This is a genomic window from Arcobacter sp. CECT 8983 (assembly GCF_004118855.1).
Classification (GTDB): domain Bacteria; phylum Campylobacterota; class Campylobacteria; order Campylobacterales; family Arcobacteraceae; genus Halarcobacter.
On the sequence record NZ_PDKF01000008.1, the window covers coordinates 461370 to 519040 of the forward strand.

Genomic DNA, 57671 nt, shown 5'->3' on the forward strand with positions numbered 1-57671 from the left:
AAAATTTATACTTGACATAAGAAAAATAGTGGAGTATGATTACAAAATAAAGGAGTTTATTATGAAACTGCTTGTTTTATTTTTTACTTTAACAATTACTCTTTTTGCTTCAAATATTACACACTTTGCTTATGAGGGAGCTATAAATCCTGCAAGTAATGCTTTTGTTAAGAAGTCTATTTTAGAAGCAAATAAACAAAATTCACAATTTATTATTTTTGAACTTAATACGCCAGGTGGCTTATTATCTTCAACAAGAGATATTGTTTCTCAAATCTTAAATTCAAAAATACCCATTATTGTTTATATCTCTCCTAAAGGTTCTCAAGCTGCAAGTGCAGGAACCTTTATTTTATATGCTTCACATATTGCAGCAATGTCTCAAGGTACAAATGTAGGTGCTGCTACTCCTATACAATTAGGAGGTTTAGAAGAAAAAAACAGTAAACCATCTACTATGCAAACAAAAGTTATAAATGATGCAAGTGCATATATTGAGAGTTTAGCAAAACTTAGAAATAGAAATCTAAAATGGGCAAAAGATAGTATAATAAAAGGTGCGAGTATAGATTCCCAAAAAGCACTAGAACTTGGTGTTATTAATTTGCTTGCAAATGATTTAGAATCTCTTCTAAAAAACCTAGATGGCTTTGAACTTCAAATTGATAAAAAAACAGTTAAACTTAATACCCAAAATATAAATTTACAAACAGTTGAACAGGGTTTCAAAATAAAATTTTTATCTTATCTTTCTAATCCTACTATTGCATATGGTCTAATGCTTTTAGCTATTTATGGAATCTTTTTTGAATTAATTAGTCCTGGGGCTATCTTTCCAGGTGTTGTAGGTTTAGTAAGTGGAGCTTTAGCTTTATACTCTTTAAATATTTTACCTTTTGATACTGCTGGGCTACTTTTAATTTTAATAGGAATAGTTCTTATGATAGCAGAAGTATTTATAGTAGGTTTTGGAATACTTGGTATTGGTGGAATTATTGCTTTTGTATTTGGCTCTTTAATACTATTTGATGAAAAAACATTGGGTGTTGATATCTCTTTATCTTTAATTGTTGCTTTTACTTTAGTAAGTATAGCTATTTTTATATATTTACTTAAAATAATTATTCAAGAAAGAAAACAAAAAGCGAAAACAGGAATTGAAGAGTTAATAGGAGCAACAGCAAAGGTTATTAAAAAGAAAAATGGTATTTATAAAGTTTCAATTCATTCTGAAATTTGGAATGCTAAAAGTGAAATAGAGATTGAGGATGGAAGTGAAGTTATTGTAGAAAATATTAATGGCTTAGTACTTCAAATAAAACCTAAAAAGGAGTAAAAAATATTTATGACTACTATATATATTGTTTTTATTGTTATTGCAATAATTGCAGCATCAATTAGAATTCTAAAAGAGTATGAAAGAGGTGTAATTTTCACCTTAGGAAGATTTTCTGGAGTTAAAGGACCTGGATTAATTTTAGTAATTCCTTTTATTCAAAAGATGGTAAAAACAGATTTAAGAACTTTTGTTCATGATGTTCCATCTCAAGATGTAATTTCTCAAGATAATGTTTCTGTAAAAGTAAATGCAGTTGTTTATTATAGAATAGTGGATTCTGAAAAAGCTATTATTCAAGTTGAAAGTTTTAATGATGCAACCTCTCAACTTGCACAAACTACTTTAAGATCAGTTCTTGGAGGTCATGATCTTGATGAAATGCTAACAGAAAGAGAAAAGTTAAATGAAGATATTCAAGAAATACTTGATAAACAAACAGATGCTTGGGGAATAAAAATCTCAAATGTAGAGATAAAACATATTGATTTAGATGAAAGTATGATAAGAGCTATAGCAAAACAAGCAGAAGCAGAACGTCAAAGAAGAGCTAAAGTTATTAATTCAAAAGGTGAGCTTGAAGCTAGTCAAAACCTTTTAGAAGCAGCTAATGTATTAGCAAATAATCCACAAGCACTTCAATTAAGATTTTTACAAACATTAAGTGATATATCAAGCGATAAAACAAATACTATAGTTTTTCCATTTGGAAGTGAATTAGGTAAGCTTTTTAATCCAAAAAGTTAGAACTAGAGTTTAAAAACTCTAGTTTTAAGATTATTTAGCGATTTGATTAGCAATTGCTTCAATATCTGCATCAGAAAGACCAGCAACTTGACCTTTCATTAAACCTTTCATTGGTCCACCATAAGATCCATCTTTATAACCTTTCATTGCAGAAATGAATTCAGCTTTAGTCATATCTTTGATAATCTTAGATTTTCCCATTGCAGACTTTTCCCCATTTGCTCCATGACATGCAACACATTTTGCATATGGATTAGCAAAAGCTGCACATGCAAGAATTGATGTAAGAAGTATTACTTTTTTCATAAGAGTTCCTTTTTTTTAATTATTTCTTAGAATTTTAACTTAATAAACTTAATTTTGCTTTGATTTATATCAAATATAAAATAATTTTAAGTTAAATACCTATATTCGTTACTTTTATTAATAATTGTAATATTAGATTGTGTAAAAATTGTGGGAAAAGTGTAGAAAAATAAGTGACTATTAACTAATATAGCTAGGCTATATTAGTTGTCTTTTAGTAATTCTTGTTTTAATTCTTCTTTATTTATTTTACTTTTGTCACTAGGAACTAAAGGTAGTGATTTTTTATAAATAATTTTATTTGGAATCATATATGAAGCTAAATGTTTTTTTAATTCAAAGATTATCTCTTTTGAAACAATCTCACTTCTTGAACTATAAACCATAACTATCTCTTCTTCTATTTCTTCATTAGCAATTGAGAAGATTGCACATTGGTCTATTTGTGGTAAGTTATTTGCTACAACTGATTCTATTTCAAAAGGACTTACTCTAAATCCTCTTGTTTTAATCATATCATCATGTCTAGAAACAAAATAGAAGTAACCTTCTTCATCTTTATAAACATAATCTCCTGTTGCTACAACTATTTCATCTGTAAGTTGTCCTTCTAGATTAATTACATTTTTTAAAATATCAATTGATTTAAATCTCTCTTTTGTTTCAATAGGAGCATTCCAATAGCCTTTATAGATATAGCCACCTCTATGAATTAGTTCTCCTACTTCTCTTGGTTTACATTCATAACCATCTTCATTGATAACGTAAAGTTCAACATCAGGAATAGCTTTACCAATAGAATTAGGTCTAATCCAAATTTGTGAAGGTTCTAAATATGTTGATCTAAAGGCTTCTGTTAATCCGTGCATTGAGTAAAATTTAGCGTCAGGGAAGTATTTATCTAAATCATTTAACATCTTGTGTGTAACATTACCACCAGAAGAAGTTAATACTCTAACTTTAGCTAGTAAATCTGCACTTGGAAGTCTATGTTCATCTTCATCAAACATTGAAGAAATATTAATAGGCATTAAAGGTACAACTGTAACTTCATCATTGATTAAGTGATTAAAGAAATCCCCTGCAAGAATAAATCTATGTAAAGCTAAAGTAGCTCTTTTATATAGTGAGCAGAAAATTTGATTTAATCCATAATCAAGATTGAAAATAAGTGTTCCAGAGATAATGTCATCTTCTTTTAAGTCTAAGTATTGACTTACAACTCTTGCACTATCTATTAAGTTTCTATGTGAGATAACAATACCTTTTGGAGTACCTGTTAATCCAAAAGAATAAGTAATAACAGCATTATCATGTCCATTTATTTCACAAGTATATGGTTTATTGTAGTATTTGAATATTTCTTCAAATGAAGCAATATCTTTATGTGTAGTCTCATAAGAGACAATATGTCCGTCAAAATTTATCTCTTCAATTGACTCTAATTTTAATCTATCAGTAATAATACATTTAATATCGCAATCTTTAATTATATATTCAACTTGTTCTGGCTTTAAAAGTCTAGTAAGGGGAACTAATACATAATCAGTAGATAAGATACTAAGAATAGCAATTACTTGTTCTATACTTTTTGTAGAATAGATACCAATTCTACTTCCCTTTGGTAAATCTAGTTCTCTTAGATAAAATGCTATTTGATTTACTTTAGTAAATAACTCATCATAAGTTATTTCTTTTTCATTGAATTTTATTGCAACTTTTTCTGGGTGAGATGCTTGTGCATCTTCAATAAGTGTTCTAATACAATTTATAGACATATTTCTTCCTTAAAATTTGTCCCAAATTTGAAGGGACCTTATTTAATAACTTCTTTTTAGTAAAGGAAATAAATTCCTTTTAAAAGAAGCAAAACTCTAAAGGGCTTTACGAGTAAAGCCTTGAGGTTTAATTACTTTTCTAACATTCCAAGAGTCCATACATCATAATTAGTATCCATTACGATTGTAGGATTATGTTGTGAATTCAATATTTTCTTATAGAAGAATGTTACTATATCTTCTATTTCTTCTTGTTTTAATACTTTTGTTATTCCACCTGTGAATACAACAGAATTTAAAGCATTTAGCTTTAAGTTTACATAGGCTTGCCTATATGCTGATACTTTGCATAATACTAAAAAAATAGCAAGTTGCATTAAAACTCTTGTTGCTTTTTCACTTGATTCATCAAAAATATGTTCTGTAACTTTTAAGTGAGATAATAGCTCATAAACAAATTCATTGTTTTTTGCTGCAAAGATTAAAGACTCTTTTGATTTATAAACACCAAGTTTTTTAAATACAAGTCTGTCATACTCATTTTCAGTAACCATATTCTCTTCAACTAAATCTTTAGAGTAGTGAATATCTGTAGTTGCTCCACCAATATCAATTAAAATATATGGATCTGCAACTTTGAATTTTGAATCAATCATTGGTAGAGTTTTATTTACAATATATGGAGTAGAAAAAATCTGATTTGAAGTAATATCATATAGATGTTTGATATCTTCTTTACCCATAATATCTGCTTGATAAAGATTTGTTAAATACTCTTTTAGATTTTCTTCTTCAACATGAAGTTTTTCATTAATAATATTTGGTAAAACAACAAGGTTATTTATATTTTCTTTTAAAAATGCAGAATCATTTTCACTTCCAACATATACGATATTTGAGTAGTTTAAACCATCTAAAAATTTAAATAATCTTTCATCAAAGATATTTGAAACGCTATCAATTCCACCAACAACTATTACAACATCAATTAAATCACTTGGAATAGAAGTTTTCTCAATATCTCTAAATAAAACAGTATCAATAATATTAATACCAGAATTAAAAGCAATATTTGTTGCATATTTTAAAGAAAAAGAGTTCGTAACACCAATAATAAGAGTACTTAATCCACCATTTGCAGAAGAACAAATATGTATATTTTCTTTATCATAATTTTTAATGATTTCACCACATTTATAAGTTAAATCATCAAAAATATCTTTATTAAAATCTCTAAAATGTTGTTGTACATTATCTTTTGTACATAGTTTAAAGTATGTACTTCCCACGTCAATTAGTAGTTTATTTTCATTCATTTTATTTGCTAAACTCATTGCATAATTCCTATATCATGGATAATATCATTTACAATAGATGTTGTATCTTTATTTAAATCACATTGATTTTTTTCATACTCAAAGCATCTATTGGGAATTGGAACTTTTCCTCTTTTTATGATTCTAATATTTTTATTTTTATCTCTTACTGTAATCATTTCATTATTATTAATAATATGAGGAGAGAATGGTACATCTATAGTTCCATTTTTAATAGAGTTAAATACTTTTCTCCAAAGAGTATCTGCTGGGTCATTAAATACAGCTTCCATAATAGCCATAACTTCAGCAGTTAAAATCTCTTCTTCTTGCTCATCAACAATATTTGGTAGACCATTTAAAATTCTTAATGTATATTGTGTATTTGCAACAGTTTCTGCATTTGCTTCTTTTGTAGGAATTCCAGATGCTTCTTGTTTTGTTTTTGTAATAATCTTATTAGCTCCAACCATAGAAGCAATTACTGTACTCATATTTATAAGTTGAGATGCATAATTTTGATCCATAGGAAATGCTCCCATCCATTGGTGATAAACTAAGTGAATATCTGCATCTGTTACACCAATTTGCTCAGAATAATACTTAGCCAGTTTTCTAATAACTGCACCCATTACAATATCTTGATTCATAGAACCAGTTTGAGAAAAAGATACAGAGAATGATTTCACACCTTCTTCTAAAGATAATAACATCTCTAAAAGTTGGATTACAATAGTAATACAAGGAGGAACAAGTGTTGCTGTTAAAGGACCAAATGATTCTCTATTAATTGGTTCATTTAGTTTTGAATATTCAGCACAAACTCTTTCTACATATTTCCAGTAAAGGAAAGCTTTATCTAAAGGAAAGTTCTTAGAATAAGGTAGCAAATATGTAATTGGACCACCTTCAATTTCAAAGATACCAGATGCAATAGCAGTTTCAATAAGTAATCTTGCATCAGGAGTACCATGTCTTAAAGAGATTGGTTTATTAAAGTGAGTCATCATTTTTCTAGATGTTCTATATCCATGGTTAATTAGTGGATAACCATTTAACATATCTACTTCGTTTTCTTCACTAAGTCTTAACATTTTTTTTGCAGTTGCATAGTCGTTTAATCTTGTATTTGAATCAATAGTACAAGGTAAAACATCTACATTTGCTTTATCAAAAAATTCATAAAGAGCAAACATCTTATCGTAAGTTGGAAAACCACCTCTTGGTTGAACTAGCATTTTGTTTTTTGTTTTAAAGTTATAAGAGATAAATAAATCTTTTGAAGCATTTTTTACAAACTCTTCAACTTCTGCAAAATCAAAATTATCAACATATTCGTTGTTTAATATGATATTTCTTTCTTCTTGTAGTAAACTCATTTATTTCTTTCCTTCATGAATTTTTCTAACTCATCTAATCCAGTATTTAAGTCAACCTGGTGAAATACCAAATCAAATCCATAGTTTTTGAATCTAGGAACAATATCAGAAGCATCTCCTGTTCCTACAACTAGGTTTCCACCAATCATAAATACTACATTATCAAGAAGATTTCCATATTTTGCTTTTAAGATTTTAACTTCTCTACACCAACCTTCAGCTTCTCCATTTAATGAAGAAATTAGAAGAATATCTGCGTTAGTTTCTACCACTGCATCAACAAACTCTTCTAAGTATGTATTTACACCTAAGTTAAATACTTCAAAGCCTCTAGCTTGCAGTGAAAGTTCTATAAGTCTGTTTGCTACAACGTGGATGTCGTTTCCAACTACACCTGTTACTACTTTCATTTGATTACCTACATTTTGATTATTATTAAAAGGCAAATAGTTTAGCTAAAAATAGGTTACATTATTATTAGAATGACTTGTGAAAAGTACCAAGAAATCACAACTATTTACTTTATTTCGTAAAAGTTGCAAAATTGTTTTATGTTAATTGTTTACTAAAGAATATTTAGATTAATGTCATTTATTGAATCTTTAGCAATTTTTTTTGCAAGTTTTGTATTATATTTTTGTATTAACTCTTTACTGTTATTAGGTAAATAATAAGTTGGGTCAAAAGAATATTTAATATTTTTACATATATCTTTTGAGAACTTTTGTTCATAAATCTTTGAAAAAATAACTTTTTCTTCTTTAGAAATTAAATCAATTTTTGTTTTTAATTCAAACTCTTTTTTCTTACAAGGTATTTTAACATTTCCATATTCAATACATTTTCTTGCATTGTTTTCAATTTTATAATTTAAGCATCTTATTGTATTTGTTGGTTTATAAAATTTTTCATAATTCATATTAGAACTTAGAATTTCAGTTCTTATTGTTGCATCAGTTTTTTCTTTTTTTACTGCAATTTGTTTATTATTTTGCTTTTTTAACTCTTCTTTTAGATGTTCTTTTAGGTTTAAATTATCATTTTCTATATTATTTACATAAATAGTTTCAATATTTTTATTAATTTTTATTTCATTATTATTAGAAATATCATTTTTTTTATTACTGCAAGCTATAATAAATATTGATAAAAGTGCGGTAAATAGTATGCTTAAAGTAACTTTCATAAACTCTCCTTGATATTAGAACTAAAATTATAGTATAAAAAAATTAATTAATTAAGATAATTAACACTCACTTAACATTTTTACATTAAAATTACGCCATAAGAAAATTAAAACCTCCTACTACTAATAATTTTAATTTTCGTCATCATTACAACTGAATATAATTGAATATAGCCTCGCTTTATAAAGTGAGGCTTTTTTTTTCTTGATTTTAATACAAGTTGATATATCATTATTAAAATTTTTTAGGCAAACAATGGAAAGTATTAGTATTTTAACGATAATAACAATAGCATTTTTAGGTTCTTTTGGACATTGCATTGGCATGTGTGGAGGAATTGTAGTAGCATATTCAAGTACAAAAGTAAATAGTACTTGGAATAAAACAAAACAAGCAAGTTCTCATGTTTTATACTCTTTTGGACGAATTACAACTTATGTGATTTTAGGTGCTATCTTTGGTTTTGTTGGTTCTGTTGTAACTTTTGATAATACAACAAATGGAATACTTTTAATTGTAACTGGTGTCTTAATGGTTTTAGTAGGTCTTTCACTAAGTGGAAAACTTAAATTTCTAACTTCTATAGAACACTCTGTATCAAAATCTGAACTTTATCAAAAAAGTTTTAGAAAGCTTTTAAGTTCTGATTCTTTATTTAGTTTTTATTTTCTTGGTATGTTAAATGGTTTACTTCCTTGTGGTTTTGTCTATGTTTTTGCAATAACAGCAGCAAGTACAGCAAGTCCTATTTGGGGTGCTTTTGTTATGCTTATATTTGGACTTAGTACTCTTCCTGCAATGTTCTCTTTAGGTTTTTTTGTAGGAATATTTAAGCAAGTTGCTCTACGAAATCTATTTGTTACTTTAGCTTCTATTTTAGTGATTTTATTTGGTTTATATACTATTTATAATGGATATAACTTTATGAATAGTGAAACTAAAACTATACTTACACCTTATAACTAGTATATTACAGTTATATTACCTTTAATTTTATGCAATAAAATTCCACAAAATTTATAAGGAGGTAATAAAGTATGGTTAAAAGTTTTAAAAAATACTTTTCATTTTTTGGTATATTAAATGCTACTGCAACTGTAAAGATAAACTCACTTCTTAATAGTTTAAACTATCTTATAAATATTGATATACCAAAGATTATGAAAAAACTTCATGTTTCGCAATTAAAACCCATCAAACTTTATTCTACTAATAAATGCAACACACAAGGAAAAAATTAATGCAAAAGAAAACTACATGTTTAAGCGTAGTTGCTTCGCTTATTTTAGCAACAAATCTTTATTCACAAACTGAACAATTATCAACTATTGAAATTTCATCTTCATATTTAAAATCAAATGAAAAAACAGCAACTTTTTCAACTGAAATATATACTAATGATGAAATAAAAAAATCAAAAGCTAAAGATATATATGATTTTTTAAATTCTCAAACTTCAATTAATATTGCACCTAGTTATGGTAATAGTTTTACACAAAAGATTGATTTACGTGGATATGGTATAGGTGATGGATATCAAAATGTTGTTGTATCAGTAAATGGAAGAAGAATTAATAATATAGATATGCAACCACAATTATTATCAGCTATTCCCCTTTCAAATATTAAAAAAATAGAAATTATAAAAGGAAGTGGTTCTGTTCAATATGGTGATGGAGCAAATGCAGGAGTTATAAATATTATAACAAATGGTAAAAATGACAACTATATTATGGCTCATATGGGTAATGATGATACAAAAGGAGGTACACTAAGTTTAGGTTTTAATAATGAAAATCTTATTATAAATGCTCTTTTAGATTATAGTTCTACAAATGGTACTAGAGAAGATAGTTCAAATACTAAAGATTCAAATCATAATAGAAATAGAAAAGTTGAACTAATCTATTTTCCCACTGAAAACTTAGAGTTAAGAGCAGGAAGAACACTTTCTGACATGCGTTTAAAATATGCAGGTTCTTTAACAAAAGATGAATATAAAAGTAATCCAAATCAATCAAATGGTTTTACTGAACAATATTTCAATAGTTATTTAACAACTTTAGGTGCAACATATAATTTAAATAAAAATTATTCATTTGATGTAAACTATAATAGAGAAGACAAATTAAGTGAATTTGTTGGAAGTTCAAAGTCTCAATATGAATATGAATCATTTAATGCTTCATTTAATATCAAAAAAGATGATTATTCTATTGTTTTGGGGACTGATACTTTTGATGGAGATAGAATAAGTTCATCTAATATTACAAATAAAACAAATAAATCTTTATTTGTATCTGCTGATTATCAAGTTTCAAAAGATTTAAAGTTTTCAGCAGGTATGAGAAGAGAAAAAGTAGAGTATGAATATAATCCAACAAGTGGAAATAGTTTAGGTACAGCTGAATATTTAAATGCTTATGATATTGGTGTTAATTATTCTTTATCTGATTCTTCATCTATTTTTGCAAATTATAATAGATCTTATCAAACACCAGATATTGATAGATTTTTTTCTTCAAGTTGGACTAATATTGGTGGTACATGGGTTCAGACAGTATCTTCATTTAATGGTTTTATTGAGCCAGCTAAAGTAAAAAATTATACTATTGGATATAGTAATATTCAAAAAGACAATAAACTTAAAATATCACTTTTTAGAAGTGAATTGACTAATGAAATCTATTATTACAATGTGGGTGGAGCAAATAAAAACACAAACATTGATAAATCTCATAAATATGGATTAGAGATTTTTGATAAATATTTAATAAATAAAAATTTATATGCTTCAATTAATTATTCTTATATTATTGCAAAAATAGATAATGAAAATGAAGAAAATGGAGCTTACGATGGTAAAGATTTACCAGGAGTATCTAAACATAATCTTACATTAAATTTAGGATATACTTACAAGAAATTAAATACAATTTTATCTTATACTTATAGAAGTAGTGCATATGCTGCAAATGATTTTGAAAATAATTTTGAGCAGAAACAAGAAGCATATAAATCAACAGATTTAAATGTTTCATACGACTTTAAAAATATAGAAGTTTTTGCAAAAGTGCAAAACTTATTTGATGAAGACAATGGTTTATGGATAAAAGATGATTCTATTTATCCTGTTAACTTTGAAAGAACATATTATGCAGGAATAAAATACAAATTTTAAAACATATGATTGAAAAACTATGAAAAAATATTTATTAACTTTTCTTTTTATTGTCAATCTTTTTGCTAATAATCAAAGTGAGCAAAGAATTATAACACTATCTCCTTCTTTAAATGAGATAGTGTTTGCTTTAGGAAGTGGTAAAAATATAGTTGCAAATACAAAGTATTGCAACTATCCAGAAGAGTCTAGAAATATACCTAAAGTTGGTGGTTATGCTTCAATATCATTAGAAAAAATGTTAAAAGCAAAACCAACTTTGGTTCTTGCTCAAAACTATGATGAACAACTTCTTTTAAATTTAAAGAAATTAAATTTAAATTATCACTCTTTTAAAACAGATAATTTAAAATCTATAAAAACTACTATAAAAAGTGTTGCAACGCTTTTAGGTAAAGAAGAAAAAGCAAAAGAACTAATTTTAGATATTGATAAAAAGTTAAATGAAGTTTCTAATATAGTAAAAAATAAAGATATCTTAATAGTAATTAGTCCAAGAGAAGATTTACAAAAGTCAATTTATGTAACAGGTAATAACCTGTATTTTAATGATATAATAAAAGCTTCAGGAAACAAAAATGCATACAAATCAAAAAGTCTTGCTCAACCTGTTGTAAATGTTGAGAAGATAATACATATGAATCCTGATATTATAATTTTACTTGCACCTTATATTCACGACAATAAGATTAGTTTTAAGCAGTTAAAAAAACCTTGGAAAAAACTCCCTGTAAAAGCAAGTAAAAATGATAATATTTATATTATAGATAAAGAGTATGCAGGAATTCCTAGTCACAGAGTAGTTTATTTTATGGAAGATTTTAAAGATATATTAGTAAATGTTAGAGATAAATAGTTTTTCAAATCATATTTTAAAAGATATTTCATTTTCTTTAAAAGAGAATGAAAACCTTATAATCCTTGGTGCCAATGGAGCAGGGAAGTCAACTTTAGCTAAAGTTCTTTCAAATCTTATCTCAAATGATAAAGTAACACTTCAAAATAAAAATATCATTTCTTTAGATGATAATCAAAGAGCAAAACTAATAAACTATATTCCACCTAAACTTGAAGTATTTGATGAATATATCTCAGTTTATGAATTTTTAGAACTATCTTTTATAGATAATATAGATAAAGAAAAAATTGATAAAACAATTTCTTTACTAAAACTAGATAAAATCAAAAATAGAGCTTGTAATGCTCTAAGCTCTGGGGAAAAACAGCTTTTATTACTTGCTTCAAGTATTATTCATAATGCTAAGATTACTATCTTTGATGAGTTAACAGCAAATATGGATATCACAAGAGTAAAAGAGGCTTTTGAGATTTTTAACTCACAATATTTACAACAAAAGATAATCATAACTCACAATTTAGACCTAGCTTTTCATTTAAAATACAAAGTTTTATATTTAGAAGATGGAAAACTTAAGTTCTTTGGAGAAAGTTCTGAATTTTTTTCAAAAGAGATTTTAGAAAAGTTTTATCACAACTGTTTAGAAGTAGTAAATAATCACTTGGTGGTAAAACTATGAGTTCAATGAAGTCTTTAGCTTATATTTTAAGTTTTATTTTGATTTTTTCTTCATGTTTTATTGGAGAAACCACAATTTCTTTAAATGAAATATTTGATAGTTCAACTACTTCATATATGATATTTTGGGAACTTAGAGTTCCAAGAGTAATCTTAGCCTTTTTTGTTGGAGCTGTTTTAAGTCTTAGTGGTCTTATTTTTCAAACTATTTTTAAAAATATTTTAATAACACCATATACTTTAGGAATAGCAAGTGGAACAACACTTTTTACAGCTATTTCAATAGTATTTTTTCCTATGGTAGCTCTTTATATTTCAGGTATATTAGGCTCTTTTATCACTATTTTTATTCTATATTTTATTTCGAAACAGATAAACAAAAATGCAACTTTTGCCTCAACTAATTCCATTCTTCTAATAGGTATTGCCTTATCGTTTTTTTATTCCTCTGCTTTGATGTTGATATTCTTTTTAAGTACTCTACAAGAGAACTATTCAATTGTAAGGTTTACCCTTGGAAGTCTTGATGTAGTAGGGTATAACAGCTCAATAGCCGTATTTTTGGTTGCACTTATTCTTTTAGTAGTATCTATAATAAAAAGAAAAGAGATAAAACTTTTACTTCTTTCAAATGATATCGCGTTTTTAAAAGGACTAAATGTAAATAGATTAAATCTAATACTTCTTATGACTATCTCTTTATCAGTTGGAGTATGTATTAGTTTTGTTGGTCCAATTGGCTTTGTAGGGCTTATTATTCCTCATATTTTAAGACTTATTTACAAACAAAGTGCCGATAAGCTTATTTTGCCAGTATTTTTTTATGGTGGTGTTTTTTTAGTACTTTCAGATTTGATTTCAAGGGTTTTAAATACAGCTTCATCTTTACCTATTGGAGTGATTACTTCATTTATAGGTGCGCCATTTTTTGTATATTTATTATTTAGAAAACATAAAAAAGAAAACTAAATCTTTTTAAAAAAGCTAAAAGGTTAAATTTCTTTTAGCTTTTTTATATAAAAATGTTTTAAAGATACTTGCTAAAAAGTATATTTAAATCCTAAACCTATAATTCGTCCTTTTGATGGTGCACCATATTTTACAGAAGTTGCATTATCGTAAAATCCGTATAAATCATAATATTCATCAAAAATATTTTTACCGTAAACATAAAGTTCTTTATTTCCTGAAATTAAACCAACATGCATATCAACTCTATTATAAGCATCTAAATCATAATGGTTTTGTACATCCGCCGCTCTTTTAGACATGTAGCTATAATCTAATCTGGTATTTAATTTAACACTAGAATTTAAAATTTTTATTTTTGGTAATACTGTTTGATATGCTAAAGAAATTGTACTTTGAAACTTAGGGGTATCTGGAACTTTATTACCAACATTAACAGGACCACCTAAAGAATTGTTTACATAATCTCTGATTGTTGCATTGGTATAAGCAAAGTTTCCTGATAGATTAAATTGTTCATTGATTAACCAGTTAAAAGCTAATTCATATCCTATACTTCGAGTGTCAGCATTTACTACAAAAGAAGAAACACCTGTACTATCAATCATATAGTTATCTTTTACACTGGTATAAAAAACCGAACTATCAATTCTTAATTGATTATCCAAAAGTTCTGATTTTATACCAAATTCAGCTGAGTAGATACTTCCAGCTTCATATTTTGCATCTCCTTTATTTTCTCCATAATCTTGAAATCCTCCTGGGTTATACCCTTTTGAAACAGTTGCATAAAGATTTGAATCTTCATCTAAAGCATAAGTTACTCCCAGCCGTCCTGTTGTAAAATTATCATTTAGTTCGTCATCATCATAAACACTATTGAAACTTTCAGTATAAGTGGCATTATATTTTTTATAATCCCAAGTTTGTCTAACTCCTGCTGTAATTTTCCATTTATCATTTATTGGAATTGTACTTTCTGCATATATTCCATACCTTTTTGTATCAAAATTTCTAAATTGATGATTTCCTGGGTATACTACAAAGTTTGCACCACCCATACGAGAGTGATTATATGTTCTATCCGAATCTAAAAAACTGGCTCCTACTACCCAAAAAATATCATTACCTGATAAAGAAGAAAGTCTTAAATCTTGAGTAAATACTTTATCAGAAGATTCTTGTTCTCTCCAATACTCATTAGAAGAGCCCATCATCGCTTTATAAACAAGATGATCAAAAACTACAGGTGAAATATTATAAACATCAGAATAAGAAGAAATAGACGTTAATTGACTATTTTTAAATCTATGTTTTATTTGAAGAGATTGTTTGTCTAACTCTTTATAACTATTGTCATAAATACCTGGAGTTAAATCCATCTTGGGGTCATCATTATATGGTTGTAAAACTATATTTTCTCCCATGTGCTTACTTTTTTGGTGTTCTATGGTTAATAAAGCTGATGTATCATCAGAAATATCCCAAAGTAAACTACCTCTAACACCTAAAAGGTTTGGTTCTGAAACTGCTTCTTTTGTTTGAATATTTTTAATTGGATATTCATATGAGGATTGATGTATTGCAATACGTGCACTTAAAGATTCACTTAAAGGTCCACCTATTGCCAAATCTACTTTATGTTCTTTTTCTGCAACTTCACTTTGAAAGTACCCTTCTGTATATTGTGTGGGTTTTTTTGTTGTAATATTTATTGCTCCTGCACCACCTAAACCTCCAAAAAGTGTACCTTGTGGTCCTTTTAAAATCTCTATTTGTTCTACATCAAAAGTGGCTAATGATAAATGCCTAGAACTTGTAGGTGAACCATCAATATTAACAGCCACAGAAGCATCATCCATACTAAGTGGATATAGTGCTCCTACTCCACGAATCGATATACTTGAAACATTTGCTCCACCTGAGGTGTTTATACTAACACCTGGCGTTGCTCGCAAGACCTCCTCGATACTAAAAAAACCTTTTTCTCTAATGTCTTTTCCATCTATCACAAAAATGCTAAAAGGTAATTCTTTTGCATCTTCAGTTTCTTTTCTTGCATTTATTGTGACAGTGGGTAGGCTGATTGCATCTTTTTTATCATCTAAATTTTTTGTTACTTCTTCAGAATATAAATATTGACTTGCCATAAGAGATATTAGTGATAGTTTTAATATCCTTTTTATATTCATTTTTTCTCCTTAATGAAAATTTAAGTTGGATTATATTTTAATTGAAAACAGTTATCAATATTAATATTTTCTTTGAGGGATAAATATTTTAGTTAAAGGTATTTTATGTGCACATATATAAGTTCAAATCAATTATGGGATAGTATAGAAAAAGAGTTTTCTCCTTATGAAAGCAGAAAAAATGGGAATATTTTATTAGAAGAAAAGTTTGGAAGTATGAGTTTGAATTTTTTTAATACAGGTTCTGGAATAAATTACTCTTCTTGTGTTGCAACTTTTAATGAAGATACAATTTTAGAAGGAAAATATAATAGTAGTATTTCTTATTTGATTTTTAATACAAGTGCAAATATTCGAATAGAATCTAATAAATTTTCAAATAGTTTGGATTTAAATACTAATACATACTATAAAGGGCAAAGATTTGATGGGTTAAAAGAAAAAGCATTATATCAAAAAAATAAAAAATATATTTTTCATTATTTAGTATTTAAAGATGATTTATTTAAATCCTTTATAAAAGATGAAAGTATTTTGTCTCCAAATCCAAATAGCCAAATTTTATTACAGCAAAATATCCTACTTAAGGAACTTATTGATATTAATTTAATAGAAAAAAACACAAGAGAATTATATTATGAATCCAAAATTTTAGAATTAACTTACAATACTATAAATAATCTAAATGAATCTTCGTTTAAGAGTTTACATTTTTTAAATGAAAAAGATATACAAGCTTTACATAAAGCTAGAGAAATATTGATTAATAACATACATAATCCTCCTTCTTTAAAAGAATTAGCATATAAATCAGCCATAAATGAATTTAAATTAAAAAAAGGCTTCAAACAACTTTTTGGAAATACAGTTTATGGATTTTTACAAGAGTATAGATTGAATAAAGCAAAAAAACTTTTAGAAATAGATGATATTAATATTTCAGAAGCCGCTTATTTAGTGGGATATAAAAATATAAGTCATTTTAGTACTATATTTAAAAAGTATTTTGGATATTCTCCTATTAATATTAAAAAAAAGCAAAAGAAATATTATTTATAACAAATTAATTTTAAAGTTAAGAAAATAGAAAAAATAAGCTAAAAGTTGAAAAAATAAAGATATCAAATCTTAGTTTGAAATCTAGTGCTTTTTTTACATCTTCTTTTTCTATATTTTTTTTCCCATCTCCAAAATAAGGCTTTTCTTTAACTTTTCCAAAGTAAGAAGTAGGACCTCCCAATGAGACATTTAAAACAAGTGCCATAGCTGAGATTGGATGCCCAGCATTTGGGCTTTCATGTTTTTCCCCATAGTTATAAAATGCCTTAAAAGCTTTTTTTGAAAAGAAAAGTAGGGCTATTAAAAGTGCGGTTATTCTAGCTGGAAGAAAGTTAACTACATCATCAAGTTTAGCTGCAAACTTACCAAAGTTTTCGTATTTTTCATTTCTATATCCAACCATAGAATCTAGCGTATTAATTGCTTTATAAATAAAGGCTCCCACAATACCAAAAAAGATCATATAAAACATTGGAGCAATAACTCCATCACTTAAGTTTTCAGCATAAGTTTCAATGGCAGCTTTGTTTATATCACTTTCACTCATTTCCTTTGTATCACGGCTTACAAGCATTGAAATTGCATGTTTTGGATTAGTTGAAGAAATTACCTCTTTTACACTATCATAAAGCATTTTAGAAGAGATAGTAAAAGAGCAAAGTAGGGCTTGAAAATATATATTATCAATTTTACTTAATAAAAAAGTAACTATAAAAACAAGAGATAATAAAGAAACAGTCAATATAAAACCTCTAAAGATAGAGTCTTCATAAAACTTCTTTTCAAACCATTTTATATAGTTTCCAAAAAGAATAATAGGGTGATAAAGAGTTCTAATTATATGAAACTCTCCAAAGATAAAGTCAATTAAGTAAGCAAAGAATAAAAGTTCTAAATACATTTTTCTATTTCTTTAAAAGCTTTTTCTAAAAGTTTGATACTTTTTTTGCTTTTTACAGCAATTCTTACATGATGCTTTCCTAAAAAATCAAAGTTAGAACAATCTCGTATCATGATTTTGTATGGTATTAGTTCTTCTTGTAACTCTTTTGCTTTGATATCTTTTAGTTCTACTAAAAGGTAGTTTGCTTCACTTTTATAAATCTTTTTTATAAAAGAATATTTTTTAAGTGTAGAGATTAAATGCTTTTTGTTTTCTTTGTTTTTTGCCTTTGTTTTTTCATAAAAATTCTTATATTTTAAAACTTCTATTAAATAAGTCATATCAAAAGTAGAAATCTTCCACATTGGCTCTTTTTCTTTTAGTCTTTTTATATTTTCTTTTGATGAGATAATAGTTCCAACTCTAATACCAGCACTAGAATAGAACTTTGTCATAGATTTTAGAATATAAAGTTTGTCATACTCTTTTATGTATTTTGTTGCAGATTCATGGTTTGTAAATTCTAAAAAGCTTTCATCTATTAAAATTGTACACTCTTTTTTTATCCAATAATTTAATAGCTTCTTTATATTATAACATTTTGCATCAGGAGTTGAAGGGTTTACAAATATAACAAAAGAACCCTTTTTAACTTCCTTTTTTATATTTTCAAATCTATTTATTAAATCAATTTTGTAATCAAAATTTTGTGCTGCTTTCTTGTATTCTAGGTATGCAGGGGAATATATTGTACAATGTTTTAATTTCAAGTTTTCAAAAAGTTTGAAGATGACAGAACTACCACCATTGTATAATTCAATTTGAGATTTCATTACGTTGTAATGTTTTGAAATAGCCCTATAAAGCTTGTCATAATTTGGATAAGAAGAGATCTCTAAACTATTAAAATCTATATCAAGTATTGGTTTTAGAAAGTTTATATTTGAAGATAAATCTATTGCTTCTTTTTCTTTACAGTTTGCTTTTTTTGCAAAACTTTTTATATCTCCACCGTGCTGAAACTCTTTCATTAACTTTATAACACCTCTCCAGTTCTAAGAGCATGTGCCCAATCAGGTCTTCCATTTTCTTCTGCTTTTAAAGCTGCTTTTTCAAAATCATAGGCAACTCTTACTTGCTCAACACTATATTGATTTTCTTCTACAGTTAAAATAGTATAAGCTGCATCTGGGGTATGGTTTTGTATTTTATGTTTACTTGGAAGTTCATCTTCATATGCTTGTAGCCCTACAGAACCTGGGTTTATAACTATTTGCCCAGAGTTTAGCTTATGAATTCTAGGTAAGTGAGAGTGTCCACAAAAGATAAATGGTGTTTCAATATTATCAGTTAGTTTTATAATCTCTTCATCACTTCTTAAATTTATTTCGCCATTTGAAATATCTTCTAATAAGTACTGGCTATCATCAAAATATGTTCCATGAACCATATAATATGTACCACCAATGATTTTCTCAAATTGTAAATCTTGAATCCAGTATAAAACTTCTTTCCCTAAGTCTTCATATACATATTTTAAAGTAGGGTTTTCTTCAAGTTGAGTAAGACTTGCTTCAAGGATTTCTCTATCTTGATTTCCACAAATATTTATGAATTTATTCTCTCTTATTAGTTCATATGTAGCCCTTGGTTCAATTGGTCCATAAAACATATCTCCAAGGTTTAAAACTACTTCAATATTCCTATTTCTAATATCTTTTATTACTTCTTCTAGGGCATAAACATTTGAGTGTATATCAGATAAAATCGCTATTTTCATTTATTTCCTTAGTTTTGTATGTTTAATGTGTTTTATTTTCAATTAATGATTTATATAAATATTTAGGAGAATCTATATAACCTTGACGATAATAGAAACGATGAGCTTCAGTACGCCTTTCATTACAATGAACTTCCATACGATCACATCCCCTATTAGTAGCTAATTCAACGGCTTTTGCTTCTAAAATAGCACCTATGCCTTGGCTTCTTGCTGTATTAGAAATACAAAAGTAACTAATTCTACAAAAATCTTTTTCTAATGCAAGTTGAGGGATGAAGTGTAAAGAGATTATTCCAAGAATCTTATTTTCTTTTTCTGCTACTAAAAGAACTTCATCTTTATGATTTAAAAGTTCTGAAATTCTTCTTTTTATAAATGATTCAGTTCCTTCATAACCCAGAGAATTCATAAGATCAATTATTGCTGATGCATCGTTAATACTAGGTTCTTTTATATTAATCAATTTATTTCCCTCCCTTAATTTAGTTATTTTTTAATTCCCCATCAAGTTTGTATTTATTTAAATATCCTCTAGGTGTTAAAACTTTTCCATTTTTTGTTAATTTTGAGTTTGAATTACAAATTATAATCAATGTTGACATAGAAACTGCTTCGTGTTCTATATCTTGATCTATCAAATCTTGGGCAGTTGTTATAGTAATTTTCTCTTTTTCATCTCTACCTACATGTGAAGCAATGATTGCAATTCTATCTTGATATCCATCTTCTAAGGCTCTTAAGAAGTTTTGATATGGAAGTATTCTTTTTTTAGATTTTGGATTATAAATACCTAAAACAAAGTCACAATCAAGTGCTGCTTTAACTCTTTTATCTATTAGGTTTATATCTGTTAGTCTATCTGATAGTGAGATTATAGAAAAGTCTTGTGATACAGGAGCTCCAACTTTACTAGCTGCTGCTAAAAATGAAGTAACACCAGGAAGAGAGATAAGCTCTACCTCATCCCATAAATCTTTTTCATCCATAATTTCAACTATTAAAGTTGCCATTCCATATACATTTGCATCTCCATTTGATACGATACAAGTTGTTTTTCCTGATTTTGCATACTCTATTGCTTGATTACATCTTTCTATCTCGTGTGTCATTCCTGATGTAAATATCTCTTTACCCTCTATTAGCTCTTTTAGCTCTCTAGCGTATTTACTATATGAAACTACTACTTCGCACTCTTCAAGTGCATTTCTAGCTTCTGGAGTGATATATGATGTTCCACCAGCACCTGAACTAACTATATATAATTTTTTTGCCATTTTATTTTTCCTTTTATACTGCGGCTGCTATTGTGATTTTTTTCTCATACACATTTTTAGGTATGATAAGTTCGTTGTATTTTGAAACTAACATAGATGAAGGTTCACTAACACCTTTAAGTCCAAAAAACTTTGTTGCTTGAGAAGGAGAAAATTCCCCTTGAAGCGAGTTTATCTCTGCTTCATTGTAAAACTTGATATCAAAATTGTATTTTGAAGCAAACTCTAAAAGTCCTTTCTCATCAGCTTTTGCTTCAAATGAAGCTATATTTTCTATTTGCTCTTTTTTAATATTGTATTTTTCTAAAAACCAAAAAAATGAGCTTTCTATATCTTCAAACGATGTATTTCTATTACATCCAATACCTAAGTATACTTTTGGTTTTAAAGTTAGATTCTCATCAGAAAATGGAGTTATATTAACGCATAGTTCAGAACTTTGCTCATCTACTCTTTTTAGATTTGTTTTATTTAGTATTGTTTCAAAGATACTCTCATAGGTTTTTACTTCAACTTCTTTTTTATTTAGAAGTGAGTTAGAGATTTTTGCTAAGCATTTTAGGTTTTCTATTTCTAGATTGTTTTTCTTTGCAAACATATCAAAAGCAAAAGTTTTTGTCTGGTCTGTTGCTGTTGATACAAAGTTCATACAGTTTGGAAGTCTAGAAGCTAATAAATCACTTAACTCATTTGCTCCACCAATATGTCCACTTAGAAGTGGTATAACCTTTGTCAAATCCATACTCATAACTATAATAGCCGGGTCAGTTGCTTTACTCTCTAAAAGTGGTGCAATTTTTCTAACCACAATTCCCATAGCCAAAATACAAATAATAGCATCATACTTTTTCCAGCCATCTTGTAAAACTGTATCTATTTTTTCGTATGTATTTAGGTTTTCAAGATTGTGTTCTAAATCTTTTTTACCATAAACATCAACTTCAAAATCTTCTAGGTAATCTAAAAGTTTGCAAGCAGAGTTTAGACTTGGTTGATTTATTGAAACTAGGGCAATTTTTAATTTACTCATTTTTAGCCTTTTGTTTCTCTAGCTCTTTTACAAGTGGTTTTACATAAAGATGTGATTCTTCTGTCTCTTCTTGTTTTAAAAAGTCCCCAAATAAAATCAAAGCAACACCTTTTATATGAGAAACTTGATTTTCAATATCTGAAATAGTTCCTTTGAAAATCTCTTCTTCTTTCCAAGTTGCTTTTTCAACTACCCAACAAGGTGTATCTGGTGAATACCCCATTTCTATTGCTTTTTTCTTAAGCTTCTTAAGAAGTAAGATTGATAGATAAAATACTAGTGATGAGTTTTTACAAGCAAGTATATTCTCTAACTTTTCAGGGTTTGGAGTTTTTCCTTCTACACGTGTAAGAATAATAGTTTGAGAAACACCTGGAATAGTGTATTCAATTCCAAGACTAGCTGCTGCTCCAAAAGCAGCTGTAATTCCTGGGATCACTTCATATTTTATATTTTGTTCTTGTAGAAACTCTATTTGCTTTGCAATTGTTGAGTAAATAGAAGGATCTCCCGTATGAACTCTTGCTATTACTTTATCTTTGTATTTTTCTAAAAAAGCAAATATCTCTGGATATTTCATCCCTTGAGAATCTTCTATGATAGCTTCTTCTTTGCACCAAGAAAGAACTTCTTTTGGTACAAGTGAACCTGTATATAAAATTACATCAGCTTTTTGAAGTATTTTTTGTGCTTTTACTGTTACTAAGTCTGGATCCCCTGGACCAGCACCTATAAAATAAACCATTTTTAGTTTTCCTCTTCTTTATTCTTTTTGTATATTTTTATTTGAAATAGTTGTCTTTCAGGCTCTACTAAATCAAGTTTTCCTTTGTAAGTTGTAAGTGAGATTGAGTGGATTTCATACTCTATTTTTGCTTCATTTAATACAGTTAACATTAGGTTTAAATGTTTTAGTGTTATTGCATTTATAAGCATAATTCCCTTTTCATCTAATTTTTTATAAAGCATTGGAAGTTGTTTTATAACTTCAACTCCACCACCACCTACAAATATTTTTTGTGGGGTTTCTTCTAAACTTGGGATTATCTCTTGTGCTTCACCTTCAAATAGTTTAGTCTCTATTACATGATGATTTGTAAGATTTTGTTTTATAAACTCTGCTCTTGTTTCATTTTTTTCAAAAAGTGTTGTTTTAACCTTGTATCTTTTGTATGCTTCTATTGCACAAGAACCACTTCCTGCTCCAATATCCCATAAAAGATTGTTTGGTTCTAAATCAAGGTTTTGTAAAGTAAGTTGTCTTTTGTACTTCTTTGTAATCATTCCTCTTTCAGTTTCAAACTCTACATCTTCACTAATTATGTTTTTAGATTCAAACTCTTTTTTAATAAGTAGTACAAAAGGTTGAGACAAATCAAGAGATTTTTCATCAAATTGAAGTAAATCTATCTCTTCTATTTTTTCATCAACGAAGCCAAGCTTATAGCCTATAGTTGTAGTTATAGAAGAAGAGTTAAAAAATGAAAGGGCAGTTTTTAATCTTGCAATTGTAAATTTATCACAAAGCACAAATGTGTATTTATTTTGTAAGAAGTTTTGTAAATCAAAATCAACTCTTCCATGTAAAGATATTACATCTATTTCAGTTTCACTAATAAAAAGTTTCTGGCACATATATGTTTTAGAAGAAGTGTTATTTATGATTTTTACTTTTTCTTTAGGTAAGTTTTTAGCAATAATTGTTCCAGCACTAAAAAATAGAGGTGAACCAGTAACTACATATAAAATCTCTTCTTTGTCATAGTTTTCTAAAAGATACTCTTTTGCTTCTTTATATTTTAGTTTTAGAATATTTGAAGCTTCTTCTTTGAAGTTTGAATCACAGATAATCTTATCAAACCTGCTAATATCAAAGTCTAAATTTGTAAAGGTATAATCTCCCATACCATTACCAGCTATTGTTACCATCCTAGTACCTCTTTTTGTTCTAATATTATGGCTTTTACATTTGATGTTTTAAACCATTGTTTTATTTGTTCATTTGCTTTTTTTGTAATCATTTCATAAAAAGCATCAAGTAATCCCACTTTTTCAAGTTCTTGGGATATTCCCTTTACTGTTAAAGTTGCTTCAATATCAACTTCATAGCCTAGGTTTTCTTTTATGTCTAATTGAAGTTTTGTAAAATCAATTACTCCAAATCTATTGTGGGTGTTTTTAAAACCTTGATAAACCTTTGTCATCTTTCCAATTCCACATAAAAAGATTACTTCTTTTGCATTTTGTTTTGTTGCAAGTTCAACTGAGTCATAAACAAAATTTCCTATTTCTATAATTGCTTCTTCATTTGCCTTAGAACAAGCTACTTTAAAAGCAGAGTTCCCAAGGGTAAAATAGATGGTTTCATAGTTGTTTTGTATTGCAAACTCTATTTCAGTTTTCACAGAGTCTATATAAGCTGAACTTGATACAGGTTTTACAATCCCTGTTGTTCCAAGGATTGAGATACCTTCAAGTACTCCAACTTTTGAGTTTGCTGTTTGTTTAGCTATTTCTTGACCATTTGTAACGCTTACACAACATTTTAGATGCAGGTTTTCTTTATTCTTTGCTTTTATCTCAAAATACTCTTGCATAGCTTGTAGTGGAGCAGGATTTATAGCAGGATAGGGCGCTTGTATTTTTAATCCCTTTTTTGTTACCACTCCTACTCCAAGACCTGCATAGATTTCTAAACTATTTGTTCCACAAGAAAATATTTGAGGTTTTTGAAAAGTAGGGTTCAATAAGAATTGATTTTTATCAAAGTCCAATGATACAACTATCTCACAGCCTTTTGTTACATCTAAATCATCATTGTCTATTTTATTTGTTTTAGTTATTGTTTGAGAATTTGTAACTAAAAATGTATCTAAACAAGACCTAAATGCAGCAACTGTGTGAGTTCCTGTTGTATATCCTTTTCTTAAAACTTTTTTTTCAGACATAAATTATTATTGAATCTCTTTCATTGCAAGAATTGTTCTTCCAATAAATAGTATCGCTGGAGTTAATTTTCTTAAATCCTCAAAGAACTCTTCATTTTGATTATTTACCTCATCAAGGCTAAATATTCTTTGTGAAGAACTATTTGTTGTTCCTCTACTTAATACTGCAATTGGTAAATCTTTTGGAAAATCGATACTTAAAAGATACTCAACAATATTTTTGATATTGTGAACACCCATCATAATAATTAGATTTTCTCTATCATGGTATGATTTAACAATACTTTTAAAAACATCGATATCATGTCCTGTTATGGTTCTATATGAATCATTAAATTTTCTATCTACAAGTGGTAACATAAAGCTTTCTGGTACTGAAGTTGTTGAACTTACTCCTGATACAATCTCTACATCAAAGCCAGCTTCTTTTATAGCTCTAACTTCTTCATATCCACGACCAAAAACAAAAGGAGTTCCACCTTTTAGTCTTACTACTACTTCATGTGTTTTTGCATAGCCAACTAAAAGGTCATTTATCTCTTCTTGTTGTTTTAAGTGTTTACCTTTTCTTTTTCCTACATTTACTTTTAGGCAGTTTTCTTTACAGAACTGGAAAACTTGCTCGTTTACTAAAGCATCATATAAAATTACATCTGCTTGTTCTATTATCTTTACAGCTTTTAGTGTAAGTAAGTCTAATTCTCCAGGTCCTGCACCAACTAAATATATTTTTTTAATCATTTTTGTATGTGTCCATTTCTGACATAGGAACTATTTTAAATTCTGCCATGTCAAGTTTTTCATTATTGCTTAATGCTTTAAATAATTTTACCCACTTTTCTTTATCATACTGATGAACATTTTTAAGCCAAATAGCATTATTTTCTAAATAACCATTTCTTTGTGTATTTTCATAGATATTTGCAACAGATCTAAATCTACAAGCTCCAAAACAACCTGTTCTTACAACTTTGATTCTTTCTTCACCTTTTGATAGAGCTAGCTCTTTTATAACTTCTCTTAAAGTTGCAGCTACATCTTTTCCTTTGTGAGCCTTTGAACATCTTTCATCATCACATAAAAAAAGTTGAGTTTTAAAGTGCATGATAGGTTTACTAGCATCAAACTGTTTTGGTTTGCAAGTAAAACCCTCTGCTACCTCACTTCCCATATTATTGAAAAGTTTTTCGTTTTTATTTTCCATTATATTTCTCATCTTTATCATAATCTTTGATTAATTTATAGATTGCATGAAGAGTTGCTACTGTCATAGTAGAACTTCCAAATCTTCCTTCCATAATAATCCCTGCTACATCAAAATGGTCACAGAACTTTCTACCATAAGCCTTTGATTCAACAACATTTACAAAACCTACTGGAAATAGTAGTAAAGCAACATTGTTTAAATCTATTTTTTGCTCTATTAATGTATTAATTGCAGCATAGATAAAAGTAGGAGCATTCCCACAAGCTAAAACTAGTGGCTCATCTTTATGTTTTTTAATAGCTTCCACAACTGCTGCATAGCTTCTTGTAGTTTTGTTTTTTTCTGCCATTTCATATGTAAATGGCTCGTTGATATAGCATACAACTTCATTTTCATACTGATTTAAATAAAAGTCACTAAGTCCAACTTTAATCATATTTACATCAACTATTATCTTTGCTTTGTTTAATAGTAGTTTTTGCACCTTTTTTATTGCATCTTTTGAAAAGTAAATATTGTTTAATACTTCATCAAAACAAGTAGTTGTATGAATAAGTCTACTTATTACCTCTTGTTGTCCTTTATCAAACTCATTTATCTTTTCATAATCTTTTAATTCTTCACTAATCATTTCAAATGATTTATTTGAAATATCAGCACCTATATTTATTGGTGGTTGTTCTAGTTTAAATTCCAAAGTAATCCTTTAATATATTTATATTATTTCTAAACATTGTATGTAGATAAGTTCCATATACATTTTTTTTCTTCCAAGCTCCTACTTCACCTTTTGAGTTAATCTTTTTACTTAAAATATCACAGCCTAAAGAAGTATCAAGGGGTTTTGTATAGTGAAAAGCATGACCTTTTAAACCACTTTGACTATGGTAATAGCCAAGTCGTACTCTTTTTGGTGTTAAGGTAAATTTGACATTCAAAATTCCACTCATTACTTTTTCATCTACACTATTACTTAAATATAAAAGCCCCGCACACTCTGCATAGATATGTTTGTTTTTATTTGCATGCTCAATTAATGATGCTTTGAAATTTTGAGAAGTTTTAACTCTTTCATAGGCTTCATTTGTTTCTACATAACCTCCTGGAATAAAGACTAAGTCACTATCAGAACTAATCTTTTCATCTTTAGTTGAACTAATAAGCTCTACTTCATCAAATAACTCTTTTAAAGTTTCTAGATTATCATGGTATAAAAAGGAGAAGTTTCCATCATAAACAACACTAGCTTTTTTGTTTATCTTTTTTATCTCTTCAAAGGGGTAGTTAGTAATAGCTTCTTTTTTATATAAAGATATTTCTTTTAAAGTTTCTAAATCAATGTTTTCTAAAACCTCTTTAGAGATATTTTCTAAGACCTCTTTTTTTGCATCTTTTAAATCTAAGCCTAAGTGAGTCTCTCTTAAACTTGGTAAATCTTTTTTTATCCAACCAAGTACTTTTATCTCATTTTCACCTTGGAAGTCTTGTTCTATTTGTTTTTTGATTAGTTCAAAGTGCATTTTTGAAGAGACTTTATTTAAAACTACAGCTTTAATAGTGTTATCTTCTTTATAGGTTTTAAGACCTTTTAATACAGCGCTAATAGTGATATATGAACCACTAGCATCAAGAAGTAAAACTGTAGGAGTGTTTAATAGTTTTCCTACATCATAAGCTGAACAGCCTTTATCCATACCATCATAAAAGCCCATTACTCCTTCTAGGATAGAAACTTCTTTATTTGAGTATTTATTAAATAGCCATTTTACTTGAGGTTCATTCATTATAAAGGTATCTAGGTTTATTGATTTTGTTTTGCAAACTATTTCATGAAATTGTGGGTCAATATAGTCTGGACCAATTTTAAAAGGTCTTACACTCTTTTTAAAGTAGTATAACAATGCAGTAGAAAGAATAGTTTTTCCCTGATTTGATGAAACAGCAGAAATAAGAATTGAGTTCACTTTTACCTCTATATAATTTTTTTTAGCTATAATTCAGCCATGAAAAATCTTAGAGGGTATAATAAACGTTACTTTAAATTGTCAACAATTGCGATGTTCTCGACAATTAATAAGTTATGTAGTGTAGAAACTAATAGCAATTTATACCATAAAAGAGCTTATGAAAACGAAATAAACTCTTTAGATCCCCCAGAAAATTCTCAAATTTTACTAACATTAACAAAATAATCAAAATTTAGATTACAAAATTTTACTTTACATTTTAATTTTTTAATAAAGGACTACCTATGCATATAGAAGCAGGTGTTGTGCAAGGCGCAAAAATGGTTTTAAGTTATGGAACGGCTGCCGTTTCATTTGGTATTGCTGCAAAATTAGCAGTTGACACAATCAAAAACAGTGGAGTTTTACCTACAATTATTAAAACATTAGTTGCTACTATTTTAGTATTTATGTTTTTTGAGGTTTTACCTCACCATCCAATCGGTGTTTCAGAAGTTCATTTAATCTTAGGTTCAACACTATTTTTAATCTTAGGAGCTGCACCAGCAGCATTTGGTTTAGCAGCAGGTTTATTACTTCAAGGACTATTTTTTGCACAGTTTGATTTACCTCAGTATGGAGTAAATGTTACAACACTTTTAATGCCTTTATTTGCAATGAGTTATGTTGCTTCTAAAATTATCCCAAAAGATACACCATACAAAGATATTAAATATACAACAGCATTAAAATTATCTTTAATGTATCAAGGTGGAATTGTAACTTGGGTTGCTTTTTGGGCTTTATATGGACAAGGTTTTGGTGCAGAAAATTTAAGCTCTGTATTTAGTTTTGGTATAGCTTATATGAGTGTTGTAATCTTAGAACCAGTTATTGATATAGCTGTACTTGCAGGAGCAAAAACTTTAAATAGTTTAAAATCAACTCCATATGTTGAGGCAAGATTATACAATAGTGCAAAATAATGAAAAGATTTAGACATTACAATAGAAAAAGAGCAATTGTTTTAGCTTGTTTTGGGTCTGTAATAGAAGAACAAAAATACTTGGATTTAGAAGCTAAAGTAAAAGAGGAATACCCAGATTGTGAGGTTTTTACCTCTTTTTCTTCAAGAATGGTAATTAAGTTTTTAAAGAAAAGAAAAAAAGTGGAATATAAAAATATTCCACAAACTCTTGCTGATGTAGATATGCAAGGATTCAAGCATGTGGTTGTAGTTTCTATAAATATCTATCCAACAGATGAGCATGAGTTTATCAAAAAAATAGTTGATGGTTTTTCTCATTTTTCTATGGCAAATTATAAAGTTACAGATACTATTTTAAATACAAGTAAAAATGCTACTTCTTTTTTAAAGAATTTAAATGAGCAAGTAAGTAAAGAAGATACTGCAAATTTATATATTATTCATGGAACACCAAAGTTAAATACAGTTGGAATTGATTCTATTTCTTATACAAGTGATTTATTAGAGTTAATTGATGAAAGAAATTTTGCCTGTTCTTTAGAAGGTGCTTTCCCTTATTTTGCAATTAATGATGCAATAAAAAAGAAAATCAAAGAAAAAGGCTTTAAAAAGGTTCAAGTTGTGCCTTTATTATTAGTTAGTGGAAACCATTATATTAAAGATATGTTTGAGATAAAAGATGATTTAAGTGATGAGTTTGAATCAACGATTACATCTTCTTTAACAAATTCAGAAAACTTCAATTTAATAGAATTGCCTCAAACACAGGAGATTATTTTGAAAAATATTAAAGAGTCATTTAAAATGTTAGGTGTAACTCATAAAACAATAACATATTAGGAATATTGATGAAATTATATATGGTGTCTTTAGGTCCTGGTGATTATGAATTAATTACATTAAAGGCCTTAAAAGCTTTACAAACATGTGATGCTATTTGTATTCCAACAAAAAGTGCAGATAATAGTTTTACTAGATCTATGACTTATAAAATAGTAAAAAAGCTTATGGATGAATATGGTTTTGAAAAAGATATTATTCCTATGTACACACCAATGAAGTTTAAAACTGATGATTGGCAAAGACAAGTTGATATAATTGAAGACTCTTTTAAAAAATATGAGACTTTGTCTTTTGTAACTTTAGGAGATAGTGCAGTTTATAGTACTGTGTATTATTTACTAGATATTATAAAAGAACAAAATAAAAAGCTTTATGAAAATAGTGAAGTTATCCCTGGGGTTACTTCTTTTTCCCATGCCTCTGCAAAGGTTAAAAAACCTCTTTGTGTAGGAGATAGTAGTTTTTTAATTCGTCCTTTACATAAAAGTAAGGTTCCTTTTACAACTGTTTATATGAGACCAAAAATTGGAATGACTACAGATAAAATAAAAGAAAAAAATGATATATATACCTTTGAAAATTTAAATTACAAAGGCGAGACAATTTTGAAACATAAAAAAGAGAAAGTTGATAAATATATGACTTTGTTTATTGATTTTCATAATAGAAATGAACAAATTTAATAAAAAGGCTATTTCCTCATTAAAAGATATAATTTCATCAAGAAGGGATATACGAGGAAATAGGTTTTTAGATAGAAAAATTGATGATGAAATATTAAATGAATTATTAGAAGCTGCTAATAATGCTCCTTCCGTAGGATTTTCTCAACCATGGAAATTTATAATAGTTAAAGATAATAAAAAAAGAGAAAAAATCTACAAAAACTTTCAAAAAGAGAATAAAAAAGCAAAAGAGATTTTTAAAACAAATGAAATATACCCAAACTTAAAACTTGAAGGTATAAAAGAATCATATTTAAATATTGCCGTTTTATATAAAAAGCCTAAAAAAGATATCTTAGGACAAACTACTCAAAAAAAAGTTGGAGAATATAGTGTTGTTTGTGCTATACAAAACTTTTGGCTTATGGCTAGAGCCTATGGTATTGGAGTAGGTTGGGTTAGTATTTTAAAACTAAAAAAGATTAAGAAGATATTAGGTATAAATGATGATTATAAATTAATTGCATATTTAACTGTTGGATATGTAAAAGAGTTTTTAGATGAACCAGAACTGAAAAAAATAGGCTGGGAAAAGAAAAAAACTCTTAATGATATTACTAAGTTATAGGAAAGATGATGATAAAAAATATTATAGGAACAAATGATTTTGTAGAGTTTTTAAGGGGTAAAAGTGCTACATTTATGTTAGCACTTAGTAATACAAAAACTGCTGATATAGAAGGTATCACTCAAGCTGGAATTCCAGGACAAATATATTTAACTCCTACTTTAGATAGTGAATTTGTAACTTGTGGAGAAGTTAGAAGTTTAGAATCAATTGCCCAAACTCCTAAAGGTGTACCAACTCCTGCAATACTTACAAGAGCGACTCATCTTTTAAAGCCTTTTTCAAATATTGAGATTTTAAATTTAGGAATTAAAAACTTACCTAGAATAGAGCACTTTACAAAACATGAATTTGGGATTTCTGTTTCAGGAGATATTACAAATGGTGCAAATATTGATGCAATGGATGTTTTTAAAAAAGGTTTAGATTTTGGTCAAGAGTATGAGTGTAAAGATGATTATATTATTTTAGCTGAATCTGTTCCAGCTGGTACAACAACAGCTGCTGCAACTGCTGTTGCTTTAGGCTATGATTGCAAAAAGATGTTTAGTAGTAGTTTTAAAGATGTGCCAAGTGATATTAGAAATAAAACAATTCAAAATGCTCTTTTAAATATAAAAAATGAAGATGATATTTTTACAAAACTATCTAAAGTATCAGATAATATGCTTATTTTTACGGCTGGATTTATTTTAGGCCTTAATAATAAAACAAAACTTATCTTAGCTGGTGGAACACAAATGGCTTGCGCTTTATTGATTGTTAATGCTATTTTAAAACAAATGGAAGGACATTTAAAAACTTCAAATCTTGCTCTTTGTACTACAAAATGGGTTTATGAAGATGAAAAAAGTGATATAAAAGCACTTTTAGAACTAAATGATTTAAAAATCAATGCCTATTATGCTGATTTTGATTTTTCACTATCAGCGCATCCTGCTTTAAAACTTTATGATGATGGTGAAGCAAAAGAAGGTGTTGGAGCAGGTGCATCACTAGCTTATGCTTTATTAAATGGTACTTCAAAAGAAGAACTTACTAAAAACATAGAAAAGCTATTAGGATAAATAAAATAAAATGAAAATACTATATTTTGGTGGACAAAAATCAGGAAAATCTAACCTTGCAGAACAAAAAGCATTAAATATAAGTTTAAAAAAATCATATTATCTTGCAACTTATGATAATAGTTTCAACGATAAAGAGATGCATAAAAGAATTGATAAACATAAGCTTCAAAGAAAAGATGAATTTACGACAATAGAAGAGCCAAAGGACTTACTAAAAGTTTTAAGTAAATCAAATAATGAAGATACTTTTTTGATAGATTGTATGTCAATGTGGTTGTTTAATAATATTGATGAAACTGAAGAATATTTAATAAAACAGTTAGAAGAGATTTCAAAGCTTGATGCAAATATTGTTTTTGTTTTAAATGATGTAAATTCTGGTGTAATTCCTTATGAAAAAGAGAGTAGAAAGTTTGTAGATATGACAGGAATAGTAGGGCAAAAGTTAGCCTCTATTTGTGCAGAAGTTTATGAAGTAAAACTTGGCTTAGCAAATAAACTAAAGTAAATAAATGAAAAATATCTCAATCTTTGGTACAAGTAGTGATGCTGGTAAATCTACAATTACTTTTGTTATAGCAAAGATTTTACAAAATATGGGTTATAGTGTAGCTTGCTTTAAAGCACAAAATGTTTCAAACAATGCTTTTGTTTGTGACGATGGAAGTGAAATAGCAGTAGCTCAATACTTTCAAGCCAAAGTTTTAGGACTTGAAACCTCTTATCATCTAAATCCAGTACTTTTAAAATCAGGACGTGGAAGTTCAGCTTCTCTTATAGTAGAAGGTAAAGTTGTTACAAATAAAGATGTAAGAGAATATTACCGAGATTTAGACTTGCTTAAACCAGCTGTAAATAGATGTTTTAACTATCTTAATGAAAAGTATGATTGTGTAGTTTGTGAAGGAGCTGGAAGTCCAGTAGAACTTAATCTTATGGATAAAGACCTTTCAAATATTTACATAGCTGATGAATTTAATACAAAAATCATACTTGTTGCAGACATAGAAAAAGGCGGGGTTTTTGCTTCTATTTATGGGGTTTACCATTTATTACCCGAAAAACTTCGTAAAAATGTAATTGGTGTAATAGTAAATAAGTTTAGAGGAGATTTAACCCTTTTTGATGAAGGTGTTAGAATCATAGAAGAGGATTTTAAAATACCAGTTTTAGGGGTATTACCTTATACACCTTTTAACTTAGGTTTTGAAGATTCACAAAGTTTGAAAAACTATGCTCAAAATAGTAAAAGTGCAATTTTAAATGTAGCAGTTATCTTTTATCCACATATGAGTAACTATAATGATTTTGAGCCTTTAATAGCCCATGAGCAAATAAATTTAGAGTTTGTAGAAACAAATATCTCTTTAGATAAATTTGATATGATAATAATGCCTGGTTCTAAGCTTGTAATCAAAGATTTAATCTGGTTAAAACAAAATGGTTTATTTGATAGAATAAAAACATATCAAGGGAAGCTTTTAGGTATTTGTGGTGGTTATGAGATGATGTTTAAAACTCTTATAGACTCACATGCTTTAGAAAATAGTGAGCCAATAAAAGAAGAGGGGTTTAGCTTCATAGATGATGAAATAGTTTTTGAAAAAGAGAAAACCTTAGAAAAAGGAAACTATGAAATTTTTGGTGTACAGCTTGAAGGTTTTGAAATACACCATGGAAAAAGTAAAAAGTATCCACTTTTTTATGAAAACAGAAACAAAGATAAAAATATATGCGGAACTTTTGTACATGCAGTTTTTGATTCAGATGAGTTTAGAACTTATCTTTTCAAAGATTTACATCATGAGTATAAAGAGTTTGATTTTAAAGCTTATAAAAAAGAACATATAGATAATTTTATAAACTCTTTAGAAAGCAGACTTGATGTGGAAAAAATAATGGATGAAATTGATGAATAAAGATTTAATATTAGGACTAAAGTTTGCCTTTAGTTACTTTTCAATAATACCAATAAAGTTTGATAATAGTGTTGATTTATCAAAAAAAGAGATTATAAACTATCTTATGTTTTTTCTTCCTCTTGTGGGTGCTGTTTTATCCCTAGGGGCCTGTATATCTTTTTATTTTCTAGAAGATTTGTCTTATCTTGGGGCAATTATTTGTGCTTTTTTGTATATGATGTTTTATGGTTTTATTCATACAGAAGCTATTTTAGATGTAGTAGATGCTTTATATGCTAAACATAGTGGAAAAGATGCCTATGAAGTTATAAAAGAGCCTACAATTGGAGCTATGGGCTTTTTATATGCTTTAGGGTTTGTTTGTATTAAAGTAGCAGCCTTAGTAATGCTTTTTTTAAATCAAATGTATTTAGAGATAATTGCCATAGCTATTATAAGTAGAGTATCAGTACAGTTTATGACAAAAACAAATGAGTTTAAATCTTCTTTTGTAGGTTTGATGAAAAACTCATTTACAAGCTTTAAAACAGCCTTTGCACTTTATTTTATAGTATGTTTAGTTCTTATTGGTTTTAAAGCCTTTACACTATTTTTTATAGCTTTAGTTTTCACTTTTTTATTCTCACTATTTTTAGAAAAAAATCTTGGCTTTTTAAATGGAGATACTTTAGGCTTTAACTTAGAGCTGACGGAGATTGTACTTTTTATAACTGTTTGTCTATTTTGGTTAAACTAAAAGAAAATAAATGGCTACTATAACTTTTCTAAGACATGCTCCTTTAGCAAAGGAAAACCAGAAATGCTACAATGGACATATTGATTTAAACATAGATATTTCACTTATAGATTTTGAACAAATAAAAACTATACAGAAACAAAAATATGATTTAATCTATTCTTCTGATTTAAAAAGATGTACTCAAACTTTAGATTTATTAAATTTTTCATATAAAAAAGATAAAAGACTAAGGGAAATAAAGTTTAAAGATGAGTTTGAAGGCAAATCTTTTGATGAGATTTCAAATATGCCAAGTTATGATGAAAAATACTTAGCATCTTTTGAGTCTTGGCATGAATTTATTGCCCAAGAATCAATAAAAGAGTATAAACAAAGAGTAAACTCATTTTTAAATGAACTTCCTAAAAATAGCGATATTCTAGTATGTTCCCATGGAGGAACAATTAAGCTAATTCACTCTATCTTAACAAATACAAAATATGAACAAAGTAGATATTCTATTTCTTATTTAGAAACAATCAATTTTAAAATATAAGATTTGCTTATAATATTATAATAACTTTAATTAATAATACTTTTAACTTATTTGATTTATAATTTGATATTATAATGGTTTGATTTTTGATTTAATACTTTTTGGTAAGTGTGCAAAAACAATATTGCTAGCTTTGATATATTTACCGTCTTCCCAAATGGTTATATCAATAGTCATATTTTTTTTATTGAAAGCGACTAGTTTTATTGTTTGATTATTTTGTTCATACTCAATATTTTTAGTTTTTAAATCTATGATTGGTTTTTTATTAGCCATTCTTCTCCTTCTTTATCAAACCATTATAAGTTATTTCCTTAAAAGGTATTTTACATGAAGCAATCTGAAACTATTAAGCATATCCCTTCAAATAGACTTCAATTTTTCCCAATTATGATGTTTGCTATTGTTATGGGATTTTCTGGTTTATCGTTAGTTTTTGAAAGACTTGAAGAAATTTTATTTTTTCCTACTTTCATCTCTTCGATTTTTACATTTATTTCTACAGGTTTATTTTTTGTAATCTTGTTTTTTTATACAAAGAAGTTTATAAAGTATAAAGAAGAAGTAAAAAAAGAGTTGTCTCATCCAATAAGAGTAAACTTTTTTGCAGCATTTTCTATTTCAATGCTTTTATTGTCATTATTATATAAAAGTTCTATTCCTAATTTGTCTCATATCTTTTTTATTTTTGGGGCAGTTGTTCATATCTTTTTTACTTTTTATACAATTAAGTATTGGATTAACAATAACCTTGAAATGCAACACTCTAATCCTGCTTGGTTTATACCTATTGTTGGTAATATTATTGTTCCCATTGCTGGAAAAGGCTTTATTGATGATTCTATTTTATATTTTTATTTTTCAATAGGTATTTTCTTTTGGATTATTTTATTTGCAATTATTTTAAATAGAATTATTTTTCATAATCAATTTGCACCAAAGTTTATGCCAACACTGTTTATTCTTATTGCTCCACCTGCAATTGGATTTATTTCATATATAAAATTAACTTCTTCATTGGATTTTTTTGCACATATTCTTTATAGTTTGGCTTTGTTTTTTACGATTTTAGTATTTGTGATGTATAAAAACTATATAAATATTAAATTTTTTATTTCTTGGTGGGCATTTACCTTTCCTATGGCTGCAGTTACACTAGCAAGTTTACTTATGTATGATTTAACTTCTTATTGGTTTTATGCACTTTTATCATATATTTTAGCCTTTATTACAACTTTTGTGGTATTTTTAGTAGCAAAAGAGACTATTAAACATATGTTTAAAAAAGAGATATGTATAATGGAGTAATCTTCTTTTAGAAAGGATAATAATGGAATATAGATACATAGGAAGAAGTGGTTTAAGAGTTACTCCAATTTGTTTAGGAACTATGACTTTTGGTTCTACTACAACAAAAGAAGAAGCTTTTAAAATAATGGATAAAGCATATGATAGAGGAATAAATTTTTTTGATACAGCTGAACTTTATCCTGTACCTCCAAAAGCAGATACAACAGGAATTACAGAAGAGATAGTAGGGGAGTGGTTAAAAACAAAACCTAGAGACTCAGTTATTTTAGCTACAAAAGTAGCAGGTGCAGCTTCAGGTTGGTTTGTACCACCTATTAGACATGGTTTGACTGCAATTGATTCATTTCATATTAAAAGAGCAGTAGAACAAAGTCTTAAAAAGCTTCAAACGGATTATATAGATCTTTATCAAATGCACTGGCCAGATACAGTTGTGCCAGTAGAAGAGAGTATGAAAGCTTTTGATGAGCTAGTACGTGAAGGAAAAGTAAGATATGTTGGAACTTCGAATGATAGTGCTTATGGTTTAACAAAAGCAAATGAAGTTTCTAAATACAATAATTTAGCTAGATTTGAATCTATTCAAAATAACTTTTCTTTATTAAATCCAAGATTTCATGATGAGTTAGCAAATGTATGTAGAAGAGAAAATATCTCTTTACTTCCATATTCTCCAATGGCTGGAGGTGTTTTAAGTGGTAAATACAATGGAGGTTTCTATCCTGAAGACTCAAGGTTTGGCATTTATATGAAAAACAAAAGTAAAAGAGTACAAGCTATGGCAGATAGGTTTGTAAATGATAAAACTTTAGAGGCCACAAGAAGATATATGAAATTAGCAGATGAGTATGGAGTTTCTCCTGTTACTTTAGCAGTTGCTTATTCTATGCATTTTGATTTTATTGCATCAACTATTATTGGAGCAAGAGTTTTAAGTCAGCTTGATGATTCTTTTGCTGCTTTTGATTTTAAAATTGATAATGAATTAATGAAAAAAATTGAAGAGATTCAAAAAGATATTTTATACCCAATGGGATAATAATATGTAAAACTAAATAAGAGTTATATACAATAACTCTTATTTCTTTAATATAATAAATCCATAAGTTCTTCATTTTTATTAAATTCGGCATAGTCATATGCACGCTTGTTTTGCCCAGTATAATAATCAGGATTTGCGCCTTTTTCAAGTAATCTTTTAACTAAATATTCATCATTTATTTTTGTAGCAAAAATTAAGGGAGAAAAAGTATTCTTTTCTTTTATATCAACATTCTCCATATTTTCTATTAATAAATCAAATATCTTATAATAGTTTTTAGCATTTTCACTATAATATTTACTAATAAATGTTTTGAACTCATCCCAAATCTTTTTATGCCTTATATTCTCATTAATCTTTGAGAAGTCAAAATTAGCATCACCTTCAAAAATATTATTGATTAAAGGGTTTGCTTTTATTATTGCATTTGATTTTTCTTTTGATGAAGATACAGCTTCTGCAGCATATTCTAAAAAGTTGGAAAGCTCCATTGAACTATAAGTTGACATATTAATAAGTTGAATAACATAGTATAAATAAGAGATATCATCTAATGTACACTTCTCATTCAAATTTACATTATAATCAATCATTAGTTTAACAATATCTGTGAAACCTTTAGCAATTGCATAAGACATTGCAGTTTCTTTTTCCTTTACAATCTTTGCATCTAAAGCTTCTGTAGTCATTTTAGGAATTAAAAGTTTCATGATTTCTACTTGGTCTTCTGAGGTATTATAGGTACTTCCAAAAGAGCATATTAATGCTGTACAATTATCATTTCCTTTTTTTTCATTAACATCAACATTAGCTTTTAAAAGTTTTTTTACATCACCTAACTTAGACATTTGACAACAATACATTAATTGTGTGATTTTATTTGGTAAGCCTTTTTTTATCCATTTATTTGGATTATTAAAATCAATTTTTATATTTTCTAAATCTTTAGTTACTACAGCAGCAAAATTTGATGTTATATTTGTAGCTTTTGATTCTGCTATACCTGGAAATAAGTTCTTAAAATAAATATCAAATTGCTTTTTCATATCTAATAAAAAGTGTATGTTTATTTCTTCTGGTAAATTATCAATTAGTTTATAAAAGTACGCTTCTTTGTAAAATTTTGTAAAACTACTTTTTGCATTAATTAAATCTAACTGTTCTTTTCTTGTATCCTGTGCAGATACAAATAATCCTTCTCTTATAACAGTTTTAAGACTTAAACCTATACTATTTTTGCCATGTTCAAGTGCTTGTAAGTAATACTTAGCTGATTCTTTGTATTCTCGCTTTTGTGCGTATAACCTAGCCTTCATAAATAAGCTATAAGGATCTTTTTCAAGATCAAATTTATCTTCTAATTTTTTTAATGCTTCTAGAAAACTTGTTTCGGATTCTTCATTTTTTTCATTTGTTGGTTCAACATATTCATATAATGTTGATGATTCTTGAGAAAATTCATAAAAGTTTTTATCAATGTTTTGAATTGTAATATTAGAAAAATTGCTTATTCCACTACTTTTATCGAAATATTTGATTGGTAAAATACTTTCAATTTTATTAAAAAAAGTTTTTTCATCAATTTTATATAATATATCAAACTTATTTCGGTTCTCTAGAATGTACGCTTTCATATCTTTTATTTTATTAGGATAATCAAGATTCTTAACAAAATAATCTAACATATAAAACAGATCAGCACTTTCATAGAAATATTGTTCTAAATATACTTCTATTTGCTCAAGATCTCTTGCCTTAAAACTATTTACAAATATATCAAATTTTTTTGATACATGTAGTAAACTTATCATTGAAATCATTTTGTAATGTTTAACTATTAAACTTGTTAATTCTACTCCAAAATACTCTTTAGATTTTGAATATAAATACTGAATTAATTTTGCACATTGAAATAAGACTTTTAATTCCTTTTCTGAATATTTATCTGAATATATAGCTAATTGTGAAAGTAGCTTGATATGTTCATTAGTAGGTGTGTTATTACCATTAATCCAGTTGTTATAATTTTCTTTTGCGCGATTATAATCTCTATACTTTTCTTTTGGTTCTAAAAGATTTTCTATTTTTTCTTTTAAACTTATGTCATTTTTAAAAGTAGATTGAAGTAAGTTAAAAAGTTTTTGAATAGAGTTCTCTTTTTCATCTGGCAATATTGAAACAATTAAATCTAGTTCTTTTTTATATTTTAAAGAGCTATCAAAAACTAAATGAGATAAAAAAGGAATAAATAAATTTATAATAACTATGAAGTCTAATTGTTTTTGGGATGTTGCCAAGGTTTCGTTGTTTAATTTATAAAGACTATAGAAGGATAAAAGCTCCTTTAATAACTTTTCAAAATATCTATACTCATCACTATTTGTCGTTCCAAAGAACTTATAAAGGATATCTTCTATAATTATGTTTTGAGTATCATAATACTCTCCTGCAGATATTTCACCTTCTTTTATAAACTCTTGATATCTTTTTTGTAATTTGTCTTCTTTTTGATATATATCTAAGCTTTTAACTAAAAAATCCAATATAAAACCATTTGTTCTATGTTTAGCAAATTTAATTTCTTTTTTTTGCACTTTCTCCTCCAGCTAATTTTCTATATTAAAATAGTAATAAAACATAAAATTGCTCCATCAAGATTAAGGAGCTATTATGAAAGAAATAACTATAAATTGGCATATTATACAAAAGTGTAACTATAAATGTTATTACTGTTTTGCTAAATATGAAAAATCAAAGAGGAAAGAGATTCATTACTCAAAAAAAGAGATAGAGATTCTATTAAACAAAATTTACAAAACATTTAATAGTAATTATAAAGATTACGATATTAGACTAAATATTGCAGGAGGTGAGCCTACGTTATCAAAGAACTTAGGTTTTATCATCGAAACAGCATATAGAATTGGATTTAACGTTTCTATAATTACAAACTCTTCTATTTTAACAACAATGTTTATTAAATCATATGCTAAATATCTATCAATGTTTGCAATAAGTATTGACAGTATAAATAGGGATAACAATATAAAAATTGGTCGTGTACAAAAAGAAAAATCTCATGAAATATCACAAGTGTTTAGAAATATCGAGTTGTTAAGGAATTTTAACAAAGATTTAAAAATAAAGATTAACACGGTGGTAAATAAACACAACTACAATGAGTATTTAGGAAACTTTATTAATTTAATAAAACCAGATAAATGGAAAATATTCCAAGCTTTAAGTATCAATTCCGACGAAATACATTGCAATGAAGCACAGTATAAAACATTTTTACAAAATCATAAAGATTTAAAAGTATCTACTTTTACTGAGTCTAATGATGAGATGATTGATTCTTATATAATGATTGATCCTCATGGAAGATTCTATCAAAATACAAACGGGACTTATACCTATTCAAAATCAATACTTGATATTACAGAGAATGAAATTGCAAAGTGTTTTAATGTTGATATGAATAAATACAATGAAAGATATGAGGAGAATAATTATGCAAAATAAAAACATAGCAGTTTTCTTTGACTGTGAAAACATATCAGCAACTTTCGTATCTTCTATTTTTGAAGAGCTTGCTAAATATGGTGAAGTAATTATTCGTCAAGCTTTTAAAGACTGGGGATCTTCTGCTAATAAAAACTGGAATCAAAACTTAATAGAAGAATTTGCCATTGAACCAATTCAAGTGTTTTCTTCAAAAAGTGGAAAAAATAGTTCTGACTTAAGAGTGCAACGGGCAGTTATTGAAACAATCAATAAAAACGTTGTAGATACAATTGCTTTAGTATCAAGTGATAGTGACTTTAGAGATTTGGCAATGTATATTAGAGCTAATGGATTTGACTCATTTGGATTTGGAGAGAGTAAAACTCCTTTATCATTGAGAAATGCATACTCAACATTTATACAACTACCACTTAAAAAAAGTTATGAAAAAAATAAAGATACTGAAATTATAAAATTCTTAAAAGAGGCTATTAAAAATACAAAAGGTGAAAGTGAAGATTGTTTGGTCTCTCAAGTTAGAAGTTATCTAAAAAATAAAAATTCTTCATATAATCCAAAGAACTTAGGGGCTAATACATGGGGTTAGATTATAAAAAGGTTTCCTGATTATTTTGAACTTGCACATTCAGATAAAAGAAAAAGTATTTTAATTGTTAAGTTGATAAGTTTATAGGGAAGAGATTCCCTATAAATTTATTCTGTGATATCTTCACCTTTTACATGAATTTGATGTCCATCTCCTGCATCAAACACAGCACTATATTTACCATTTGGGATATTGAAAGTAACTTCACTATCTTCATTTAATCTTGTTTCTAATATTTTTTTATCATTTTGTAAAATAAAAAACTTTACACCATTTGCACTACTACCATCACTAAAACCGCCTTCGCAAGTAATAGTATTATCTCCATTATTAAAACAACTCATTAAAGCTGTATGTGCAAATAAAGAATTAGCAAGTAATGCTAAAACAACTAATGATTTTTTCATTATAACTCCTTTTTATTTTTATTTAATTCCGCCATCCCAATTGATGCTTTTTTGTGGGAATAGGGCGATAATAACCGTTAATAAGACAATACTAATATAAAAGTATGTCATAGCCTCAAAACCACTCCAAGAGAAGATATTCCCTAAAGTAAATACTAAAGAGGATAAAACAACTCCTAAACCAATAGGGAAAAATATTGCAAATAACATCCACTTGTAGCTATTTGTTTGCATTTTAACTACAATCATTGTTGCGATACAAGGTGGAGTTAGAAGCATAAAGATAATAATAGCTGTTGCATGTAAAGGTGTATAGCCACTATTTAAAGCCATAGCTTCTTCAGCTCTCATATTATCTGCTTTATTGTTTTCATATAAAGACCCAAGAGTCGCAACGGCACTTTCTCTTGCAGCAAATGAACTTAAAAATGCAACATTTATCTTCCAATCAAAACCTGCAAATTGTGTAAGTGGTTCTATCGCTCGTCCTGTCATACCAAGTATAGAGTTTTCTACTTTTTCATTTTTTATTTGTCTTAAAATAGCTTTTCTTTTACTTGATAGTTTTCTTAACTCTTTATTGATTTTTCTTGCTTCTTTATCTCTTTTTGGTTTTATATATTTATAAAAAGTTTTATTTTTTAGTAAAAAGTCTTCATCAACTGATTTTGCAGCATCTTGTGAAGTTGCAGTCATTCTTTTAGTTCTATATGTATCATAGTAGTTTAATAAAGCAGATACTTTTTCTTTTGTATTAAACTCTTCATAATAAACAGAAGATTTAACTTTTGTATCAAAAGAGTTTAATACTTGATTTGATTTATTATCAAATTTTACTTTTGATTCATCACTTAATCCAGGAAATTGAAGCATTGCAAAAAGTATAATAGCAACTGCTAAAACAATAGTTACAACTTTTTTTATATATACCCAAACCCTTTGAGAGGCTCTTATTATTACTCCTTTGAAAGTAGGAGTATGATAAGGAGGTAACTCCATTAAAAATGGTGCTGTTTCTCTTGTTTTTAAAATAGTGCTTGTAATTAGTTTTGCAACAATCATAGCTATAAATAAAGTCACTGTAGAAATGAAAAACATCATAATAGCCATATCAGGTTTGAAAAAGGCTCCTAAAATAAGAGTATAAAAAGGTACTTTTGCCAAGCAGTTCATATATGGAACAGAAAAGATAGTTGCCATTCTAGCTCTATCATCAGCAATACCTTTTGTAGACATTACTCCTGGAACTGCACAACCACCAACCATAGCACCACCAAGAACTAAAGGTAGAGTTGATTGTCCATGTAAGCCAAACTTTTTAAAGACTCTATCTAAAATAAAAGCCATACGAGGCATATAACCAACATCTTCCATAATAGCAATTAAAGCAAAAAGAATAAAAAATATAGGAAGATAGTTCATTAAAGCATTTGCACTATTTACCATCCAAATACCAAAGTCTGTAATTATAGGAACATCTGTAAAATTAGCTTCAGGAAGTATATCTATTACTAAGTTTTTAAATGCAGCTAAAATAGGCCAAGTATAGTCTGTAATCTTATATCCCCATACAATAGAGATTTGGTAAACCATAAACATAAAAAATAGTAAAATAGGAATTGCAAGAAATCTATTTAAAATGATTTTATCTACTTTTTGAGTAAGGGTCTGATTGTCTTTATTTTTTTCTTTTACTGCTTTGTGGTAAATAATATCTGCAGAGTCATATCTATATGAAGCTAAAAATGATACTGGATCTTTATCAAGTCTTTCATGGAAACTATTTTCTTCTTTTTTTGTAAAGTCTTCAATATCTGATTTATATTTTTTTATTCTTTCAATAACTGTTGAATCACCTTCTAATGTTTTTATTGCAAGCCATCTACTATTTTGCACTAAATTTATATTAGAGATTTTTTCTTCTATATTATTTATATGTGGTTCCAACTCATCATAGTTGATTTTAAACTCTTGGTAGTTGTCTTTATTTTTTGCAGTTGCAACAATATTTTTCATAATATCTTTGCCACCAAGACCTTTTGCTCCGCTTGCTTCTACAACTGGGCAATTTAGCATTTGGGAGATCTTTTTTGAGTCTATTTCTATATCTCTTCTTTTTGCAACATCCATCATATTTAATACAACTACCACTGGAATACCTATTTCAAGTAGTTGGAAAGTAAGATAAAGGTTTCTTTTTATATTAGAAGCATCTATTACGTTTACAATAACATCAGGGCTTTCATCAAGTATGAAATTTTTTGCAACTCTTTCTTCTAAAGAGTAAGAACTAAAAGAGTAAGTTCCTGGTAAATCTACCATCTGTATTTTATTATTCTCATATTTAAAGTAACCAATCTTTTTATCAACTGTTACTCCAGGGTAGTTTGCAATATGTTGTTCTATCCCACTTACAAGGTTGAAAATGGTAGATTTACCGCAGTTAGGTTGACCAGCAAGGGCAACTTTTATATTATTCATTATTAAAGCTCCTCTATTTCTACAAGGTTTGCTTCACTTCTTCTAATAGTAAGATTATAGTTATGTAGTTTTAATTGCATAGGGTCAAAAAGAGGTGCTTCTCTTATAACTTCAATTTGAGCATTTGATACAAAACCCATATCTAAAAGTTTATGAAGAAGTTTACCTTTGGCATGAAGTTTTTTGATTTTTGCTTTTTGACCTTTTTTTAATATAGCCAAACTGTTAATTTCTAGATTCATATTATTTTTCTATATTTTTCTTTGAACTACAACCTTTAGTTCCGCAGTTACAACCGCTATTTTTAAATATCTTTTTATATAAATAGAATGCTGCTAATAAAGCTATTACAATAATAAATGCATTTTCCATATTTTTCCTTTAGTAGGTATAATTATGATAATTGATATCAATAGTTTGAAACGAATAGTAATATTAGTTCCCTTTAAAGGTTCTTAAATTTGTATAGTTCATGATAAGTGATAAGAATAGAATAATTATATATTAAGTAAAAACAAAGCATTATTATAAATAAATATATTGTTAATGGTTTTAACTTGATAACAATTATCAGTTTTATTTAAACTTAGAGTGGATAAAATTATTGATAATTATTATCAAGGAGTATATATTGCCTCTATTATTACCATTAGCAACAATCTTAACAGCTGCAATTACTGTTAAAACTTTGGATAAAACTTCAAAAAAATTAACTAAACGTAGAGCAAGGAAAATTAAAAATGAAATTTGATAAAGAAGTTCAAAGAGAAGCTGCAAAAATAGGAATGACTGCAACCTTAGGTGTTACTGTTGCAACTTCTTTATTTATGAAAAATAAAACTGCTAAAAAAGCTCATATTATAGCTGGATCTGCTTTTTGTGGCTTTGCTTTATGGCATACTTTTCTTTATGACTCAAAAAATAAAAAGAAAATTGAAAATGTAGATAAAAAAGAGAAAAAAGAAGAAAAGGTGTTAATACCTTCTTAAAGAATTACACCATTATCAAAGATAACTTTGTTTCTTCCTTCTTTTTTTGCTTGATAAAGTAAATCATCTGATTTTTTCTTAGCATCTATATAGTTTGTGTAGTTTGCTCTAAAACTAACACCCGCACTAAATTCAACATGAATTCTTATATCTTTGTATTTAAATTTTGTAGTAGTGATTAAGTTTTTTACTCTTTTTATGTATTTATATAATTCTTTTTCTTCTTCATAGTTAATTAAAGCTAAGAACTCTTCACCACCATATCTTGCTATTACATCTTCTTTTCTTGTAAGGCTTTTTAATATTTTTCCAAAAGTTTTTAATACTGTATCTCCACAAGTGTGTCCATAAGTATCATTGATTTGTTTGAAGTGATCAATATCATAAAATACAATTGCATAGTTTGATTCAAAGGCCTCATGTTTTTTTTCTATTTTTTCAACTTCTTCTTCATAAGCTCTTCTATTTAGAACAGAAGTTAAAAAGTCAGTTGATTTTTCTTGTTTTACAACTGCTAACTCTTTTTGCAACTCTTCAATCTTTTTATTTAATGAATCAAACTGTTCTTTGCTTTCATTTAGTTCAACTCTATTGTTTTGCATAGAGTGTTCAATACTGTAAATTGTATTTATAAGTTTTGATTGAAGTTGTCCTAATTCTCTATATGAAGCATTTGAAATATTTAAATCTTTTAATTCGTTTTTTATTACATCAAATTTTTCACTAGAGTTTGTACTTTCTAAAATAGTTTTATCAAAATACTTTTCCATAAGGTTACTAAGCTTGATAATATCATCTGTTTTATTTTTTAAAACTTCTCTATCTGCTTTAACTCTTTCTTTTGTAATCTCTTTTAACTCTTCAATAGAGGTTTTGTTTAAAAGCTTTTTAGGATTTTTATTAACTTTTTCTAAAAATGAGTTTATTTTCTCATCATTGTTAAAATTAATTGATGGCGATATTATTTCTGGTAAGCATTCAATAAAATAGTTTAACTCTGAAAGAATATTTTTTTGCAATAGCTCTTCATATAACTCTTTATCTATAGTCTTAGCTTGCTCTAGAAACTCCTTTTCATAGTTAATAGGAGTAGATTCTAAATCTTTGTCTTTTAATGATTCTAAGGTAAGTTTAGTGATTTTTTTAGTACTATCCAATACCGTTTTCCTTTATTTAGTCCGTGATTATATCTAAAATAAGATATATTTTATCTTTAATTAAATAAATTATAAATTTGTTATTTTATTAAATTGTAAATTTAAAGTTGAAAACAAATAATAAAGAAAATTAGAAAGAATTATGAAAGAAAAATTACAAAAAGAAGCTTATAAGTTAAGGTTTGAATATTTTAATTTGTATGAAGATAAAGAAACAAAGTGGCATGAAAAATATAAAAACCATGATTTATACAATATAGTTGTAAAAAGTCTTGACTATAAATTTCATGAAATAGGGCAAGTTATGCCAAAACTTTTAGAAGAGTTTGATCCTAATCGTTAAAGTTACTAAAAGCAGCTTCTATACTTGGAATATTTTTATATCGAGTTTTTGTTAGTTTTACGTTTTTTGTTTTTAAGTTACAGATTGCGATTCTAAAACTAGCACCCATAGTAGGCTCAACTACGCAAATAATGTTATCTTCTATTTGTCGTGTTGCGTGAATAATTCCTTGCAAATTATTAAAAAAATATTTTGGATAAGTAAGTGGTGTGATTTCAACTATATCTATAGCTTCATCATTTTCTAAAGTTTCAGCTATATCTTTGGCTTCTTCGTATGTTTCAAATTGAATACACCAGTCATCAAAATGTTTGTTAAAATGTTCTAAATCCTCATCTAGAAATCCGCCAGCTAAGGACTGTAAAGCAAAAATAGACACATGTCTCCTTGAAAATCTTTATCTAAAACTGGATTCTAACATATTTATATTTTAATCACAACTTTACATAAGTCTCTGTAAAATACAATTAACTAAAATATAGGAATAAATTATATGAAAATAAGAGTCTATTATGAAGACACGGATATCGGTGGTGTAGTTTACTACGCAAACTACCTAAAGTTTTGCGAAAGAGCAAGAAGTAATATCTTTTTTGAAAGAGGTTTATCTCCGCACAATGGCGATGAGTTTTTTGTAGTTAAAAAAGTAGAAGCAGACTATATCAAGTCAGCAACTTTTGCAGATGAGTTAGAAGTAACATCAAAGGTAGTTTCTCAAAAGAGTGCTTCTTTAGAAATCTTCCATGAGATATTTAGAAAAGAAGAGCTTTTATTTACAGCAAAAGTAAAGCTTGCATATCTCAAAAACTATAAGCCAGCAAAAATACCAAAAGAGACTTTAGAGCTTTTCTCATTATTTAAATAGTTTAAAAAATATTCCTTAATAAATCTCAAGCACAAAAAGGATAAAATAAATCTTTTAAAAATAAATTTTACTTATAAAGGATATTTTAGTGTTAGAGATTTTTGTTATAGGTTATTGTCTATACTTTTTCTTTACAATCTATACTTCATTTATGCAAATAGGGTATGTAAAGAAAGCCAAATCATTAGAACCAATTATTTTAGACAATGCAAAGTATGTTGAGGCTGCAAACTATTCAATAGAAAAAGAGAAGGTAGCTATTGTTTCTTCTTTTTATAGTTTTATTTTATTTATTTTTTGGATTGGCTTTGGTCTTTCTACTTTAGATTCACTTATTACTACAGATTCATATTGGTTAAAAGCTATTATTTTTGTTGATTTATTTATTATTATCAATTGGGCTTTAGGTTTACCTTTTGATTTATATTCAACTTTTAAACTAGATAAAAAGTATGGTTTCTCAAATATGACACCAGCGCTATTTATAAAAGATACTATCAAAACTGGAATTTTATTTTTAGTATTTGGTTCAGCAGTTATTGCAGCTATTTCTTGGATTATAAATAGCTTCGGTACTTGGTGGATTTGGGGATTTGCATTTATTTTTGCAGTTATTATTCTTATAAATATGCTTTATCCTGTTATTAGAGATAAGATGTTTGATAAGTTTGAATCTTTAAAAGATAAAGAGTTAGAAGCAAAGATTGAAAATCTTTTAGACCAAGTAGGTTTCAAAAGTTCTGGTGTATTTTCTGTAGATGCTAGTAAAAGAGACAATAGATTAAATGCTTATTTTGGTGGATTAGGAAGTACAAAAAGAGTTGTACTTTTTGATACTTTAGTTGAAAAGTTAAGTCACAATGAACTATTGGCTGTTTTAGGACACGAATTAGGACACTTTAAAAATGGTGATATTTTAAAAAACATTGGTATCATGGGTGTTGTAATGTTTGTATTTTTTGCTATTTTTGGAAATTTAAGTGATGATATTTTCTTAGGATTGTCACTTAACAATGAGCCATATGCAATTATTGCTTTATTTTTAATTTTTTCTCCTATTTTATCATTTTTCTTAATGCCTTTAATCTCTTTAATTAGCAGACACAATGAGTATGCAGCAGATGAGTTTGGTTCAAACTTATCATCTAAAAATGATTTAGTTAATGCTTTATTAAAATTGGCAAATGAAAATAAATCATTCCCACTTTCACACCCTTTATATATCTTCTTCTATTATTCTCATCCACCATTGGTAGAGAGATTTAAAGAGTTAGGTTATGATGTTCATGAAAATAGTGAAGAAGCTTTAAAAGATAGCATATTTAATAAGTAATATGGAAAATCTAATTTTAATAGCAAGTTCGACCTTTGTAGCTGGTTTGTTAATAGCTTCTTTAGTAGTTTGGTTTATTTCAAAACAGAAAATAAACCTTGCTACAAGAGAGTTAGAGTTTGTAAAAGGTTCTTATGAAAATGTTATTGTAAGTTTAAAAGACAATAACAAAAACCTAGAAGAATCATTTATAAATCAAGAAAAAAACTTTCAAGAAAAAATAACTCTTGAAAGAAAATCTTATGAGACAAAAATTGAGTCTTTAGAAGCTTTAATAGAAGACAAAAAAGAACAATACGAAAACGAATTTAAGATAAAAGAAGAAAACCTAAAAGAGAAGATTGAGCTTTTAGAAACTTCAAAAGATAGATTAAAAGTAGAGTTTGAAAACTTAGCAAATAAGCTTTTTGAAGAAAACAATAAAAAATCTTCAAACAACTTAAACCAACTTCTTACTCCTTTTAAAGATCAATTAAATAGTTTTGGAAAAAGAGTAAATGATATTTACCATGAAGAGACAAAACAAAGAGTAAATCTTCTTTCAGAGATTAAGAATTTAAAAGAATTAAATAATCAAATTTCACAAGATGCATTAAATCTTACAAAAGCCCTTAAGGGTGAGAATAAAACTCAAGGTGATTGGGGAGAGCTTATTCTTTCTAAGATATTAGAACAAACAGGTCTTAGAGAAGGTATTGAGTACTCAACTCAAGGCTCTTATACTGATGAAAATGGGAAAAGACTAAGACCAGATGTTATTGTTCATCTTCCTCAAAATAAAGATGTTGTAATAGATTCAAAAGTATCATTAACTTCATATGTAAACTATACAGAAGCTCAAACTGATGCACAAAGAGAAGAAGCAGTAAAAGGTCTTATCAAGTCATTTTATGCGCATATCAAAGGACTTGGTTCAAAAAGCTATGAAAATATAGAAGATGTTAAAACTTTAGATTTTGTTATTTTATTTATTCCTATTGAAGGAGCATTTATGCTTGCAGCTTCAAAGGATAACAATCTATTTAAAACTGCATTTGAAAACAATATCATGCTTGTGTCTCCTTCAACTTTATTTGCTACACTTAGAACTATAGAAAATATTTGGAGATATGAGCACCAAAATGAAAATGCTCTTCTTATCTCTAAAAAAGCAGCAGACCTTTATGATAAGTTTGCAAGTTTTGTAACAGATATTGAAAATATCGGTACTCATTTAGGACGAACTCAAAAGTCATATGATGAGGCTATGAAAAAACTAAGTTTAGGTAAAGGAAATCTTCTAAGACGAAGTGAAGAGTTTATAGAACTTGGAGTAAAAGCTAAAAAGAAGATAGACACCCAAAAATTATTGGGTGAATAACTTAATTTTTTTTAGCTTTATATCATTTAATATATAAATAGCAATTACTGCACAAACAGTTCCAAGTAAAGTATTAAAGTCTATTTTTTCATCTAAGAAAATAGCACTTAAAACTAAAGCTGAACTTGGAACTAAAAATACAAATGAACTTACTTTATTTACTCCTAGTTTTTCAGAACCAATAAAATATGTAGTTGTAGCAAAGGCACTACTTAAAGCTGTAAGACATAAAATATTTACCCAAAAAATATAATCATAATCTAAAACTCTAACTAAATGATTAAAGTCAATGACAAAAGCACTAATAAAACTACAACAAACATATATGTAGAAGTTAAATATTAGTGGCGTTGTATTAGAAGCTCTTGCTGTTATTATTGTAAGTATAGGCCAAAGAACAGAAGCTATTAAAAAATATATATTATGTTTTGAAAAAACTTGCCCTAAATCAAAATACCAGATATCAAGCATAGTTAAAACACCAAAAGCTCCAAGAATAAGTGCAAATGAGTGTTTTAAAGATATACTTTTTCTATGAAGTATTGCTAATATAACAAAAGTATTTATAGGTATAAGGGTTGTGACAAGGGCTCCACCTAATCCTGCTGTTCCATAACTTACTCCAAAAAATAAAGAGATAGAATAAAAAATCATTACAGCAGAAGCTAAAAGTACTAAGATTATAGTTTTAAAATCAATTTTAAAATTTACCTTCAAAAATAGAAGTAGGGGAAGCATAAATATTCCAGAAAAAAGTACCCTTAAAAATACAATTTCATATTGGTTTACATAAAGTGTTAAAACTTTAGTGTTTATCCATGATGCACCCCAAAATATCATGGATAAAAGTATTAATATATAAAATAAGTTTTTATTCATTTACTGGCGTAATCCTATTTGTCTTTAAAAATAGACTTAGATAAATACCTAGTGCAATCATAACTGCACCTGCTATATGATAAGTATGAAGCTTTTCTCCTAAAAAAATAAAAGCTAAAATTGAACCAAATATTGGCATAAGATGTGCAAATTGTCCTGCTTTTGATGCTCCAATAACTTCAACACCTGTATTCCAAAAATAAAAAGATAATACTGATGGAAATAAAGATACATATATAAAAATATGCCATTGATCTTCTAATAATATAATTTCTCTTTCTATACTATATCCTTGATAAAAATAAAAAGGAAGAATAAGAATAAAACCTAAAAATACTAAAGTTACAAAAAGTTCTAAGTGGGTTAACTCTTTTGGTCTAAATTTTAAAAGTACAGAATAAGTAGCCCAAGTTAAGGAACTAATCAAAATCAGTAAATCCCCTTCTTGAATAACTATTGATAAAAGATTTGTAAAATCTCCTTTAAGTACTAAAAATACAACACCAACTGTAGAAAGAATAATTCCAGTTGTTTGAAGTTTGGTAATCTTTGCTTTTAAAATAAAATAAGACAAGATAAGTATTATAATAGGTGTAATAGAGTTTATTAAAAGTGCATTTGTAGCTGTTGTAGTATTTAATGCAAGATAAACAATAGTATTAAATAAAGTAATACCTAAAAAAGAAAGAACTATAAGTATTTTGAAATTCTCTTTTATTGCTAATTTTATTCTTTGTATATTTATAAAAAATAAAGAAGGTAATAGAAAGATTAAAGTAAATAACCATCTAAAAAAAGATAATTCAATAGCTTCTATTGATTCATTTACATATCTTCCTACAATAAAGTTACCCGACCAAAAAAGCACACACAGTGCTAATAAGATATAAACTCGCTGTGCGCCTAACATTTAATTTAACTCATTTAATAATAATATATCTACAGTGTCACCTTGTTTTAAATCCTTACCATCTTCTTTTTGGATTAAAAGAGCAGGTGATTCTAACATATTTGTTAATATAGCACTTGTACCTTGTTTTTTCCCAGAGAAGTCAATTTTATACTTTCCATCTTCATAAAATACATTACAAGCAGTAAATATAGTTTTTGGCATTTTATGTGGAAAGTCTTGAGTTATTTCTGCTTTTACAATAGGAAGTTCTTTTTGTGAGTTCTCAAATTTATATATCATAGGTAAAAGATATAAAATAGCACACACTGTAGAAGAGTAAGCAAATCCTGGAAGAGAGATAATTAGTTTATTATCTTTTTTTGCTACAAGCATATGCATTCCAGGTTTGATTTTAACTCCATGGAATAAAACTTCTGCACCTAGTTTCTCTTTTACTACATCTTGAACAAAATCATAGTCTCCAACAGATACTCCACCAGTAGTAACTACAATATCAGATTTTTCTAAAGCTGCTGCTAATACTTCTGTAATAGAATCAATATCATCTTTTACAATACCCATTTGAATAGCTTGTGCTCCAGCTGTTTTAGCTAGTGCTTCTATTGTAAGATGATTTGAACTTCTAATTTGTGAATTATTAGTTTGTTCTTCACCTAAGTCAAGGATTTCACTTCCTGTGCTTGCAATTGCAACTATTGGTTTAGCATAAACTTCAATTTGAGATATATTTAATGATGCTAACACTCCAACTTCTGCAAAACCAATTTTAGTTCCTTTTTTAATAAGTACTTCATCTTTTTTATAATTCTCACCAATATCTCTAACTGCAAATTTAAAAGGCACTTCTTTATTAATAATAATTTCATCACCTTCAACTGTCACGTTTTCAATTGGTATTAATGTATCACTTCCTTGAGGCATAAGTGAACCTGTAAATGTCTTAATACATACTCCAGATGTCACAGAAGATTCTACTACTTCACCTGCAGGGTTTTTATCTATAATTTTTAGTTTTTTCAAGTTTTGATCAGCAGCAATGATTGCATATCCATCCATACCAGAAGTTTTGTATTTTGGTGAATGCTCATTCGCTATAATGTCCCTAGCTAGGGTTCTTCCGATAGAATTTGTTAAAAAAAGTTTTTCCTTAGTTTTGCCTTTAAAATCTATATTAGATAAGATGCTTAAAGACTCATCATAATTAATAAAATTTCTCATATTTATCTCCATTTTTTAAAATAGAATAGTATCATATCCTAAATAAAAAAGTAACTTTTACTAATAATTGAGTAATTTTGTTGGGTTTTTATAGCAAAAGAATAGCAATTTATAAAAAGATGTTACGAAATCACATAAAATATACAAGTTTTAAAAAAAATAATTGACTTACATCAAAAAAATGGCAATAATATTTCATAGTTATATAACATTTACTTATATAATTGGGTGTTATGTTACATATAAGAAAAAGTTAACTTATTTATAATCTTTTTATTATAAATTTTAATAATATAAGTTATAAGGTTAGCCAATTTTATATATGTGTAGTGTAGCTAATTTTCAAGGAGGAATGATGACGAAGTCAAGTAAAATTTCTGAAAAATCACTTGAAGAAATTTCTGAAAAGAAATTAAGTAGAAGAGATTTTTTTAGAAAAACTGCAGTTTATTCAGCTGGTGCAATAGCTGCGGCGAATGTTTTGTCTCCTGTTAAGCTTAAAGCTGATGATCCAGCTATTGTAAATGAAGCTGAATGGGGAACGAAACTCGGTGATATGGTTACTAAAAATTTATATGGAGTACCTTCACCTTATGAACACAATGTAATTAGAAGAACTACAGACCTTTTATCTTCAGGTGATATGTATGCCTCTGTTTCAATGTGTCCTATTCATGAGTTACAAGGTATAATAACTCCAAATGGTCTATTCTTTACTAGAAATCACGGTGGTACAGCTCATGTTGATCCTGAAAAGTTTAGACTTATGATTCATGGAAAAGTTAAAAAAGAAGTTGTTTTAACTTTAGATGAATTAAAGAAATATCCAAGTGAAAGCAGAATTCACTTTATTGAGTGTCCTGCAAATGGTTCAACTGGATGGAGAGGACCACAATTTAATAACCTTCAATTTATGAAAGGTATGATGAGTTCTGCTGAATGGACAGGAGTAATGCTTAAAACTGTGTTAGAAGATATTGGTCTTGAAGATGATGCAGTATGGATGTTAGCAGAAGGTAGTGACAATGCTGGAAATCCAAGAACAATTCCTGTTGAAAAAGCGCTTGATGATGCTATGCTAGTTTGGGCTCAAAATGGTGAAGCACTAAGACCTGAACAAGGTTATCCTTTAAGACTTCTTGTTCCAGGTTGGGAAGGAAACTTAAACACTAAATGGTTAAAAAGATTAGAGTTCTCTGATAAACCATGGCATGCTAAAGAAGAAACTTCTAAATATACTATGCTTCAAAAAAATGGTAAAGCAATTAGATTTTTCTGGCCAAATGAAGTTAACTCAGTTATTACATCTCCCTGTCCAGAAAAACCTTGGACAAAACTTAAAAAAGGTGACATGATTGAAATCGAAGGTCTTGCATGGTCAGGACACGGTACAATTAAACATGTTGACATCTCTTTTGATGGTGGAGACAATTGGATAGAGGCTAATCTTAAAGGATTAGTATTACCAAAATCATGGACTAGATTTTCATATATAATGAAATGGGAAGGTAAACCTTTATTACTTTCTAGTAGAGCTGTAGATGATACAGGTAATGTACAACCAACCATTGATCAAGAAACTTCAGCAGTTGGTGTTGAATCTGTTTATCACAGAAATGCAATAGTAACGTGGGAAGTTAAAGCAAACGGGGAGGTTAATAATGTTCACATTAGAAAACATAATGCTTAAGAAATCTTTATTAGCTGCAAGTGTTGTAACAGTAGGTTTATTAATCTCAGGTTGTACTTCAAGTGGAGACTTTGAAAGAGCAGTTGATGGTGGAGCAAAATATAAAACAAAAGATGGTAAATATACACAATATCATGTAAATACACAAGGTATTAAAAAGTTTAACTTTGGTAGAGAAGCTACAGAAACAGAAATCGCAGCTTGGGATAAAGATGTTAGACCAGATGGTACAGGATTACCAAAATATGACATGAAAAATGGAAAAGTTGTGTTAGATGAAGATGGAAATCCTAAAAAAGCTGAAGGTTCTGTGGAGTTAGGTTATGAACTTTATGATTCTCAATGTGCTATGTGTCATGGAGAGTTTGGTATAGGTGGTAAAGGTTATCCTAGATTATCAGCTGGAAGTGCTTCAACAAAAACATTAACAAACCAGCTATTAAATCCTGCAGATAAAGAACCAGGAGTTGAGCCTCCAACAAAAGTTATTGGAACATACTGGCCTTATGCTAGTACACTTTTTTGGTATATTCAAGATGCTATGCCTTTCCCTCATCCAAAATCATTAACAAATAGTGAAACATATGCTTTAGTTGCTTATTTACTAATGGAAAATGGTATTAAAATTGATGGTGAAGAGTTAGATGATGAATATGTTCTTGATAGAGAAAAGTTCTTAAAAATTAAAATGCCAAATGAAGATGGTTTTTATCCAAAAGTTGATACACCTGAAGATCCTAAGCAAGGTGTAAGAAACATGAAAGCATACTTAAGTAATCCAAAAAATTATGGAACGGGTGAAAGATGTATGACTGATTGTATTAAAGGTGAAGTTCCAGTTCTTGAAATTAAGAATGAGCTAAATGACTTTAATCCTCCAGCATCTACTGAAAGATCATGGAAGGTTCAAGGTTCAGACTCAGCAGCAAATTCTAAAGCTGCAAGTACATATCAAACATACTGTGCTGCTTGTCATGCTAACGAAGCAATTGGTGCTCCAGTGTTAGGTGATAAAGAAGCTTGGTCTGCTGTTGTTGCAAAAGGGATGGATGTGGTTTATGCTAATGCAATAAATGGTATAAATGCAATGCCTCCTAAAGGTGGAGCAATGGATCTTTCAGATGAAGAGTTTAAAGAAGTAGTTGATTATATGATTAACTCTAGTAAATAAAGGAGAAAGCAATGAAATTAATCAAAAAATTACTTGTAGCTTCGGCTATTTGTGGATTATCTTTTTCTAGTTCTTTTGCAGATGCAGAATTAGTTAAAAAAGGTGAAAAAATTTTTAATACTAAGAATTTAGGTAATTGTTTAGCATGTCATGCTGCAAATGGTAAGGATATTGATGGACCAGGTAGTATGGGACCAAAATTAACTGGTTTACAATATTATCCAGAAGAAGTACTTTATGATATTGTGTACAATATTTATGAAGCAAAAGGTATTACTAATACTTCAATGCCACCATTTGGTAAAACAGGTTGGCTAAGTGATGAGCAAATAAAAGCCGTTGTAGCTTATTTAAAAACAATTAAATAATTATAAAAGGATAGATTATGATAAATAGAAGAAATTTTTTAGGTTTTGGTTTAGGTGCATTAGCAGTATCAATGGTTCCTTCATCTTTAAGCGCTGTTGATTTTAGAAAAGAAAAGCCAAAAGCTTGGACAACAGATAAAGTAGATGCAGCAATTCAAGAAATTTTTGGAACTAGCAAAACAACTAAAGGTAAAGTAAAATTAAAAGCACCAGATATTGCTGAAAATGGTGCAGTTATTCCTGTAACTGTTTCATCTAAATTAGCAGGTTCTAAAGTAGCAATTTTACAAGATGCTAACCCAGAAACATTAGTTGCTGTATTTACAGTTCCAGAAGGTGGAATTATTGACTATTCTGTAAGAATCAAAATGGCTAAAACTGGTAATGTAACTGCAATTGTTGAAGAAAATGGAAAATTATATTCTGATGCAAAAGAAGTTAAAGTAACTATTGGTGGTTGTGGTGGTTGATTTAGTTCAACTAAATTATAAAGAAATAAAATTTTAAAAATTAAAGATATATAAAAGGAATTTATAATGGCTAAAAAAACTAGAATCAAAGCAAAGTTAAAAAAAGGTGTAG

General features: G+C 27.9%; 63 protein-coding genes (1 of these 63 only partly in view). 32 read left to right on the forward strand and 31 right to left on the reverse strand.

What is annotated here, in order from left to right:
- The first annotated feature begins 61 nt into the window (after positions 1-61).
- Both CRV01_RS11265 and CRV01_RS11270 read left to right on the forward strand, forming a co-directional pair.
- Entirely contained in the window at positions 62-1336 is a 1275-nt protein-coding gene (locus CRV01_RS11265; protein ID WP_129008308.1) for a nodulation protein NfeD, read from the forward strand.
- A 9-nt stretch (positions 1337-1345) separates the two neighbouring features.
- A complete protein-coding gene (locus CRV01_RS11270; RefSeq protein WP_129008309.1) occupies positions 1346-2083 on the forward strand; it encodes a slipin family protein in 738 nt (245 codons plus the stop codon).
- A gap of 30 nt (positions 2084-2113) precedes the next feature.
- On the opposite strand, the gene CRV01_RS11275 is transcribed toward CRV01_RS11270, so the two are convergent.
- The 6 genes from CRV01_RS11275 to CRV01_RS11300 form a co-directional block, all read right to left on the reverse strand.
- On the reverse strand, positions 2114-2389 hold the full coding sequence (locus CRV01_RS11275) for a c-type cytochrome (protein WP_129008310.1): 276 nt from the start codon (positions 2387-2389) through the stop codon (positions 2114-2116).
- A 203-nt stretch (positions 2390-2592) separates the two neighbouring features.
- Positions 2593-4167, reverse strand: coding sequence for an AMP-binding protein (locus CRV01_RS11280; protein ID WP_129008311.1), 1575 nt, complete (start codon positions 4165-4167; stop codon positions 2593-2595).
- A 131-nt stretch (positions 4168-4298) separates the two neighbouring features.
- On the reverse strand, positions 4299-5501 hold the full coding sequence (locus CRV01_RS11285; protein ID WP_258238397.1) for a glutamate mutase L: 1203 nt from the start codon (positions 5499-5501) through the stop codon (positions 4299-4301).
- Complete coding sequence (locus tag CRV01_RS11290; RefSeq protein ID WP_129008312.1) at positions 5498-6862, reverse strand: methylaspartate mutase; 1365 nt, start codon at positions 6860-6862, stop codon at positions 5498-5500. Before CRV01_RS11290 ends, CRV01_RS11285 begins: the two co-directional genes overlap by 4 nt.
- Positions 6859-7272: a methylaspartate mutase subunit S gene (gene glmS / locus CRV01_RS11295; RefSeq protein ID WP_129008313.1), complete on the reverse strand. Its 414-nt coding sequence runs from the start codon at positions 7270-7272 to the stop codon at positions 6859-6861. Before glmS ends, CRV01_RS11290 begins: the two co-directional genes overlap by 4 nt.
- A 155-nt stretch (positions 7273-7427) precedes the next feature.
- A complete protein-coding gene (locus tag CRV01_RS11300; protein WP_129008314.1) occupies positions 7428-8048 on the reverse strand; it encodes an LptE family protein in 621 nt (206 codons plus the stop codon).
- Between the two features lie 256 nt (positions 8049-8304).
- On the opposite strand from CRV01_RS11300, the gene CRV01_RS11305 reads away from it, so the two are divergent.
- From CRV01_RS11305 to CRV01_RS11330, 6 genes are all read left to right on the forward strand, one after another.
- The gene (locus CRV01_RS11305; RefSeq protein ID WP_129008315.1) at positions 8305-9015 is read left to right on the forward strand and encodes a sulfite exporter TauE/SafE family protein; all 711 of its coding nucleotides are present in this window, start codon (positions 8305-8307) and stop codon (positions 9013-9015) included.
- Positions 9016-9086: 71 nt separating this feature from the next.
- Positions 9087-9290 (forward strand): hypothetical protein, encoded by a 204-nt coding sequence (locus CRV01_RS11310; protein WP_129008316.1) that lies wholly within the window; start codon positions 9087-9089, stop codon positions 9288-9290.
- Positions 9290-11230 (forward strand): TonB-dependent receptor, encoded by a 1941-nt coding sequence (locus CRV01_RS11315; RefSeq protein ID WP_129008317.1) that lies wholly within the window; start codon positions 9290-9292, stop codon positions 11228-11230. Before CRV01_RS11310 ends, CRV01_RS11315 begins: the two co-directional genes overlap by 1 nt.
- A 19-nt stretch (positions 11231-11249) precedes the next feature.
- Positions 11250-12086 (forward strand): ABC transporter substrate-binding protein, encoded by an 837-nt coding sequence (locus CRV01_RS11320; protein WP_129008318.1) that lies wholly within the window; start codon positions 11250-11252, stop codon positions 12084-12086.
- Entirely contained in the window at positions 12070-12768 is a 699-nt protein-coding gene (locus CRV01_RS11325) for an ABC transporter ATP-binding protein (protein ID WP_129008319.1), read from the forward strand. The genes CRV01_RS11320 and CRV01_RS11325 overlap by 17 nt, the downstream gene beginning before the upstream one ends.
- A complete protein-coding gene (locus CRV01_RS11330) occupies positions 12765-13736 on the forward strand; it encodes an iron ABC transporter permease (RefSeq protein WP_309109213.1) in 972 nt (323 codons plus the stop codon). Before CRV01_RS11325 ends, CRV01_RS11330 begins: the two co-directional genes overlap by 4 nt.
- A 71-nt stretch (positions 13737-13807) precedes the next feature.
- On the opposite strand, the gene CRV01_RS11335 is transcribed toward CRV01_RS11330, so the two are convergent.
- Positions 13808-15928, reverse strand: a complete 2121-nt coding sequence (locus tag CRV01_RS11335) for a TonB-dependent siderophore receptor (protein WP_129008320.1) — start codon at positions 15926-15928, stop codon at positions 13808-13810.
- 105 nt (positions 15929-16033) lie between these two features.
- Between CRV01_RS11335 and CRV01_RS11340 the strand changes: the two genes are divergently transcribed.
- Positions 16034-16987, forward strand: coding sequence for an AraC family transcriptional regulator (locus tag CRV01_RS11340; protein WP_129008321.1), 954 nt, complete (start codon positions 16034-16036; stop codon positions 16985-16987).
- 16 nt (positions 16988-17003) lie between these two features.
- Here the strand turns inward: CRV01_RS11340 and cbiB are convergent, their stop codons facing one another.
- The 13 genes from cbiB to CRV01_RS11405 all read right to left on the reverse strand — a co-directional run bounded on the left by cbiB (position 17004) and on the right by CRV01_RS11405 (position 28076).
- Positions 17004-17888, reverse strand: coding sequence for an adenosylcobinamide-phosphate synthase CbiB (gene cbiB, locus CRV01_RS11345; RefSeq protein ID WP_129008322.1), 885 nt, complete (start codon positions 17886-17888; stop codon positions 17004-17006).
- Positions 17879-18901, reverse strand: coding sequence for an aminotransferase class I/II-fold pyridoxal phosphate-dependent enzyme (locus CRV01_RS11350; protein ID WP_129008323.1), 1023 nt, complete (start codon positions 18899-18901; stop codon positions 17879-17881). The genes cbiB and CRV01_RS11350 overlap by 10 nt, the downstream gene beginning before the upstream one ends.
- 5 nt (positions 18902-18906) lie before the next feature.
- Positions 18907-19650 carry a metallophosphoesterase gene (locus tag CRV01_RS11355; protein ID WP_129008324.1) on the reverse strand — a complete coding sequence of 248 codons (744 nt, stop codon included), beginning with the start codon at positions 19648-19650 and terminating at the stop codon, positions 18907-18909.
- 22 nt (positions 19651-19672) lie between these two features.
- Positions 19673-20062 carry a GNAT family N-acetyltransferase gene (locus CRV01_RS11360; protein ID WP_129008325.1) on the reverse strand — a complete coding sequence of 130 codons (390 nt, stop codon included), beginning with the start codon at positions 20060-20062 and terminating at the stop codon, positions 19673-19675.
- A gap of 73 nt (positions 20063-20135) precedes the next feature.
- Entirely contained in the window at positions 20136-20927 is a 792-nt protein-coding gene (locus tag CRV01_RS11365; RefSeq protein WP_129008326.1) for a precorrin-3B C(17)-methyltransferase, read from the reverse strand.
- Between the two features lie 13 nt (positions 20928-20940).
- Positions 20941-21957, reverse strand: a complete 1017-nt coding sequence (locus CRV01_RS11370) for a cobalt-precorrin 5A hydrolase (RefSeq protein WP_129008327.1) — start codon at positions 21955-21957, stop codon at positions 20941-20943.
- Positions 21950-22702, reverse strand: coding sequence for a precorrin-4 C(11)-methyltransferase (cobM, locus tag CRV01_RS11375; protein WP_129008328.1), 753 nt, complete (start codon positions 22700-22702; stop codon positions 21950-21952). Before cobM ends, CRV01_RS11370 begins: the two co-directional genes overlap by 8 nt.
- Before the next feature lie 2 nt (positions 22703-22704).
- Positions 22705-23886: a precorrin-6Y C5,15-methyltransferase (decarboxylating) subunit CbiT gene (gene cbiT / locus CRV01_RS11380; RefSeq protein WP_129008329.1), complete on the reverse strand. Its 1182-nt coding sequence runs from the start codon at positions 23884-23886 to the stop codon at positions 22705-22707.
- A complete protein-coding gene (cbiD, locus tag CRV01_RS11385) occupies positions 23880-24905 on the reverse strand; it encodes a cobalt-precorrin-5B (C(1))-methyltransferase CbiD (protein ID WP_129008330.1) in 1026 nt (341 codons plus the stop codon). The genes cbiT and cbiD overlap by 7 nt, the downstream gene beginning before the upstream one ends.
- Positions 24906-24911: 6 nt before the next feature.
- The gene (gene cobA, locus CRV01_RS11390) at positions 24912-25646 is read right to left on the reverse strand and encodes a uroporphyrinogen-III C-methyltransferase (protein WP_129008331.1); all 735 of its coding nucleotides are present in this window, start codon (positions 25644-25646) and stop codon (positions 24912-24914) included.
- Entirely contained in the window at positions 25639-26109 is a 471-nt protein-coding gene (locus tag CRV01_RS11395) for a (2Fe-2S) ferredoxin domain-containing protein (RefSeq protein WP_129008332.1), read from the reverse strand. The genes cobA and CRV01_RS11395 overlap by 8 nt, the downstream gene beginning before the upstream one ends.
- On the reverse strand, positions 26099-26809 hold the full coding sequence (locus CRV01_RS11400; protein WP_129008333.1) for a precorrin-8X methylmutase: 711 nt from the start codon (positions 26807-26809) through the stop codon (positions 26099-26101). The genes CRV01_RS11395 and CRV01_RS11400 overlap by 11 nt, the downstream gene beginning before the upstream one ends.
- Positions 26799-28076 (reverse strand): cobyrinate a,c-diamide synthase, encoded by a 1278-nt coding sequence (locus CRV01_RS11405; protein ID WP_129008334.1) that lies wholly within the window; start codon positions 28074-28076, stop codon positions 26799-26801. Before CRV01_RS11405 ends, CRV01_RS11400 begins: the two co-directional genes overlap by 11 nt.
- A 287-nt stretch (positions 28077-28363) precedes the next feature.
- Between CRV01_RS11405 and CRV01_RS11410 the strand changes: the two genes are divergently transcribed.
- Genes CRV01_RS11410 through CRV01_RS11450 form a run of 9 tightly spaced genes read left to right on the forward strand, consistent with a single transcriptional unit; the run spans position 28364 to position 35448 of the window.
- Positions 28364-29044, forward strand: a complete 681-nt coding sequence (locus tag CRV01_RS11410) for an energy-coupling factor ABC transporter permease (protein ID WP_129008335.1) — start codon at positions 28364-28366, stop codon at positions 29042-29044.
- Positions 29044-29886: a sirohydrochlorin cobaltochelatase gene (locus CRV01_RS11415; RefSeq protein ID WP_129008336.1), complete on the forward strand. Its 843-nt coding sequence runs from the start codon at positions 29044-29046 to the stop codon at positions 29884-29886. Before CRV01_RS11410 ends, CRV01_RS11415 begins: the two co-directional genes overlap by 1 nt.
- A gap of 8 nt (positions 29887-29894) precedes the next feature.
- The gene (locus tag CRV01_RS11420; protein WP_129008337.1) at positions 29895-30572 is read left to right on the forward strand and encodes a precorrin-2 C(20)-methyltransferase; all 678 of its coding nucleotides are present in this window, start codon (positions 29895-29897) and stop codon (positions 30570-30572) included.
- Positions 30559-31182, forward strand: coding sequence for a 5,6-dimethylbenzimidazole synthase (bluB, locus tag CRV01_RS11425; protein ID WP_129008338.1), 624 nt, complete (start codon positions 30559-30561; stop codon positions 31180-31182). Before CRV01_RS11420 ends, bluB begins: the two co-directional genes overlap by 14 nt.
- A gap of 5 nt (positions 31183-31187) precedes the next feature.
- A complete protein-coding gene (locus CRV01_RS11430) occupies positions 31188-32249 on the forward strand; it encodes a nicotinate-nucleotide--dimethylbenzimidazole phosphoribosyltransferase (protein ID WP_129008339.1) in 1062 nt (353 codons plus the stop codon).
- 10 nt (positions 32250-32259) lie between these two features.
- Positions 32260-32760: a bifunctional adenosylcobinamide kinase/adenosylcobinamide-phosphate guanylyltransferase gene (locus CRV01_RS11435; RefSeq protein WP_129008340.1), complete on the forward strand. Its 501-nt coding sequence runs from the start codon at positions 32260-32262 to the stop codon at positions 32758-32760.
- 4 nt (positions 32761-32764) lie between these two features.
- The gene (locus CRV01_RS11440; RefSeq protein ID WP_129008341.1) at positions 32765-34171 is read left to right on the forward strand and encodes a cobyric acid synthase; all 1407 of its coding nucleotides are present in this window, start codon (positions 32765-32767) and stop codon (positions 34169-34171) included.
- On the forward strand, positions 34164-34910 hold the full coding sequence (locus CRV01_RS11445; RefSeq protein WP_164970056.1) for an adenosylcobinamide-GDP ribazoletransferase: 747 nt from the start codon (positions 34164-34166) through the stop codon (positions 34908-34910). Before CRV01_RS11440 ends, CRV01_RS11445 begins: the two co-directional genes overlap by 8 nt.
- Before the next feature lie 10 nt (positions 34911-34920).
- Positions 34921-35448 (forward strand): histidine phosphatase family protein, encoded by a 528-nt coding sequence (locus tag CRV01_RS11450; RefSeq protein WP_129008343.1) that lies wholly within the window; start codon positions 34921-34923, stop codon positions 35446-35448.
- A gap of 69 nt (positions 35449-35517) precedes the next feature.
- On the opposite strand, the gene CRV01_RS11455 is transcribed toward CRV01_RS11450, so the two are convergent.
- Complete coding sequence (locus tag CRV01_RS11455) at positions 35518-35724, reverse strand: malate dehydrogenase (protein ID WP_129008344.1); 207 nt, start codon at positions 35722-35724, stop codon at positions 35518-35520.
- 54 nt (positions 35725-35778) lie between these two features.
- Here CRV01_RS11455 and CRV01_RS11460 point away from each other — a divergent pair, with 54 nt between their 5' ends.
- The gene (locus CRV01_RS11460) at positions 35779-36756 is read left to right on the forward strand and encodes an SLAC1 anion channel family protein (RefSeq protein WP_129008345.1); all 978 of its coding nucleotides are present in this window, start codon (positions 35779-35781) and stop codon (positions 36754-36756) included.
- 22 nt (positions 36757-36778) lie between these two features.
- Entirely contained in the window at positions 36779-37798 is a 1020-nt protein-coding gene (locus CRV01_RS11465) for an aldo/keto reductase (RefSeq protein WP_129008346.1), read from the forward strand.
- A 47-nt stretch (positions 37799-37845) separates the two neighbouring features.
- Here CRV01_RS11465 and CRV01_RS11470 read toward each other — a convergent pair whose 3' ends face one another.
- A complete protein-coding gene (locus tag CRV01_RS11470; protein ID WP_129008347.1) occupies positions 37846-40395 on the reverse strand; it encodes an ankyrin repeat domain-containing protein in 2550 nt (849 codons plus the stop codon).
- Positions 40396-40471: 76 nt separating this feature from the next.
- Here CRV01_RS11470 and CRV01_RS11475 point away from each other — a divergent pair, with 76 nt between their 5' ends.
- Together CRV01_RS11475 and CRV01_RS11480 are read left to right on the forward strand one after the other, a co-directional pair.
- A complete protein-coding gene (locus CRV01_RS11475; protein ID WP_129008348.1) occupies positions 40472-41326 on the forward strand; it encodes a viperin family antiviral radical SAM protein in 855 nt (284 codons plus the stop codon).
- Positions 41316-41915: an NYN domain-containing protein gene (locus CRV01_RS11480; RefSeq protein ID WP_129008349.1), complete on the forward strand. Its 600-nt coding sequence runs from the start codon at positions 41316-41318 to the stop codon at positions 41913-41915. Before CRV01_RS11475 ends, CRV01_RS11480 begins: the two co-directional genes overlap by 11 nt.
- Before the next feature lie 107 nt (positions 41916-42022).
- Here the strand turns inward: CRV01_RS11480 and CRV01_RS11485 are convergent, their stop codons facing one another.
- From CRV01_RS11485 to CRV01_RS11500, 4 genes are read right to left on the reverse strand one after another with little or no spacing between them, the layout of a single operon-like run.
- On the reverse strand, positions 42023-42322 hold the full coding sequence (locus CRV01_RS11485; RefSeq protein WP_375234265.1) for a hypothetical protein: 300 nt from the start codon (positions 42320-42322) through the stop codon (positions 42023-42025).
- An 18-nt stretch (positions 42323-42340) separates the two neighbouring features.
- Positions 42341-44803, reverse strand: coding sequence for a ferrous iron transport protein B (gene feoB / locus CRV01_RS11490; RefSeq protein ID WP_129008351.1), 2463 nt, complete (start codon positions 44801-44803; stop codon positions 42341-42343).
- A 2-nt stretch (positions 44804-44805) separates the two neighbouring features.
- Entirely contained in the window at positions 44806-45045 is a 240-nt protein-coding gene (locus CRV01_RS11495; protein ID WP_129008352.1) for a FeoA domain-containing protein, read from the reverse strand.
- A 1-nt stretch (position 45046) separates the two neighbouring features.
- A complete protein-coding gene (locus CRV01_RS11500) occupies positions 45047-45175 on the reverse strand; it encodes a FeoB-associated Cys-rich membrane protein (protein WP_129008353.1) in 129 nt (42 codons plus the stop codon).
- Positions 45176-45543: 368 nt separating this feature from the next.
- Between CRV01_RS11500 and CRV01_RS11505 the strand changes: the two genes are divergently transcribed.
- Entirely contained in the window at positions 45544-45792 is a 249-nt protein-coding gene (locus tag CRV01_RS11505; protein ID WP_129008354.1) for a hypothetical protein, read from the forward strand.
- Here the strand turns inward: CRV01_RS11505 and CRV01_RS11510 are convergent.
- Positions 45789-46949 (reverse strand): GGDEF domain-containing protein, encoded by a 1161-nt coding sequence (locus CRV01_RS11510; RefSeq protein ID WP_129008356.1) that lies wholly within the window; start codon positions 46947-46949, stop codon positions 45789-45791. The genes CRV01_RS11505 and CRV01_RS11510 overlap by 4 nt on opposite strands.
- A gap of 142 nt (positions 46950-47091) precedes the next feature.
- Here CRV01_RS11510 and CRV01_RS11515 point away from each other — a divergent pair, with 142 nt between their 5' ends.
- The gene (locus CRV01_RS11515; RefSeq protein ID WP_129008357.1) at positions 47092-47292 is read left to right on the forward strand and encodes a hypothetical protein; all 201 of its coding nucleotides are present in this window, start codon (positions 47092-47094) and stop codon (positions 47290-47292) included.
- On the opposite strand, the gene CRV01_RS11520 is transcribed toward CRV01_RS11515, so the two are convergent.
- Positions 47282-47671: a hypothetical protein gene (locus tag CRV01_RS11520; RefSeq protein ID WP_129008358.1), complete on the reverse strand. Its 390-nt coding sequence runs from the start codon at positions 47669-47671 to the stop codon at positions 47282-47284. The genes CRV01_RS11515 and CRV01_RS11520 overlap by 11 nt on opposite strands.
- Before the next feature lie 114 nt (positions 47672-47785).
- Between CRV01_RS11520 and CRV01_RS11525 the strand changes: the two genes are divergently transcribed.
- The 3 genes from CRV01_RS11525 (at position 47786) to rmuC (ending at position 50850) form a co-directional block, all read left to right on the forward strand.
- Positions 47786-48157 carry a YbgC/FadM family acyl-CoA thioesterase gene (locus tag CRV01_RS11525; RefSeq protein ID WP_129008360.1) on the forward strand — a complete coding sequence of 124 codons (372 nt, stop codon included), beginning with the start codon at positions 47786-47788 and terminating at the stop codon, positions 48155-48157.
- A gap of 88 nt (positions 48158-48245) precedes the next feature.
- On the forward strand, positions 48246-49490 hold the full coding sequence (locus CRV01_RS11530; RefSeq protein ID WP_129008361.1) for a M48 family metallopeptidase: 1245 nt from the start codon (positions 48246-48248) through the stop codon (positions 49488-49490).
- 1 nt (position 49491) lies between these two features.
- Positions 49492-50850: a DNA recombination protein RmuC gene (rmuC, locus tag CRV01_RS11535; protein WP_129008362.1), complete on the forward strand. Its 1359-nt coding sequence runs from the start codon at positions 49492-49494 to the stop codon at positions 50848-50850.
- On the opposite strand, the gene CRV01_RS11540 is transcribed toward rmuC, so the two are convergent.
- Genes CRV01_RS11540 through CRV01_RS11550 form a run of 3 tightly spaced genes read right to left on the reverse strand, consistent with a single transcriptional unit; the run spans position 50836 to position 53860 of the window.
- On the reverse strand, positions 50836-51729 hold the full coding sequence (locus CRV01_RS11540) for a DMT family transporter (protein ID WP_129008363.1): 894 nt from the start codon (positions 51727-51729) through the stop codon (positions 50836-50838). The two genes, rmuC and CRV01_RS11540, sit on opposite strands and share 15 nt — an antisense overlap.
- Complete coding sequence (locus CRV01_RS11545) at positions 51722-52639, reverse strand: DMT family transporter (RefSeq protein ID WP_129008364.1); 918 nt, start codon at positions 52637-52639, stop codon at positions 51722-51724. Before CRV01_RS11545 ends, CRV01_RS11540 begins: the two co-directional genes overlap by 8 nt.
- Entirely contained in the window at positions 52640-53860 is a 1221-nt protein-coding gene (locus CRV01_RS11550) for a molybdopterin molybdotransferase MoeA (RefSeq protein WP_129008365.1), read from the reverse strand.
- A 355-nt stretch (positions 53861-54215) separates the two neighbouring features.
- Between CRV01_RS11550 and soxC the strand changes: the two genes are divergently transcribed.
- From soxC to soxZ, 5 genes are all read left to right on the forward strand, one after another.
- Complete coding sequence (gene soxC, locus CRV01_RS11555; RefSeq protein WP_129008366.1) at positions 54216-55550, forward strand: sulfite dehydrogenase; 1335 nt, start codon at positions 54216-54218, stop codon at positions 55548-55550.
- Positions 55522-56721 (forward strand): c-type cytochrome, encoded by a 1200-nt coding sequence (locus tag CRV01_RS11560; protein ID WP_129008367.1) that lies wholly within the window; start codon positions 55522-55524, stop codon positions 56719-56721. The genes soxC and CRV01_RS11560 overlap by 29 nt, the downstream gene beginning before the upstream one ends.
- An 11-nt stretch (positions 56722-56732) precedes the next feature.
- Entirely contained in the window at positions 56733-57089 is a 357-nt protein-coding gene (gene soxX / locus CRV01_RS11565; RefSeq protein WP_129008369.1) for a sulfur oxidation c-type cytochrome SoxX, read from the forward strand.
- A gap of 17 nt (positions 57090-57106) precedes the next feature.
- Entirely contained in the window at positions 57107-57559 is a 453-nt protein-coding gene (soxY, locus tag CRV01_RS11570; RefSeq protein ID WP_129008370.1) for a thiosulfate oxidation carrier protein SoxY, read from the forward strand.
- A 66-nt stretch (positions 57560-57625) separates the two neighbouring features.
- Positions 57626-57671: the 5' portion of a thiosulfate oxidation carrier complex protein SoxZ gene (gene soxZ, locus CRV01_RS11575; protein WP_129008371.1), read on the forward strand. Its footprint extends 272 nt past the window's final position; 46 of the gene's 318 nt are visible here — the first part of the coding sequence; its start codon is at positions 57626-57628; the stop codon falls past the right edge of the window.

Bases quoted from the DNA above. Each gene is read 5' to 3' on its own strand.
- CRV01_RS11265 (WP_129008308.1), top strand. From the start codon at position 62: ATGAAACTGCTTGTTTTATTTTTTACTTTAACAATTACTCTTTTTGCT.
- CRV01_RS11270 (WP_129008309.1), top strand. From the start codon at position 1,346: ATGACTACTATATATATTGTTTTTATTGTTATTGCAATAATTGCAGCA.
- CRV01_RS11275 (WP_129008310.1), bottom strand. From the start codon at position 2,389: ATGAAAAAAGTAATACTTCTTACATCAATTCTTGCATGTGCAGCTTTT.
- CRV01_RS11280 (WP_129008311.1), bottom strand. From the start codon at position 4,167: ATGTCTATAAATTGTATTAGAACACTTATTGAAGATGCACAAGCATCT.
- CRV01_RS11285 (WP_258238397.1), bottom strand. From the start codon at position 5,501: ATGAGTTTAGCAAATAAAATGAATGAAAATAAACTACTAATTGACGTG.
- CRV01_RS11290 (WP_129008312.1), bottom strand. From the start codon at position 6,862: ATGAGTTTACTACAAGAAGAAAGAAATATCATATTAAACAACGAATAT.
- glmS (WP_129008313.1), bottom strand. From the start codon at position 7,272: ATGAAAGTAGTAACAGGTGTAGTTGGAAACGACATCCACGTTGTAGCA.
- CRV01_RS11300 (WP_129008314.1), bottom strand. From the start codon at position 8,048: ATGAAAGTTACTTTAAGCATACTATTTACCGCACTTTTATCAATATTT.
- CRV01_RS11305 (WP_129008315.1), top strand. From the start codon at position 8,305: ATGGAAAGTATTAGTATTTTAACGATAATAACAATAGCATTTTTAGGT.
- CRV01_RS11310 (WP_129008316.1), top strand. From the start codon at position 9,087: ATGGTTAAAAGTTTTAAAAAATACTTTTCATTTTTTGGTATATTAAAT.
- CRV01_RS11315 (WP_129008317.1), top strand. From the start codon at position 9,290: ATGCAAAAGAAAACTACATGTTTAAGCGTAGTTGCTTCGCTTATTTTA.
- CRV01_RS11320 (WP_129008318.1), top strand. From the start codon at position 11,250: ATGAAAAAATATTTATTAACTTTTCTTTTTATTGTCAATCTTTTTGCT.
- CRV01_RS11325 (WP_129008319.1), top strand. From the start codon at position 12,070: ATGTTAGAGATAAATAGTTTTTCAAATCATATTTTAAAAGATATTTCA.
- CRV01_RS11330 (WP_309109213.1), top strand. From the start codon at position 12,765: ATGAGTTCAATGAAGTCTTTAGCTTATATTTTAAGTTTTATTTTGATT.
- CRV01_RS11335 (WP_129008320.1), bottom strand. From the start codon at position 15,928: ATGAATATAAAAAGGATATTAAAACTATCACTAATATCTCTTATGGCA.
- CRV01_RS11340 (WP_129008321.1), top strand. From the start codon at position 16,034: ATGTGCACATATATAAGTTCAAATCAATTATGGGATAGTATAGAAAAA.
- cbiB (WP_129008322.1), bottom strand. From the start codon at position 17,888: ATGTATTTAGAACTTTTATTCTTTGCTTACTTAATTGACTTTATCTTT.
- CRV01_RS11350 (WP_129008323.1), bottom strand. From the start codon at position 18,901: ATGAAAGAGTTTCAGCACGGTGGAGATATAAAAAGTTTTGCAAAAAAA.
- CRV01_RS11355 (WP_129008324.1), bottom strand. From the start codon at position 19,650: ATGAAAATAGCGATTTTATCTGATATACACTCAAATGTTTATGCCCTA.
- CRV01_RS11360 (WP_129008325.1), bottom strand. From the start codon at position 20,062: ATGAATTCTCTGGGTTATGAAGGAACTGAATCATTTATAAAAAGAAGA.
- CRV01_RS11365 (WP_129008326.1), bottom strand. From the start codon at position 20,927: ATGGCAAAAAAATTATATATAGTTAGTTCAGGTGCTGGTGGAACATCA.
- CRV01_RS11370 (WP_129008327.1), bottom strand. From the start codon at position 21,957: ATGAGTAAATTAAAAATTGCCCTAGTTTCAATAAATCAACCAAGTCTA.
- cobM (WP_129008328.1), bottom strand. From the start codon at position 22,702: ATGGTTTATTTTATAGGTGCTGGTCCAGGGGATCCAGACTTAGTAACA.
- cbiT (WP_129008329.1), bottom strand. From the start codon at position 23,886: ATGGTAACAATAGCTGGTAATGGTATGGGAGATTATACCTTTACAAAT.
- cbiD (WP_129008330.1), bottom strand. From the start codon at position 24,905: ATGTCTGAAAAAAAAGTTTTAAGAAAAGGATATACAACAGGAACTCAC.
- cobA (WP_129008331.1), bottom strand. From the start codon at position 25,646: ATGATTAAAAAAATATATTTAGTTGGTGCAGGACCTGGAGAATTAGAC.
- CRV01_RS11395 (WP_129008332.1), bottom strand. From the start codon at position 26,109: ATGGAAAATAAAAACGAAAAACTTTTCAATAATATGGGAAGTGAGGTA.
- CRV01_RS11410 (WP_129008335.1), top strand. From the start codon at position 28,364: ATGCATATAGAAGCAGGTGTTGTGCAAGGCGCAAAAATGGTTTTAAGT.
- CRV01_RS11415 (WP_129008336.1), top strand. From the start codon at position 29,044: ATGAAAAGATTTAGACATTACAATAGAAAAAGAGCAATTGTTTTAGCT.
- CRV01_RS11420 (WP_129008337.1), top strand. From the start codon at position 29,895: ATGAAATTATATATGGTGTCTTTAGGTCCTGGTGATTATGAATTAATT.
- bluB (WP_129008338.1), top strand. From the start codon at position 30,559: ATGAACAAATTTAATAAAAAGGCTATTTCCTCATTAAAAGATATAATT.
- CRV01_RS11430 (WP_129008339.1), top strand. From the start codon at position 31,188: ATGATGATAAAAAATATTATAGGAACAAATGATTTTGTAGAGTTTTTA.
- CRV01_RS11435 (WP_129008340.1), top strand. From the start codon at position 32,260: ATGAAAATACTATATTTTGGTGGACAAAAATCAGGAAAATCTAACCTT.
- CRV01_RS11440 (WP_129008341.1), top strand. From the start codon at position 32,765: ATGAAAAATATCTCAATCTTTGGTACAAGTAGTGATGCTGGTAAATCT.
- CRV01_RS11445 (WP_164970056.1), top strand. From the start codon at position 34,164: ATGAATAAAGATTTAATATTAGGACTAAAGTTTGCCTTTAGTTACTTT.
- CRV01_RS11450 (WP_129008343.1), top strand. From the start codon at position 34,921: ATGGCTACTATAACTTTTCTAAGACATGCTCCTTTAGCAAAGGAAAAC.
- CRV01_RS11455 (WP_129008344.1), bottom strand. From the start codon at position 35,724: ATGGCTAATAAAAAACCAATCATAGATTTAAAAACTAAAAATATTGAG.
- CRV01_RS11460 (WP_129008345.1), top strand. From the start codon at position 35,779: ATGAAGCAATCTGAAACTATTAAGCATATCCCTTCAAATAGACTTCAA.
- CRV01_RS11465 (WP_129008346.1), top strand. From the start codon at position 36,779: ATGGAATATAGATACATAGGAAGAAGTGGTTTAAGAGTTACTCCAATT.
- CRV01_RS11475 (WP_129008348.1), top strand. From the start codon at position 40,472: ATGAAAGAAATAACTATAAATTGGCATATTATACAAAAGTGTAACTAT.
- CRV01_RS11480 (WP_129008349.1), top strand. From the start codon at position 41,316: ATGCAAAATAAAAACATAGCAGTTTTCTTTGACTGTGAAAACATATCA.
- CRV01_RS11485 (WP_375234265.1), bottom strand. From the start codon at position 42,322: ATGAAAAAATCATTAGTTGTTTTAGCATTACTTGCTAATTCTTTATTT.
- feoB (WP_129008351.1), bottom strand. From the start codon at position 44,803: ATGAATAATATAAAAGTTGCCCTTGCTGGTCAACCTAACTGCGGTAAA.
- CRV01_RS11495 (WP_129008352.1), bottom strand. From the start codon at position 45,045: ATGAATCTAGAAATTAACAGTTTGGCTATATTAAAAAAAGGTCAAAAA.
- CRV01_RS11500 (WP_129008353.1), bottom strand. From the start codon at position 45,175: ATGGAAAATGCATTTATTATTGTAATAGCTTTATTAGCAGCATTCTAT.
- CRV01_RS11505 (WP_129008354.1), top strand. From the start codon at position 45,544: ATGAAATTTGATAAAGAAGTTCAAAGAGAAGCTGCAAAAATAGGAATG.
- CRV01_RS11515 (WP_129008357.1), top strand. From the start codon at position 47,092: ATGAAAGAAAAATTACAAAAAGAAGCTTATAAGTTAAGGTTTGAATAT.
- CRV01_RS11525 (WP_129008360.1), top strand. From the start codon at position 47,786: ATGAAAATAAGAGTCTATTATGAAGACACGGATATCGGTGGTGTAGTT.
- rmuC (WP_129008362.1), top strand. From the start codon at position 49,492: ATGGAAAATCTAATTTTAATAGCAAGTTCGACCTTTGTAGCTGGTTTG.
- CRV01_RS11540 (WP_129008363.1), bottom strand. From the start codon at position 51,729: ATGAATAAAAACTTATTTTATATATTAATACTTTTATCCATGATATTT.
- CRV01_RS11545 (WP_129008364.1), bottom strand. From the start codon at position 52,639: ATGTTAGGCGCACAGCGAGTTTATATCTTATTAGCACTGTGTGTGCTT.
- CRV01_RS11550 (WP_129008365.1), bottom strand. From the start codon at position 53,860: ATGAGAAATTTTATTAATTATGATGAGTCTTTAAGCATCTTATCTAAT.
- soxC (WP_129008366.1), top strand. From the start codon at position 54,216: ATGACGAAGTCAAGTAAAATTTCTGAAAAATCACTTGAAGAAATTTCT.
- CRV01_RS11560 (WP_129008367.1), top strand. From the start codon at position 55,522: ATGTTCACATTAGAAAACATAATGCTTAAGAAATCTTTATTAGCTGCA.
- soxX (WP_129008369.1), top strand. From the start codon at position 56,733: ATGAAATTAATCAAAAAATTACTTGTAGCTTCGGCTATTTGTGGATTA.
- soxY (WP_129008370.1), top strand. From the start codon at position 57,107: ATGATAAATAGAAGAAATTTTTTAGGTTTTGGTTTAGGTGCATTAGCA.